This is a genomic window from Nostoc sp. CmiVER01 (assembly GCF_034531135.2).
In the GTDB taxonomy this organism is placed as follows: Bacteria; Cyanobacteriota; Cyanobacteriia; order Cyanobacteriales; family Nostocaceae; genus Nostoc.
This window is the reverse complement of the sequence record NZ_JAVRBU020000007.1, coordinates 114387-170716: the sequence shown is the minus strand read 5'-3', so window position 1 is coordinate 170716 and position 56330 is coordinate 114387. Positions and strand designations below refer to the sequence as shown.

Genomic DNA, 56330 nt, shown 5'->3' with positions numbered 1-56330 from the left:
TAAAAACCATTTATTAAGTGTACATCAGAGCAAGCTCTCGAAGAGCAAAGAGGGGTTCTGTACATACTCAATCGAGAACTACTATAGTTCCTTGTAGAGACTTAATTTAACTTAAGTCTCTACAATTCTCATAAAAAATAAATTAGCTCATTTGTTTTTCGCTTGAGTTTTTGCCTGTTCTAAAGCTATTTCTTTAATAGCCTGATATGAATTAACATTTGAAGTACCTTCAATAGCTTTAACTGCCAAATCTTGAACTTGTTTCAGGGCAGATTCAAGTTGTTTAGAAAGATTTTGAATCCGCGTCTCCTGATTAGTAATAGTTTGCTCTAGAGATTGCAGTCTTTGTTCATAGAAACGCTTTTGCCCTTCCACTTCTTTAGAATATAAATCTGATTTTACTTTAGCTTGGTAGTGGGCGATGCCTTTGCCTTCTTCTGTAGCTTTTTTGATAGCTGCTTCTTTATCTTTCCCAAAAGCCTCTACCTTTGCTTTTAATTCTTCAAATTGTTTTTCTCTCTCAAAAATAGCTTTCTCTCGTTCAGCCCACTGTTTTTCTGTTTCTTGTAGTAATTCTTCCAGTTGCTTATATAGTGCTTTCTGCTCTTGTTCGTATTCGTCACTTTGCAATTGGCGCTGGAGTTCTAAATTATACTTATACTCTGACGCATCACGTTGCCGAGTTTTATTCAAGTTTTCATTCCGTTCTTTTATCGCCCGTTGCTGTTCCTCTTGTTCTTTTCCCCAAGTATTCCTTTGTTCTAATATTTCTTGAAATAATACTTCAGAACGCTGGCTATATTCTTCCTGATAAGCTTTAGTATTATCTTCATAGGCTTGGATCAGAGTATCCAAGATATCATCAGAAATTTCTAAATTGTGCAGTTGTGTTAATTGCTGAATTTCTTCTTCTAAAATTCGCCTAATTTCTTCTAACTTAGAAGCCTTTGTGGTTAGCTGTTCTGATAATTCATTAGCAGCACTGCCAAAACCTAACTGAATCTTCGCCAAGCTTTCAATTGTATTATTCATCTTCTGTTGGACACTAGAAAGCTGAGTCATAGCTGTTTTTTGTTCTAATTTAGGCTGTTCTTTAGTTCCAGATTGGTTTTCCTTCACAACTTGTTCTAGTTGCGATTTTAGCGCTGCTTTTTCTTGAGCTAATTCCTCATACGCCTGAAGAATTTCTACTTTAGTATTTTTATCAGTTGGCTTTTTCACCACTACAACAAACCTCCTCTTCAGGAATTAAGAATGATTAAGATGCAACAAACTCATAACTATTTAGGATTAGAACTACCAAAAGCCCTCATAGCTAAGTCTTGTGCTTGTTTTAATGCAGTTTGCAATTGAGCAGAAATACCTTCTATTTGTTCAGACTGTTTTTTAATTGTTTCTTCCAGAGATTGGATTCTTAGTTCATAACTCTGTTTGTTAGATTCCCATTCTTTTTCAAATAAATCAGCCTCAATTTTAGCTTTTTGGCTTGTTTCTTTAATTGCTTCCTCCCGAGCTTTTTTAACGGCTTCTTCCAGTTCGTTAGGAAATTTAGTTACCTTTTGTTCATAATCAGCAAAAAGTGGTTGACGTTCAGCTAATATCTTTTCTCGTTCTGCCCAATCTTTCTCTTTCTTTTGAGAATTTTCTTTTATTTCCCTTTGTTGTTGACGCTTTCTCGCTTCGTAGCTATCTGTATTGAGTTTACGAGTAGTTTCTAATTTATACTGAGATTCTTCTTGTTCTTGCTGGCGATCTTTGGCTAATAAATCGTTATATGCTTGGAGCTTCTCTTCATACTCTGCTTGCTCTTTTTGCCATTCTTTACGCCTGATTGTAATTTCTTTCTCTAGTGTTTCCCTTTTGCTGATAGTATCTTGTTCTAAGATTTTTAATTTTTCTTGATGTTCTTGACTTAAAATGTCTAGAGTATCTGCTACAACTCTGATTTGTTGAAGCTCTTGTAGGCGTTGAGTTTCAATTTCTATAGCTCGGTTCAATTCATCTAACTTGGAATTTTCCTGAGCTAGTTTTTCAGATAATCCATTGAGAATACTGCCAAACTCCAACTGTAAATCAGCTAAACCTTTGACAATACTATCAACTGTATATGCAGAAGCTGTTTGCAGAATTTCTTGACTTTTTGCCTTTTCTGCTTCCTCTTGTTTAGTTGCTATTTTAGATTCCAGCTTTTTTCTTTGGATAATAATTTGTTGAAATGCTTGCATTAGTTGTTGTTTGCTGTCTTTGACTCCAACTGTAGTCATTTTCCAACTCCCTTCAATAGGCAATGATTTATTGGGTAGCAAGCCATACCAATGACTACCCTATGCAGACATCAGAATAGCTTTAAAATCAGCATTTTTAATGCAGTGTAAACACGGAAAGTTCAGCAGAGGACACTTAGGTAGTACGAATTTTCCACATACCTGATGTTTTTCAGTTATGTAGCATTTCTCAGTTGAGTCTAATAGTGACCTACCTCTCCCTAACCTCTCCTACGAGGAGAGACAAGCGGAAAAACTTTTGTTGCTGGAAGGGGAGTAAAATTCAAACCTAGGGAGGTCGGAGTGTATTACATACAAAGGAAAAGTGCTATGGTTTTCTCTTTGAGGCAAGTAGTTCATTTGTACTATAGTAAATATACCCAACTTAATTAGCTCTTGTCAAGACAATCCTTTATCTAAATTGCGTTACACAACAAAAGATGAAAATTTCTTTTGCGATCGCCTACTCCCTATTGATTTTTGATTTAGCAGGGTACTGTGGCGTATGTTACTTTTTGTAAAGAAAATCTAAAAGAATCAATCCCGGTAGAAGCGTGGTTGCAGTAAGGCTAGATAATAGAATTAATCATCCTAATTGATACAAGCACAGTCCCAGACTTTTGTGATATCAATGTATACCAGTGAATCGACCAAATACTCTGCTAGAACGGATATTGGACAAACCAGCCGAATTTTAGTAGTAGAAGACGAAGAATTAATCCAGGAAATGCTAGCTGTAGCCCTTGAAGAGGAAGGTTATGGGGTAACAACAGCACCCGATGGACGGTCTGCTATCGAGTATCTCAAAAGTTTTGAAACCAATTCGGGGGAACTTCCCTTTGATTTACTCATTCTTGATTTGATGCTGCCGCAAATCAACGGGCTAGATATTTGCCGTTTGCTGCGTCATCAAGGCAACCCAGTACCAATTTTAATGCTGAGTGCTAAGGGTAGTGAAACTGACCGCGTACTGGGGTTAGAGGTAGGAGCAGATGACTACCTGACCAAACCCTTTAGTATGCGCGAGTTAGTGGCTCGTTGTCGCGCTCTACTCCGCCGCCAACGCCTAAGTAATTTACCACAAGTACCAGTATTAAAATTCAAGGATATCACCTTGAATCCCCAAGAATGCCGCGTGCTGGTTCGTGGTCTAGAGGTGAATCTTTCCCCCAAAGAGTTCCGCTTGCTGGAACTATTTATGAGTTATGCCCGCAGGGTATGGTCACGCGAACAATTGCTAGATCAGGTTTGGGGGCCGGATTTCGTTGGCGATAGTAAAACTGTAGACGTTCACATTCGGTGGTTGCGCGAAAAATTAGAGGAAGACCCCAGTCATCCTGAATATATTGTGACTGTACGAGGTTTTGGCTATAGGTTTGGATAATTAGTTGGGATAGTTGTTAGTTTTTAGTAGTCACGAAGAAACTAACAACTCAAATGCTTTTATTGGGATTTTTTCTGGGTTTAGCGGTAGGCATTGGGTTTTGGGTTTGGCAACAGGTTCAACTTAACCGTTACCTGGGGCGCTTACTCGGGCCGTTAACCTCGCATTCTGACAAGATGGGACTGCTGTTGATTCCTGGGTTGCGGCAGAAAATAGCGATGGTAAAGCAGCATCGGCAAGATTTGCAGCAGTCGTTGCAAACTTACCAAGACCTACTAGATTTTGCACCAGTAGGATATTTGCAGGTGGATGAGGAAAATCAACTGCTGTGGTGCAATCAACAGGCGCAGGAAATTTTGTATCTGCACTGGCAACCAGAACAAGTACGCTTGTTACTGGAGTTGGTAAGGTCTTATGAACTTGACCATTTAATTGAGCAAACTCGTGATTTGCAAAAACCACAGACAGGAGAATGGATATTTCATCCATCTTGTGATGATGCCGCAGAGATGGCAACAATAAAATCTTTGGCTTTGCGAGCATCTAGCTTGCCTTTACCCAATGGACAAGTGGGAGTCTTTTTAGAAAATCGTCAACCCCTATTAGATATAAATCAAGTACGCGATCGCTATTTCTCTGATTTAGCACATGAACTTAGAACGCCACTAACCTCGATTCGCTTGGTTGCGGAAACTTTACAAACCCGCTTAGAACCACCTTTAAATCGTTGGGTTAATCGCCTAATGCAAGAAGTTGACCGACTAATTAACTTGGTGCAAAGTTGGCTAGACCTCACCCAAATGGAAGCAAACCCAAACATGCAATTGCAAGCCAAAGCTGTAGAATTGCGATCGCTAATTACATCGGTTTGGGAAACACTAGAACCCTTAGCAGTGCGTCAACATCTGTCTCTTGCTTATTCTGGCCCAGAAAATCTTTGGATTAAGGCAGATCAAGCCCGTATTTTCCAAGTTTTCCTCAACTTGCTAGACAATAGTATTAAATACAGTCCTTCTAGTACAACTATTCATATTGAAGCAAAAATCTTATCAGCAAAGGATAATGATGCTGCTTCCCCAATTCTCGAAATAAATCTTATTGATTCTGGAGTCGGATTTTCTGAGGCAGATTTACCCCATGTTTTTGAGCGATTTTATCGAGGAGATAAAGCGCGAACCCATTCCCCACATGATGGTAACTCTATAGGGGCGATCGTTGGCAATGGATTAGGATTAGCGATCGTTGAGCAAATTATTCACGCCCACGGTGGTTCAATCAAAGCTATGAATCATCCAGAAACTGGTGGTGCGTGGATGCAACTCCAATTTTGTGAAGTTATGGCAAACTCTTGAAGCCAAGACTATAGTTAGTAATATCTTCACCTTTGAGACAACAAGTGTGAAAGCTGTCCATTACAATCCCAATCCTCAAAGACCTGAACTCGCACGCGCCATTAGACGCTTAGAACGGGATGTCTTACGCATGGGTGCTTTGGTAGAACAATCATTTCGCCTCAGCCACCAAGCGTTATTTGCTCGTAACTTAACAGCAGCTGAGGAACTTCCGCTATTAGATAAAAAGATTGATCGCTTTTATCGTCAAATCGAATCAGACTGTACGGCGATTATGACGCTGCAAGCGCCTACAGCTCAAGATTTGCGCTGCTTGAGTGCCTTTATGCAGCTGGTGCGCGACTTAGAGCGCATTGGCGATTATGCTGAGGATTTAGCTGAGATTGCAATTAAAATTTTTCCTTACGCGCCTCATCCGTCAATGCCCGATATTGAAACTATGTCCCTTCACGCGCAATCAATGCTAGCAACTAGCTTGAAGGCTTTAGGAGATTTTGATGAAGCTGGTGGACGCCGTTTAAAGCGCTTAGATGATACTGTAGACGATGCGTATGATCGCGTTTATCAGACTTTAGCCCAACAACGCAATGTACCTGGTGTAGTCGAGCCAATTGTACTGTTAGCACTGGCAATTCGTTGTCTGGAACGCATGGCAGATCATGCCACTAATATCGGTCAAAGGGTAGCATATATTGTCACCGGTCAACGCTCTTAATTGACGCTTTATCAGTCCATAGGCTTTAGCCACTACCTCTACAAATAAAGGCTGACGACTCAAGCGAATTAGTAAGCTAAAAAAACATCTAATTTGCATAATCGAATTAAATATAACTTTTGTGGGTGGGCTGAAAAGCCCATTTCTATATTTGTGCCTATGTATCTCCTGAATCTTAAGAAAATATTAAATACTTAAAAGCTAAGTTAACCAAATATTTTACTAAAAGCTTACCTATTCTTAAACTTGCACAATTAAAGTAACGGATAAACAACTGAAAAAATTCCGTTCTATCTTACTGATAAATACCTCAATCTATAAATTGTTTATAGAAAAAATTTAGAGTTAGCTTCTAACTCTAATTGAGAAGAATAAGCTGCCAATTATACAGGTAAAGTTTGATATAAATTATTAGAGTTTCTTAATGATTGTAAATAGCGAGATTCCCTGATAATTATGTAGTTACGGTTAATGATATATTCCACAACTCCTACTTTAAACTCTTCTGTCTTATCAAATAGCTCTCCTTTGGGCGGACAATTACCCCAGCAGATATTTACCCGTAGGCAAGTAATTCCACTTCAAAATGATGTACTTTGGCGCATTGAGCACGGTGCAGTTCGTAGCTTAACGTGGAGTGAAGATGGAACATTTATCACTCTCGGTTATTGGGGACTAGGGGATCTGATTGGCTATCCTTTATCTAGGGTCAAGCCCTACCAGATTGAATGTCTCACAGGCGTAGAAATAAGCATTGTGCCACCTGATTTGTGGCATCAAGATATTAATGCTTTATTGTCTCATATTCAACAGGTAGAAAATCTACTAAGCATTGTGCATCAAAAACCAATTTTGCTACGCCTATGGCAGTTTTTAGTATGGTTAAGTGAAAAATTTGGACGTGATGTAGATAAGGGTAAGCTAATTGATCTAAATGTTACCCATCAAGATATTGCTGAAGTGTTAAATACCACGCGCGTAACAATTACCCGGCTCCTACAACAGTTGGAGGAAGAAGGAACAGTTTTACGTCACAAACGCCGCATTATTTTGCGATTACCAAATAAATTAATTCAAAATTATAGTTCAGCATTATATTAAAGTACTTGTATTTATTTCAGTCTAAAGGTATAATCATTACTGTGATTGTGTGTGAAAATCCTGAAAATTAAGTGTTTTAAGCATTTTATCAGGACTAGATTATGTAGGTGTGAGTGAGAGTAATAACATGAAAAAAGCATTCTGGAATCTTTGTAAGGTTAGTCCAGTTGTCTTAGCTGCTGCATTTTTCGCCGCTAACAGCGCTGTAGCTGCTGAAGTCAACGAACAGGTAACAAATGTTGCCCAGTTATCTGAAGCTCAAGATTCTAACGATATTGGTCAGGTAACATCAGTTTCGCAATTTTCGGATGTGCAGCCCACAGACTGGGCATTCCAAGCTTTACAATCTCTAGTTGAACGCTACGGCTGTATTGCAGGTTATCCCAACAGTACGTATCGTGGGAACCGTGCTTTGACCCGTTATGAATTTGCCGCAGGTTTGAATTCCTGTTTAGACCGGGTTAACGAACTTATTGCTACAGCTACTGCTGATTTGGTTACTAAACAAGACCTGGCTACTTTACAGCGCTTACAAGAAGAATTTTCTGCTGAACTAGCAACCCTGCGCGGTCGTGTAGATGGACTAGAAGCCCGCACTGCTGAGTTAGAAGCTAATCAGTTTTCCACTACTACCAAATTGGTTGGAGAAGCTATTTTTAACGTGTCTGATGTTTTTGGTGGCAATAGAGCAGTTGCTGCTGGTAATTCAAATCAAAACTTGAATTCTAACACCACTTTTTCTGACCGGGTACGCTTGAACTTGTACAGCAGTTTCACTGGTAAAGACCAGTTGCAAATCCGTCTAAATGCTAACAATACCATCTCTAATGCTGGCGTGAGCGGTACTAACATGACCCGCTTGGGCTTTGACGGTGATAACGGCAACTCTGTTGTCATCGATAAAATTAACTATGCTTTCAACTTTTCTAATGCGTTGCGTGTCAAAGTTGACGCTAGTGGTGGTGAATTATACGAAAACGTAAACACTTTCAACCCTGACTTTGCTAGCTCTGGTAAAGGTGCTATTTCTAGGTTTGGACGTTTCAGCCCTATTTATCGCCAAGGTCAGGGTGGTGCTGGTGTGACAGTTACTCTCAATCCTGGTGGCCCTATCAGCTTGAGTGGTGCATATTTAGCTAGGACTGCTAATAACCCTACCCTGAATAATGGGTTATTGGAAGGCGATAACGCTATCTTTGGTCAGTTATCTTTCCAACCCACGAAAGCTTTTAATATTGGTCTAACCTACGCCCGCACTTATCAAACTAGTAATGTTAACAATACTGTTAACAACAACCTTTTCCAAGGTACAGGTAGTGTTTTTGCCAACAATCCCTTTGGAAATAACACTGCTACGGAATCCAATAACTACGGTGTAGAAGCTACCTTCCAATTTAGCCCTAAGTTAGCTATTAGTGGTTGGGGAGGTTACACAACTGCTGATGCTAGGAGTGGTGCTAATGCTGGTGCAGACGCAGATATTTGGTACTGGGCTGGAGCGCTTGCTTTGAGAGATTTTGGTGGAGAAGGCAACGTCTTGGGTGTTATCTTTGGTCAACCACCTAGAGTTACTGGTGGTAGCATCAAAAATGTCGCTACCAATGTTAATTTAGACGACAGTACCTCTTATCACTTAGAGGGTCTTTACAAGTTCAAGGTTTCCGATAATATTCAGGTAACTCCTGGCTTATTGGTAATCTTCAATCCAGAACACAACGATGCTAACGACACTGAATATGTAGGTACTTTACGTACTACCTTCACCTTCTAAAATTTGCGATCGCAAATAAAACTCAGAATTAGATAAACAAAAGCCCGCCTTAAGGTGGGCTTTTGTTCAGGAAGAAAATTAGCTATGTGGGATTATAATCTGGTTGATTGGATATATCTTTTGGGGGGCGATCGCTACTCCAAGCCCACCACACAGAGCCACAGTGACAGTAGTAAAACTCTTGCCATTTGCGACGACGGTCTTCTGTAAATACAGGCGATCGCCGATTTAGCCAAACTTTTTCAGCTTCTCGGCTACTTGAGTGGCAATTAGGACAGCAAAAATCGTATGCATGTATTGCCTTATTTGTCCATTCAGGTGGAAGGGTAGCAAAAGCGTCCATGTTGTTACAAGTGTAGTAGCAATAGTTATCGAACAGAATTCAGGAGTCAGGAGTCAGAAGTCAGAATTCAGTCTGCTGTATCAATATTTTTATGGCTTCATCTGAATCTATTCACTTTCTCGCCATTTATAGAGGTTTTTACTAATAGAATAACCATTTAGAAAGACTGTTAGAGCATCTCACAAATCAAAGGTTAACACGAATGACAACTAAAATAGTTACGATGCACATTATGGCTAATAATTAAATTTATGGAGCCAAATGTTGAAATTCGCCGTTTGTTAGATGTGATGCCTGCCTCTGGTCGGATGACGACAAAAATTGTTAGTAAGCCAGAACAGGCAAAAGTGATTGACGCCTCCTTTCCTCAACCCTGGAATCAGGCGCGACCGATATATATTAATTTCGATTTGTGGCGTCGTCTGACTAAGCCGCAACGAGACTTGCTATTGTTGCAGATGGTTAGCTGGTTGACCGGGGTAAAGTGGTTTAAACCCGACATTTATCAAGGCGTAGTACTGGCGGGACTATTAGGGGGATTATTAGAAGCAGCACAATCAGATGTGGTGGGTGTAGCCGTAGCTGGGGGATTAAGTGCGATCGCCACTTTTCGGATCTGGCGCACTAATAAGTCTCAAGAATCAGAGTTAAATGCCGATGCAGCAGCAATTCGCATAGCACAACGGCGTGGTTATTCAGAAGCTGAAGCAGCACAGCACCTGTTATCTGCAATTGAAGCGGTAGCCAAAATTGAAGGGCGTTCTGGTTTAGGTTTTACCGAGTTGATTCGTTGCCAAAACTTAAGAGCGATCGCAGGTTTATCACCAGTAGGTATACCAGAAAGTTATAAGTAGAAATAGTTAGAAAATCAAGAGAATATTTTGATAAATAAGTTGTCTCTCAGATTGTGATAGCATTTTTAGAAAGATTTTTAACTAACAATGCTAAACAATAAACTCATCAAATATACTTCGAGATTACCTTTTCATTCTCCTTGGTTTATTATCATTCTTTTTTCTGTTCTTGGTTTAATAGGTATCCTTAACCATTCGATGTGGCGAGATGAACTAAATCCCTGGCTCATCATCAGAGATAGTCAATCTTTAGGCGATTTAATTGCAAATATTCGTTATGAGGGTCATCCTCTTCTATGGTATTTTTCTCTGGGAATTTTGAGAAAGATAGTCGATAACCCTATTATTATGCAAATTTTTCATTTGGCAATTACTGTTGCTTCAGTTACTCTTTTTTGCGTATATAGTCCTTTTAATTATCAACAAAAATTTCTTTTTTCCTTTGGTTTTTTCCCTTTTTATGAATATCTTTTAATTTCTCGAAACTATGCCTTTAGTATGTTATTTATTTTTGCATTCTGTACAGTTTTTGCATCCAGAAAGATAACTTATATTTATTTGGCAATTTTATTGGGTTTACTAGCAAATAGTAGTGCTTATGGTTTATTGGTATCATTTTCTTTATCATTGACTTTGCTAGCTGAATTTTGCTTTGATAATGAACATCGCCAGCAGTATTTTAGTCAAAGCCAAAAATACGATTTATTTTTAAGTATTATAATTATCATAGTTTCTTTTGTTTTATGTATTTATATTATTACTCCTCCAACAGACAGTTATCTTCATGGCGGGTTAAATAATGGTTGGTTAACAAAATTAGACATCCGTCATTTATTGAGAAGCATAAATAGAATATTTGGTGCTTATTTACTAATTATTCCTCAACATAAGAAATGGCTGGATTTAATTATTTGTGCTGCAATTGCTCTATTAATTGTAATTTTAACCTCAATTAAATTATCTAAAAAGCCAGTAGCATTGTTTTTTTACATTATAGGTAATTCTGTAATATTTGCCTTTACATACTTCAGATTTATAGGTATGCCTCGGCATTTTGGACATTTCTATTTAGTTTTGATAGCCGCTTTATGGCTGGAAAGCTATTATCAAGAGTCTCTAATTATACTCACTAAATTTTCTGTTCGTCCAAATTCAATTATATTTATTCATAAATGGCATCATATCGCTTTGATGCTAATTCTTTATGTCCAGTTTTTTGGAGGCATTTATAGTTTTTCAAGAGATTTAGTTATACCATTTTCTGCTGGTCGAGAAACAGCTCAATATGTTCAAAAAGCTGGGTTAGCTAATGAGTTTATTGTTGCCAGTCGAGATGCAAATATGGCTCCTTTATCGGGTTATCTCAATCGAAAGCTTTATTATCCTGAGATTAAAAAAATGGGAAGCTTTACCCTATTTAAAAGTGGTCGTCAAGATGTCGAACAAACTGAGATATTAAGCCAAATTAATTCTCTACTCAAAAATCAAGATGAGCTAAAGAAAATTTTACTCATTTTAAATCGTAAATTGAATATCAACCGCAATGATTTGAAAATTGTTCCAATCAAAGATTTTCAGAGAGGCTGGGTGGATACTGAACGATATTATCTTTATTGGGTAGATGAGGCATAAGGATAATCCGCCGAATTTTGCTAGGCAGATTTGAGTCACTGCTTGAGGTAAAGAGAAGTACAAAATTTCATTTAGAAATATGGGATAGACTTTTTTGTACTGAAGCAGTCAGCATTGACATCGGAATATATTGCTATGAATCTTTGGTTTATCCCGTCGCAATTGATAGCAAAAAAATTTCATTAAAGCTACAGTAAAAAACTAATCCTAATCTCTTAGGCGTTTTAAAATGCTGTTCTGTCTTATAAACTAAAGGCTTAACTGTTATACAAGCAACATCTATTGCCCAAACACCCTATAAATAACGCTTTTACGTCCTTTGAGTTAGCTTGCTACCACTTATAACTAGCTGCAATGCTTGAGGCTACTCTACACTGGAATAAGAGAATGTGTGTTTAACTAACTTAGATGTTCCACGCTAAGGAGTTTAGTCATACCTTTTCGATGTTGCTGATGTAGTGCTTACCTCGTGTGGTAAAACTTAACTTAAATTCTGTCAGTTACTAACGGAGTTGATAGGAATGGGTACTTTAATTGTTATTGGCTTGATAGTGGTATACGGAGGCGGCGTTTGGAAGTTTTGGAATGGGTTTAGACGGACTAATTTTAATCCAACTTTGACCAATCGCATTGGTTTATCTTTGCTATGGCCAGCTTTGTTTATTACAAATCAATCCTATCGTCAAAACTTTAGAAAGGCGTTGAAGGGCTAGAGTTTACTATTAAGTTTAAAGTCATCTGAACCTGACGGTGGCATATATCCCAATATAAATCTAACCCACCAACCCCCTGTCCCTACTAGGGAAAGGGGGTTGTCTTTGCTCATTCTAGAAGGAGAGAAATGAGTTCGTAATGTTGATAAAGCAACGCGTTAGCAATTGGGAAGCTAGTGTAGCTGATGAATTTACAAAATTATTTATTTGGTTAGCAGATGGATTGCTGCACCTACGGCTGCACCATCAACAGCATTCCCAAGGGTATCTCTGCTATTGCCAGTAATTGCACCAGTTACTGCGCTAGCGCCTGCACCAACTCCGACATCTTGAACAACGCTCCGGTCACGGCGATTGCGAGGATTTCTCAAACCATTTGCACCATTAACAGCTGCACCAGTGACACCACCTCTTACAGCATTATTTAATACATTACCCTTTCCTCTAACTGCTCCGGTGACAACATTGGTAACAGCCCCAATACCTGCATCTCTTAATACTTGGTCATCGGCAGCAGCCGGTTTAGCAGGAACTAATGTGACACCAGCTAAACTTGCAGCCATGAGGCTGGGTAGAAGTGTGCGTTTTAAGATATTATTCATTGTGTTACCTTCTCAAAACATCAAACAATTGGATAAAAGCAAAGTTACTGGAGTCAGAGAAAATCATACTTTTTCAATTGGACAACAGCAACTATCTATTGTTTGAGGACATATACATAATCGCATTTATAAAGTTATAACTGCATCACCTGAAAGCATGAATATAAATTAAGTCTTCAGAAGGCCTTGCTGATTCATTAGGCAATACTAGAGATTACCCATTGACAAAATGAACTAAAGATGAACTATAGATTTTTATGTATGAAAGTTTCATTTTTTCAGTACTAGCAAGCGATTTCTGATGATCAATCATGTAGTGTTTACTCTATCTATCTAAAGATAGGTGACAAAATAAGTAAACTAACTAATGTAGTTAATATTCAATTCTCTTAGTTTAGCAGTCAAGCATTGCGATCGTGCTTCACAAGTGTGAAAAAATTATGCTTGGGGTTGAGCCTTTAGACTCAATGTCACAAGGACAGATGTAAATTTAAGTAGATACGAAGCTGTTATTTCTAAGAATCTGTCAATAGCCAATTCTCCAAGCTTAATCCTTCAACTCGCAACAAGTCAGAGTCATTGGAAACCAGAATTAAACCGCGTGCGATCGCTGTAGCAGCTATTAATATATCTTGTTCTTGTATCTTCAAACCCCTACATTGTAAATCCACATGGATTTCACATGCCCTCTCAATAATTTCTATATCATCCAAGAATAAAACTTCATATTTTCTATAAAACTGATTAAATTCTGCTATCTGCCTCGCAGCATTTACATACAAAAGTCCTCTTTTAACTTCATAATAAGTTATACAACTGATAAAAACTTCTTGTCCCGAACGATTAGCATCCCGTAGTTTCCTACTAACAGTTGCATTTCTCCTCAAAATGTAACTAACAATATTTGTATCTAATAAATAAGCCACTTTGTCTATTTTCGTTTTACTGCATCATCGTACATTTTGATTTGCTCTGGGGTCAAATCATTTAACGTACCAGAAACTGCTTCTAAGACAAGAATCTTATCAATTCTGCGTGTCAGTTCATGCTCAGTTATAGCTCTCATTTCCTCTGGTGATAACTGTCCAAAGAGTTCTACTAACATTTCTATCATTTCTTGTTGATTTAACTTAACTTGATATAAGCTATTACCTTTAATTAGCTTTCCAACGATTGGTGATATGCGATTACTGACTTCTTGATTATAATTAGCAACTTCTGGCATAATTCTTTCCATTTATCAAATAATTATCTTAATTATAAACAATCTCACTCAGCGTTCCTTTGCGTTAAAAAAAGGCGGGCCTTTCAGCCCACCCCACAAAATTTTGAGAATATTCTGTTGCTATTAACCCAACAATTGTTTAGCCTTAGCTAATACATTATCAACGCTAAAACCAAACTTCTCTAAACAAACACCACCTGGAGCTGAAGCACCAAAGCGATCAATACTAACAGTATCGCCTTCAGTACCCACATATTTGTGCCAACCGAAACTAGCGCCAGCTTCTACAGATAAACGCTTTGTGACAGCTTTCGGCAAAATCGACTCTTTATAAGCCGCATCCTGCGCTTCAAACAGTTCCCATGAAGGTAGTGAGACTACACGAACTTTCTTACCTTCAGCCTTGAGTTTTTCGGCTGCGCCGACGGCGAGGCTCAATTCTGAACCAGTACCAATCAGGATGATATCAGGTGTACCTTCGCTATCTACTACAGTGTATCCACCCTTTGCTACGCCCTCAACCGATGTACCAGCCAAGTTGGGTACGTTTTGACGGGTAAACGCCAACAGAGATGGAGCGTTTTGCTTCGCTTGCTCGATCGCTATTTTATAAGCGCCAGAGGTTTCATTACCGTCTGCGGGACGAAACACTAATAAATTAGGAATGGCTCGTAAGGAAGCTAGAGTTTCAATGGGTTGGTGTGTAGGGCCATCTTCACCTTGTCCAATGGAATCGTGAGTCATCACCCAAATCACCCCAGCTTGAGAAAGGGCGGATAAGCGGATGGCAGCACGCATATAATCTGTGAAGATCAAGAAGGTAGCACCGTAGGGGATTAATCCTGAAGTGTGCAGCGCTATACCATTACAGATTGCGCCCATAGCATGTTCACGCACACCAAAGTGGATATTGGGGTTTTCGTAGTGTCCTTTTTGGAAGTCGCCTTTACCCTTGATTTCAGTCAGGTTGGAGTGGGTTAAGTCAGCCGAACCACCAATCAATTCAGGTAAAACTGCCGCCAGTTTATTGAGGCAGGTTTCTGAGTGTTTGCGGGTGGGCAGTCCTTTGTCTTCTGGGGTGTAGGTGGGTAGTACCTTATCCCAACCATCGGGTAGCTTGCCGTTTAGGTAACGTTCAAATTCAGCCGCTTCTTGGCCATACTTGGCTTTGTAGTCGGCAAAGGTCTTGTTCCATTCGTCTTCGTAGCCTGCACCGCGCTCAACTGCTTTGCGTGTATGGTTGAGGGCTTCTTCAGGTATTACGAAAGGTTCGTATTCCCAACCCAAATTTTTCCGAGTCAATGCTATTTCATCTCCACCAAGGGCAGCGCCGTGAACGCCAGCAGTGTTTGCTTTATTGGGAGAACCGTAACCAATAATGGTTGTTACCTTGATGAAAGAAGGCTTATCGGTGACAGCTTTAGCCGCTTCAATTGCTTTAGCGATCGCTTCTAAATCCGTGTTACCATCTTCGACGTGTTGAACGTGCCAACCGTAAGCTTCAAACCGCTTAGAAACATCTTCAGTGAATGCCACATCTGTGGAACCGTCGATGGAAATGTGGTTGTCGTCATAAAGAGCGATGAGTTTGCCTAATCCCAAGTGTCCTGCGAAAGAACAAGCTTCACCGGAAATCCCTTCCATGTTGCAACCGTCACCTAAAATTACGTAGGTGTAATGGTCAACAATCTTGGTATCGGGTTTGTTAAATTTAGCGGCAAGATGCGCTTCGGCGATCGCTAAACCAACTCCATTGGCAATTCCTTGACCCAAGGGGCCAGTTGTGACTTCCACGCCTGGGGTCATGAAGTTTTCGGGGTGTCCAGGGGTTTTGGATTCCCATTGACGGAATTGTTTGATATCTTCAATGGTGACGCTATCGTAGCCTGTCAGGTACAGTAGGGCGTACTGTAACATTGAGCCATGACCGGCAGATAAGACAAAGCGATCGCGGTTAAACCATTTCGGATTCTTGGGATTAAACTTCATAAAGCGATCCCAGAGGACAAAAGCCATCGGAGCTGCGCCCATTGGTAGTCCTGGGTGTCCCGATTTTGCTTTTTCTACGGCATCAACAGCCAAGAAGCGGATCGAGTTAATAGCCAGTTCTTCGACGGACAATTCTTTGGCGGATTGGGTTGCAACAGTCATAATCTCTTGTTTTTAACGACGGGTTAGCACTCTTCGTAGCTTCTCTGACTGGGGTTATTTTAAATTTCCCACAGTATCCTCATCATCCCACTCCCGCTTGTCGATAAACAAGCGGGATCTCCTGAGTTTCTGGTGATAAATCAAGCAGATAATTGGGTCATGCTGAACGCTTACTTTATATCGGAATGATATCTATGATACTTTGGGCATTGGGCATGGGGCATTGGGAAGAAACAGAGGGACAGGGGGAAAGGTGTAGAAAAGAGGAATTTTTCCCCTGCTCCCTGCTCCCTGCTCCCCTGCCACTTCTTTTAGACGTATTTCTTAAAGGCTAGTGTGACATTATGACCGCCAAACCCAAAAGAATTGGATATTGCTACCTCAACTTTTTGAGCGCGGCTATAGTTAGGTACGTAATCTAAGTCACACTCTGGATCGGGATTTTCCAGATTGATTGTCGGTGGAATTTGGTCATTAGCGATCGCCAGCACTGTTGCGACTGCTTCAATACCTCCAGAACCGCCCAATAAATGACCTGTCATAGATTTGGTGGAGCTAATTGCCACCTTATAGGCATGTTCTCCCAAAGCTTTTTTGATTGCTGAGGTTTCAGTTGAATCATTAGCTGGGGTACTAGTGCCGTGAGCATTAATATAGCTAATCTGTTCGGGAGTTATGTTGGCATCTTTGAGCGCTAGTTCGATTGCTCTAGCGGCTCCAAGTCCACCAGGGACGGGGGAAGTGATATGGTAAGCGTCACAGGTCATACCATAGCCGATCATTTCGGCATAAATGTGAGCGCCGCGACTGAGAGCGTGTTGCAGTTCTTCGAGAATTAAAATTCCTGAACCTTCACCCAAGACAAATCCATCGCGATCGCGATCAAACGGACGGCAAGCATGAGCCGGATCGTCATTGCGAAAAGAGAGGGCTTTGCAAGCGGCAAACCCAGCCATCGATAATGGTGTCACAGCAGACTCTGTTCCGCCGCAAATCATCGCCTGGGCATATCCCCCTTGAATTAAGCGAAAAGCATCGCCTACAGCGTTAGAGCCAGCAGCGCAAGCAGTTACAGGGCAGGAATTTGGCCCTTTAGCACCCGTGTGAATTGCCGTTAATCCTGCTGCCATATTGGCGATCATCATCGGTATCATGAATGGACTACAGCGATCGGGCCCACGGTTGAGGTAGATAGTTTGCTGGTCTTCTAATACCTTAATGCCACCAACGCCAGAACCGATCATGACACCTACCTGTTCTGCATTCAGTTCATTAATAACTAACTGCGCGTTAGCTAGAGCCTGTTTTGCTGCCGAAACCCCAAATTGGGCAAATCGATCCATGCGCTTGGCCTCTTTGCGCTCCAAGTAATCATGTGGATCGAAGTTTTTTACTTCACCAGCAATGCGGCAATCATGGCGAGACGCATCAAAAAATGTGATGCGGTCAATGCCATTACGTCCACTCAATAATCCATCCCAAAATTCTGTTGCTGTGTTACCGATAGGTGTAATCGCGCCAACACCAGTTACAACAACGCGTTTACGTGTATAATCTGTCATGATTCAGTTAAAGGTGGCGAAAAAGCAGCAGGCATTAAATAGTACTGAGTTTCTAGTCCTGAGTTCTGAGTTTTGGAAGCGCCCAAAGATGAAGAGAACTCCAAACTTTTGCCTCCGAAAACTCTAACTCCTAAACTCTGTACAGACAAGGGTTAATCGCATCTCTCAGCACTCAGTGAAAAGTCAAAGCAGTGGTTTTTGCCTAGATACCCAGAGGGGGCATGGCATGGCCATCTAAACTTCAAAGACTCAAAAGCAAGTTTTAAGCTGATGCGGTAACTTTGTTATTGATGTAATCTACTGCGTCTTGAACCGTTAAAATCTGCTCGGCAGCTTCGTCGGGAATTTCAATATCAAATTCTTCTTCCAAGGCCATCACCAGTTCAACGGTATCTAGGGAATCAGCGTTGAGATCCTCCATAAATTTCGACTGGGGAGTGATTTTGGTCTTATCTTCAACACTCAGTTGCTCGGCGACGATATCCTTGACCTTATCAAAAATTTCCGTTTGGCTCATAAATAATAAAAGTCCTTAACCAGTTGCTAGGTTCTGCTCTTTACGGGAAACATTGTTTTGAGCATATACATCTTATCGTCAAGCGCGATCGCCCGTATACTACCAAGGGTTTTTCTGTTAGAAAATCCTTCCCTTTCTTCAAAATAATCGGGTAAGTTTTCTTAGAATTGGGTATAGGAGCCGACTATGCCATTGCCAACAGGATGTAAATGTTTCGGTTGTCCAATTATTACTAACTTTTTTTACAATGTCTCGGTCAGTATTTACAGCCTTGCTAGCAATCAAAATATATAGACGCTGAGGCTTTGAACCTAGACGGTTAAAGAGACACTGAACGTCAAACATACCTAGCTTAAGTGCTAACAAGGAATAATAAAACAGTTATTGTTTTAGAGCGATCGCTCTAACCCAAACATACCTCTATGCTATCTCAGACACTTAAATATGCTTACTTCCCCGGTTGTGTTGCCCAAGGAGCCTGTCGGGAACTTTACCAGTCAACTCAAGCACTTACCCAAGCACTGGGTATTGAACTGGTTGAACTTAAAAAAGCTGCTTGCTGCGGTTCTGGCACATTTAAAGAAGATTCTAAACTGCTAGAAGATACAGTCAACGCCAGAAATATTGCCCTAGCAGAAGAATTAAATTTACCCTTACTTACCCATTGCAGCACTTGTCAAGGTGTTATCGGTCATGTCAACGAACACCTGAAAGAATGCCAAACAAATGACCCTGCTTACATTCAACAAGTTAATGGCTTGCTGAATAAAGAAGGCTGTTCGCCTTATCGCGGCACTACCGATGTTAAACATCTTCTTTACGCCTTGGTAACAGATTACGGTTTAGAGGAAATTACTAAACGTGTTACTCGTAAGTTAACTGGATTAAAATGTGCGGCTTTTTATGGCTGTTATCTTCTCCGCGCCCAAAAGTCCATGCCCTATGATGACCCGTTCAAACCGGAAGCGATGGAAAATATGTTTCGGGCGGTGGGTGCGACACCAATTTATTACCGAGGCCGGACACAATGTTGTGGTTGGCCCCTTGCTAGTTATGCCACTACCCAATCTTTCAAGATGGCGGGGATGCATATTCAGGATGCTTTGACATCTGGTGCTGACTGTATAGTTACACCTTGTCCTTTGTGCCACTTGAATTTAGATTCGCGTCAGCCAGAGGTGGAAAAGGTGATTGAGCAAAAGTTAGGTTTACCAGTGTTGCATTTACCCCAGTTGATTGCTTTGGCACTTGGGGTTAGTCCAAAAGAACTGGGTTTAGAACGCCACGTTGTTTCTACCAAGCCAGTGCTAGATAAATTAGGATTTTAGTATGTAGATATACCTTAGAGCCTGTTTGAAAAGTATTTTACTGTGACTTTAAATACTGTTAGATAGATCCCCCCTTAATCCCCCTTTTCCAAGGGGGGAAACAGAAAATCTAGTTCCCTCCCCAATATATCAGGGAGGGTTAGGGTGGGGTAAAAATAACGCTTAAACCCAGATGAGTAAGCTATTTCAGACTTGTGTCTACACCGTAGCTAAAAAGGGGGGAACCGGAATCAAACAAAGTCCCCCAATTTATCGGGGGATTTAGGGGGATGTAAACGATAGTGTTAAATGCGAGGATTAATTGACTGAGATTGATTTGACTTCAATTTGCGATCGCCCATTAGTGTGATGCGCCAGAGCCGCCATTCCATGTTCTGAGGCCCGCAGTTCTTGATCGGATATTTCTGGCTCTTTAATATAGACCGAACTCACTAAGATATTCAAGACTCCACTTTCTTCAGCCTGACGGACAGCGCGATGCGTAATTAATTCACCCACATTCAAAATCACATTGTCTTGTGGATCGAGAATGACGCGGGTAACTGGACGACCCAGTGCTTGTTCAATTCGTTGCTTCTTCAGCGCCCGTGTGCTGCGTCCTTGTAACTTTTCTGCCTGATCTTTCAAAGCTTGCCAGAAAGTGTTGAGGTTCTTTTGGGCAACGCTTGCTTGATCGCGCAGTTGAACTTTGGTTTCTAACCATGTGTCACTTGCGCTAGAACTAACTGCACTTACCACAGCCAGACCAGCAGCATTTAGTAATTCTGCTTCTTTACGGTAAGTTTGGGCACGAGCAAGGACGGATTCAGTTACAATTTGCCCAGATGCTGCAATAATTAAGCCATCGTCAGCACGCACTGTTTGCAAGACTCTACGCCCTTTTGCCTGCTGGATCGCCACATATTCTGTTAGCCCATCAACCGATTGACGCAAGTTGGCAGCAACGCTATGAGTTGCGCTCTGAATTTGATTACCAGTAGATTCTGTTGCTGCTTTCAAATTGCGGCTAATGTTTGCAGTCAAACTGCCACCCGTAGCTCGATAGAGTTCATCGAGGATACTCATGCGATCGGCAGCTTCTGCGTCAACTAGTGTGACTTCTTGCCCCTGTAGTAGTAGTACATTACCGTCTGGAGTTAGCACATCCCACTCAACATGCTTGCCAATCACGTATATTTTTTGCTCCGCAGGGTCAACCAGATTGTTTGTCAGGCAGGCAAATGCATCTCGATTGAGGTCTTGTAGTTTGCTGCTAGTTACATCAGTTGCAGCTTGCAGTTGCTCACCTGCATTATCGCTTACTGACTGTAACCTGCGGTTTACATTCTCTACTGAGTTTTGTATATGCTCACCTGCTGACTGGCTGGCTTTTTGTAGTCTGCGGTTAGCAATTTGGGCCGATTCTTGCAAGCTCTCTTCAGTTGCTTGGACGGCTCCCCGGATACCACCGACCTGTTCTTCCATCATCTGAGCAGTTTGTGGAGGCACAAAGGCAACATCGTAACCAATTGTCAGCGTTTCGGGAGCGGGAACGAACGATCGCCCAGAATAAGCATCTGCAAATACACCGCCAGAAACTTCGTATCCTTCCACCAGTCCACTGTGTTCATCGAAGAACAAATCAACTAATCCACCAAGGTCGAGTCCCTCAGTGGTTAGAATTCTCGTTCCTTTTAGGATCATATTCTGGTGCAGAATCTCTTTAATTGCAGGTACACGATGTGCCTTAACAACAGATTTTTTCGATTTAACGACGAGCGCATCTAACCCGATCGCTTGCACTTCTTCCAATGGAATGACTTTAGCATCCCGAAATAGTCCCTTTTCTTCAACCAGGAAACCCAAAAGTTGATTATGTTTTTGATCAAAAATTAAATCTATAATTCGCTCAATTTTCTTACCATTGTCGTATGTGACGACTACTTTATCGATAACATCACTACCTTTACGCATTTATCTATTCCTTATAGGTTTTATTTATTCGGTTGTCCGGTAACTTGTTCGTTAGTTGGCTGAATTTTTAGCTGAAAATACCGTCCCTCTCTGCCAAAACCAGGGACAATATCAATAACGCCAAAGTATTCGAGAAATATCCCAAAGATAGCGACAAGGGTGATGAGAACGGTGATGTTTGCTCCAGTATTAGAGCGCTGTCCTACAAGCCTGGGCATTTTTTACCTCTTATTTCTTGTTTTTTATCGTGAACCTTGCTATAAAAATCATGCATCTTTATTTATATCATTATTAGTTATCCGTACATATATACCTTTCGGAATATGGTATTTACCAGTTTACTCTTCAAAAAGATGTTTCTAAAAGTACATGTATTTGCTATCTATTAGCCAAACTTTTTTGAAAAATAAATATATTTTTATTTATATCTTTAATAATATTTAAATTGTAATAGTCTAATGATAACTTTGGTTAATATGTTTTATGAATTATAGAAATCCGGTTAGGAACTGAACTAGTAAAAATTGGTTCTTCTCCTGATGTTAAATCTTATAGAGTCATTAATTTTTGCTGACTATTTATTTACAACTAAAGGAGTTGGTAAAGGTACAGGATTAGGATTAGCGATCGCTCGTCAAATTGTGGTAGAAAAACACGGTGGTCAACTTGTTGTGGAGTCTGGAGTCGGTGACGCAATTTGCGATCGCCATTCCTATTTAGAATTTACAAAACCCTTTGGTAGGGAATTGTGAATTCCCATTCCCAAATTTTATTGATTAATCATTGCTATTTTTAGATTTACGTTGCAATTGCTTTAGCGATTGATACATATCTGGCAGGCGACTATAAACAGCACATACCTTGAGATATAGTTTGTAAGGAATGGCTGGAGATCCGCAGATAACTTCTCCTGATGCAACATCGCTGTGAATTCCAGTTTGAGCAGATGTCATTGCCCCATCTCCAATCTTTACTTGATTGGCTATTCCTGTTTGTCCAGCTAAAATAACGCGATTTCCCAGTTTAACACCTCCCGCCATGCCAACCTGACCTGCGATCGCACAGCCAGAACCGATTTGGCAACCGTGACCTATTTGCACTAAGTTATCAATTACTGTATTGCGACCGACCCGTGTTTCTCCAACAGCTGGGCGGTCAATTGCACTATTGCAGCCAACTTCCACGCCATCTTCTAAAACTGTATAGCCGGATTGTTCCATTTTTAACCAACCAGTCCGGGTAGGAACAAAACCAAAGCCTTCTGCGCCGATGACAGCACCACTGTGAATCACACAATCTGCACCAATGTGGGTGCGTTCGTGGATGGTACAGTTAGCGTGTAAGGTGGTGCGATCGCCTATTTTGGCATCTGGATAAATCACCACATTAGGATGGATAATTGCGCCATCGCCAATTTCCACCCCTTGTTGAATCACAGCATGGGGGCCAATGTAAACATCATTCCCAACTTTTGCCGTAGAGTGAATCACAGCAGTGGGATGAATTTCTGGGATAGGGCGATATGGTTGGTAAAAAAGTGCGATCGCTTTGGCAAACAACAGTCGCGGATCTGGGGTTGCTAGCCAGACAATACCGCTCTCCTGTGCAAGCACCTGTAATTTTTCGTCTTGAGGCAAAATTAAAGCACTAGCATTGGTCTTAGCAACAAAAGACCCAAATTTTGCCCCTTCCACGTAGCTGAGACTACCAGTGGTAGCTTCATCAATAGCTGCTACTCCGGTAATTTCTGGGTCATGGTCTGGGTTGCTCGTCAGGCTATGATTGGTAGCGGCATCACCAAATTGGCGGAGAATTTCGCTGAATTTCATTGTTGGGTGTATTCAAAATTATCTACAAAGGCAAGACAATTTTCCCATTACGGATTACGAATTAGTAATTATTTTGCAGTAGTTCTTGATGGAGTCATTTCCCAGGTGTCAACTTAAGCTAGAAATCGCTTGTTGACTTCCACGCTCGCCCAGAAATAAATTTCAGGGCTAATAGCCCAAGTCTACTGAAGTAGACTAAAGATTTTTCAGATTATTTAGTCATTAAAAGAAGACTTAAGCTATTAGCAAGGAACTTCAGTTCCTGGTGTGACATAAGTTTTACATTAAGTTGACACGCATGGTCATTTCCCCCTGCCCCCTGCCTCTTCGCTCCTCCCTAAGCGGAACTAGTCGCTAGTTGCCATTGCTATGCCTGCTAAATACCCGGTTGTCCAAGCACTTTGGAAGTTAAACCCACCGGTAACGCCATCAATATCTAAGATTTCTCCGGCAAAATAAAGACCAGGAACTAACCTACTTTCCATCGTCTTAAAGTTGACTTCTTTAAGGTTGACACCGCCACAGGTAACAAATTCTTCTTTAAAGGCTCCTTTGCCGTTAATTAAGTATTGCCCCTGAGTCAGTTCTTGCACCAGTTTATTTAAGGTTTTACTAGATATTTCTGCCCAACGGTCTTCTGTGGTAATGCCTGCACGGGCAATGATATATTGCCACAGACGATGGGGTAGATCGACGCCGCGATGCAATGCGATCGCTTTCTTTCCCCATTCATCCTTAACTGCTAAAATTTTTTCTCGCACTTGTTCTTGGTGCAAATCAGGCAGCCAATTAATCAATAATGTGGCTTGATAGCGTTTTTCATGCAGAACTCTTGCACCCCAAGCAGAAAGCTTCAGAACTGCGGGACCACTCAAACCCCAGTGAGTAATTAGCAATGGGCCAGTTTGTTGTAATTGGGATTTTCTATCCCCAGATAACCGCAATTGCACAGGGTTAACGCTAACTCCAGCTAGAGCTTGTAATTGAAGATCAGCAATATTGAAGGTAAATAAAGAGGGTGCTGGCGGTTCTATTTGATGACCTAACTCTTTGACAATTTTATAACCGATAAGGCTACTGCCGGTCGCAAGAAGTAGGCGATCGCATTTAATCTGCTCTCCCGATTTCAGAAGGATATCAAACCCGCCATCTGCTGCGGTCACTGAAGTTACGTGTGTACCGATACGGAGTTTTACCCCAGATGTCGCCACCGCTCTAATCAGACATTCCACAATGGTTTCTGAAGTGTTGGTGACAGGAAACATCCGGCCATCGGCTTCAGTTTTTAGATAGACTCCAGCAGCAGCAAACCAAGCTACTGTGTCTTGAGGCCCAAACCGAGTCAAAGCACCCCGCAAAGCTTTTGCACCTCTGGGGTAATTTTGCACCAACTCTTCAGGCAAAAAGCAAGCGTGAGTAACGTTGCAGCGTCCGCCACCAGAAATTAACACTTTCGCTAGGGGTTGGCGACTGGCTTCAAGTAAAGTAACTTGGGCATCAGGATTGGCTTTAGCACAAGCGATCGCACCAAAAAATCCTGCTGCCCCACCCCCAATAACTACGATTCGTAACGGTAGCAAGTTCTAAAATTTCTCAATAGCACGTACTCTACTAGGCTAGCGGTTATCTTCACTATTCAACTACTTCAAATTGATCTTTGGTGGCCCCGCAAGTCGGACATACCCAATCATCTGGTATATCTTCAAAGGCTGTCCCTGGCGCTATATCGCTATCTGGATCGCCTACTTCTGGGTCATATTCATAAGCGCAAACAGTACATATATACTTTGCCATATTCCTTTCCCTTAGTAAATTGTTGGCATTGCTTCAGTATTAAATACTTCTGGTAGTTAGTCAAAATAGGCTTAGTCATCAGTCCAAAAGAAACCACACTACCCAATAGCAGAGCTACGGGCATCCTTGGGACATGGTTTAAATCAGTTCGATATCATTAGTTTTTTTGCCCAGGAGTGGCGCGGTATTTACCAAAAACTCTTGTATCTTATACAAATGACCAATGACCAATGACAAATGACTAAAAACGCCACCAAGTTCTTTGAACGTAACTGATAATCGCGATCGCGATCGCCCCTAGTAGCAGTAGCAAAATTATTCCACCTGGAATAAAAGTGAGAATACCAAAACCTCTCAGTACCCAGACGGCTACACTAATGCCTAAAAGGATACCGAAAATCTGGATTAATCGACGATTTAAAGAAGATTGACTCACCTACTTTTCCTCTTAACTCAACGGAGATTACACTTGATATTGATAATAAAATATGAAATTACGATGAAGTTGCAGTTTCATCAGAAATAACATGTAAAAATCGAGATATCCTATCCAAACGTTGGGGTAAAATACTTGATATTAGGTCGTATTTGTGCCATTCTAGCTGTTAAAAACTTAAGTTTTTAATTTATAAATATCCTTGTTATAAACTTTACTTAAATATTAATTGTGTTAATTGTGATAAGAACTACAGTTTTTCCAGTAATATAACTGAAATAATAACCAAAAAATTGCCGTTTCTGGAAAGAATAGGCATTACACTGGAACTAAAATTTAGTGAGTTGGAATCTAAATCAAGTTTTATGCTTGTAGTTTCAACTCCATTTAGGTGGATGAGTTGAGGAGTAACTAAAATCATTATGTCTGCGTCTCATATCTCAGACTCAATTATTGCAGGTTCAGATATGGCTTGGAATCAAGACAAGCAAAAGTTGCTGGTACAGGGTGAAATTTTAATAGAAACACGATCGCACAAAACCTGGGGTGGCGCGGTGACAGCCTGGATGTATGTGCCGATGGTGCGATCGCAAGTCTGGCAACAATTAACTGATTATCCTCGGTGGGTGCAATATTTTCCTGATATCACTAAAAGCGAGATATTACACAAAGGGGAAGTCAAACGCCTATATCAAGCAGCACAAAAAGCCTTTTTCTTTTTCACAGCTCAAGTCGAAATTTACCTCAACGTTGTAGAAGTGCTGGGGCAACAAGTCCAATTTCGCATGGAAAAAGGGACTTTTGAGGATTTTAACGCTCATTTAGAACTAAAAGATTGCGGTAATGGGACGTTGCTTGCTTATACTGTGCAAGCTACACCTCTGATTCCAATTCCATCAATTTTCATTCAACAAGCAATGAATTTTGAGTTGCCTGCAAATATGCGTAAAATGCGACAAGTACTTTGTAAGGGTCAAAATAATTCGTAATACTCGCCAAGGGCGAGAAGCAAGCTACGTAATCCGTAATTCGTAATTATTACCCTACGAATGTTTCACAAAAAAACGCCAAGACGCTCTTGCTTGACTTGGCGTTTTAGCGTGAGATGATCTTTAACGAACAGGCAACGGGAAACGGGGCATAGACAAGAGGACTTGGGGATAAGGGAAAAGACTTGTTTCAAGTTCTCACCTCTTGTCCCCTTGTTCCCTTGTCTCCTTGTCCCCTTGTCCCCTTGTCCCTGCCTCTTTCTCAATTAGCTGGTAAATACCTCAGCAGGTAAGCGACTAAAGGAAAGACGCTCATTTTGCACATCTACAAAGATGGTGTTGCCATCGGTAAATTCACCGCGCAAGATGGCTTTAGCGATTTGAGTTTCTAACTCTCGCTGAATCGCTCGCTTCAGTGGACGTGCCCCATAAACTGGGTCATACCCTACTTCGGCTAAAAAGTCAAGTGCAGCATCCGAGAGCTTGAGGGATATTTTGCGATCGCTCAATCTTTGCCGCAATCTTTCCACTTGCAATAGCACAATATGGCGCAATTCTTTCTTATCTAAACCGTGGAAGATGATGATTTCGTCAAGTCGGTTGAGAAACTCTGGACGGAAACTATTTCGCATTGCTTCCATGACTCTACGACGCATTTCGTCGTAGTGGGTGTTATCTCCGGCGACATCAAGAATGTACTGCGAACCGATGTTGCTAGTCATGATGATAATAGCGTTCTTGAAGTCTACCTTATGACCTTGGGCATCAGTGACGCGACCATCATCAAGAATTTGCAAGAAGATATTAAATACATCGGGGTGTGCTTTCTCGATTTCATCGAAAAGAATCACTGAATAAGGACGGCGACGAATCGCTTCTGTAAGTTGTCCGCCTTCTTCGTAACCCACGTATCCTGGAGGCGCACCGATTAAACGAGAGACGGCGTGTTTCTCCATGTATTCCGACATATCGATTCGCACCAGCGCGTCTTCGCTATCGAACATATACGCCGCCAGCGCCTTCGCCAACTCGGTTTTACCCACACCTGTAGGCCCAAGGAAAATAAAACTAGCAATGGGACGATTGGGATCAGCCAATCCAGCCCGCGATCGCTGAATTGCATCGGCTACAGCTGTGACTGCTTCTTCTTGTCCAACCACCCGGCGGTGCAGTTCATCTTCTAAATGCAGCAGTTTTTCTTTCTCAGATTCCACTAACTTGCTGATGGGAATTCCTGTCCATTTAGAAATAATTTCGGCAATATCACCTTCTGTGACTTCTTCCCGTAATAGTGATTTACCGCTTCTTTGGGCGCTTGCCAATTCAGATTCTACTGTTTCCAATTGACGGTGCAAACTGGTTAAATTGCCATATTTCAACTCCGCAGCACGGTTAAGGTCGTAGTCGCGTTCTGCTTGCTGAATCTCTAAGTTAACCCGTTCAATCTCTTTCTTAACGGACTGAATTTTGTCAATGATATCTTTTTCAGATTGCCATTGAGTATTCAGCGTTTTTTGTTCTTCTTTAAGATCGGCAATTTCTTTTTCCAATCTTCCTAGACGTTCACGAGAAGCAGCATCGCTTTCCTTTTGCAGCGATAACTTCTCCATTTCCAATTGCAGAATCTTGCGATCAATTTCGTCGAGTTCTTCTGGTTTGGAGGTAATCTCCATTTTTAATCTCGCGGCAGCTTCGTCTACCAAGTCAATAGCTTTATCAGGGAGGAAGCGATCGCTAATATAACGACTCGACAATACGGCTGCTGCAACTAAAGCACTATCAGAAATTTTCACCCCGTGGTGGTTTTCATAACGTTCTCTCAACCCGCGCAGAATCGAAATACTATCTTCTACACTAGGCTGATCGACATAAACTTGCTGGAAACGTCTTTCTAGCGCCGCATCTTTTTCGATATATTTGCGGTATTCATCTAGAGTTGTCGCCCCAATACAGCGTAGTTCGCCCCGCGCCAACATTGGTTTTAATAAGTTACCCGCATCCATCGCGCCTTGGGTTGCACCAGCGCCAACAACGGTGTGAATTTCATCAATAAATAAAACAATATTGCCGCCAGATTCAGTAACTTCTTTTAATACTGCTTTCAGGCGTTCTTCAAATTCACCTCGGAATTTTGCTCCTGCAATCAAAGCACCCATATCTAAAGCGATTAGCTTGCGGTCTTTAAGGGATTGGGGAACATCACCTGCAATAATACGTTGTGCTAATCCTTCGGCGATCGCAGTTTTACCAACACCTGGTTCACCAATTAGCACAGGGTTATTCTTAGTACGGCGAGAGAGAATTTGCACAGTCCGACGAATCTCATCATCTCGCCCAATCACTGGATCGAGTTGACCTTTACGCGCAGCTTCTGTAAGGTCACGCCCGTATTTTTCCAGTGCTTCATATTTGCCTTCTGGATTTTGGTCGGTCACTTTTTGGCTCCCCCGAATTTGTTTAATAATATTTTTGAGTTTGCCTTCGTCTAAACCAAACTCTTGGAATAAAGCTTTGCCAAAGCGGTCATCTTTAGCGTAAGCCAGTAATAAGTGTTCAATTGAAATATATTCGTCTTGAAACTCTTTACGATATCCGTCTGCTCGATCTAGAAGTGTATCCAAGCTGCGTCCTAAGTAGACAGAACTGCTAGTACCAGATACTTTCGGCTGACGTTGAAAAAATTGTTCAGTGCGATCGCGCAGTTTTTGAAGATTAACACCCGCTTTAGTGAGAATCCCAGTTGCTAGACCATCTTGTTCTAGCAGCGCTTTCATCAAGTGTTCACTTTCAATTTGCTGTTGTTGATATTGTTTAACAATATCTGGGGTATGGGCGATCGCTTCCCAGGCTTTTTCTGTAAATTGGTTAGGATTAGTAGGTTGCATAGGCTTTTTCAGGAAAGTAAAGGCGCAGTGGTGAAGCAGCGCGGTCTTCTCCCAAGGGGAGACGCCAAGGGCGATAGCGCAGCGTTAGCGAGTCCGCGAGCGTCTGGGGGTTTCCCCCATGAGCAACTGCTGTTAGCGCAGTATTAGCGACGTTAGGAGCGTCACTCGGAGGGCTTGTTGCAGGCTAGCACCAGAACACCAAGTAAATAAAATTTCTGTTGTTAATAGATATTGTATGAAGAGCAGAGCGATCGCCTAGATCGGTGTTCACGTCTTGTAAAAGTCGTATTTTCCCGTAGTTCCGATTTCCCATTGGCAGTACTCACAACGGTGGTTGGCACGCCCAGCGATCGCATTCAGTTCCTTGCGGGACATGGCTTTTACGTTAAATTAACAAGTATGGAAAATGATTGATCCCTACGACTTTGAAAATGATGACTTTGATTTTGAGGATGAAGATTTCTTGAAAATAAAACCCATCAGCCAAATGACTGAAGGGGAAAAGCTACAGCGATTTAAGCGGTTCTTCGACAGCAGTAGCCGTGCCATGTTGCAAGACTGTCTATTTCGCATCGTCAATTACGAAGATGGTACGGGTACGTTAGAAATTCTTTGCCCTAATGAAGTCGTAAGACAACGCCTTTCCAAGAAAAAGCGCAAAATTACCAATAACATCAACACCTGCTGGAGCCGTATTAAATGGTTTTCGCTATGTGTTCAGCAAGATAATGAGTTGCATTGCCAGAAGTTTACCCGTAATGGTGATTTAGTGACATCTTAGCTGGAGAGTGGGGGATGAGGAGCAGGGAAGGCAGAGGGAGCAAGAGTCGAATAACTAATATCCAATACCCAATGCCCAATGACAAATGACTAATGACTAATAAAAAATGATTAAAAAACAAAAATTTCCTTACCTAGTTGGTTCTAAGTGGACGGCACAGCAAAAAGTTGATGGCTGGCGGCACTTTCAAGTAGTAAATCGGAAAAATCAGGCTACCTGGGTTTACGCCGAAATGGTTGCTGCTTGCGATCCGAAAGTCCGTTTTTGGATAAATGCCAAATTATTACAAGATAACTCACAGTGGCAAGCTGGCTGGCAAACATTACAGGAAATCCACGGACTTGAAACAGAGGTGTCCTGATTCCTTTCTATAGCTCGACTGAAATAAATTTTAGGACTTACGCACACTCTCAAATTATTCTCTTAGCCCACGGAGGTGGGCTTTGTTTTGTGTAGCCGTGAATTCTATTGCCGTGGCTCTTGGAAAATATTTGACAATTTAATAATTTTTTACAAAATCAGAGTAACTTACTCTCAAGCAGCAATTAAATGCTTGTGACTACCGACTGAAAACTGGCAATTTATCTGCTATAGCTTTGGTGAGCTACGCTAACGCAAATTTCAGTAATATTTCCAGCATAAGGCTGCATATACTTCTCCTTAATCTTGACCCAGCGCCCCAATGCCTTGAAAACACGTTGTTCGACCATTAGCTAATTCTATGAAAAGCGTTCAAAAAAGCCAATTTTAGCTTTTTGTTTTTTGTAACTATTTTTATAAAAATAAGTAATAAAAATTGTTTATTTCTAGTTTTTAGAGCTAATAAAGCCTTTAAGTACGATAAAAACCCAAATAAATCTAATTGTGAATTAATTCATCACATAAGACCGTTTTCCAAATTAAGAGCCACTTTCTTTTCTATGTAATTTGCCCAATAATGACATTCACAGACCTCACGCATCGCCATCTCAGGAAAGGTGAAGGCAAATGTTTGAGCCACAAGTTAGACAAGAAGCTATAAGAGGCAAATAAAAGTGAAACTAGCAGTCTACGGAAAAGGTGGTATCGGTAAATCCACAACTAGCTGTAACATATCAGTCGCCCTAGCTAAACGTGGCAAAAAAGTGCTGCAAATTGGTTGCGACCCCAAACATGACAGTACCTTTACCCTGACTGGGTTTTTGATTCCCACAATTATCGACACCCTCCAAGAAAAGGATTATCACTACGAAGATGTCTGGCCTGAAGATGTAATTTATAAAGGCTACGGCGGCGTGGATTGCGTAGAAGCTGGTGGGCCTCCTGCGGGTGCTGGATGCGGTGGATACGTAGTCGGTGAAACCGTAAAATTACTTAAAGAACTCAACGCCTTTGATGAGTACGATGTAATTCTCTTTGACGTTCTGGGTGACGTAGTTTGTGGTGGTTTTGCAGCACCACTCAACTATGCAGATTACTGCCTGATCGTTACAGACAACGGCTTTGATGCTTTGTTTGCGGCAAATCGGATTGCGGCTTCAGTCCGTGAAAAAGCACGAACTCACCCACTGCGTTTAGCTGGGTTAATTGGCAATCGCACCTCCAAGCGCGACTTGATTGAAAAATATATAGAAGCAGTCCCAATGCCAGTTCTAGAAGTTTTACCTTTAATTGAAGATATCCGTGTTTCTCGTGTAAAAGGTAAGACTTTGTTTGAGATGGCAGAGCAAGATCCTTCCCTAGACTACGTTTGCGACTACTATCTCAACATCGCCGACCAAATTCTAGCGCGTCCAGAAGGTGTTGTGCCTAATGACACACCAGATCGTGAGTTGTTCTCTTTGTTATCTGATTTTTATCTAAATCCGGGAAAACCCCAGGTTCCTAATTCAGAAGAGGAACTAGACTTGATGATTGTATAAATCACCAAGTTCTCAGGATGGGGGACAATAACATGGCATTCTTTCACAGCTTTACAGGCTCATTAAAGCAAAAGTGGTTGCAATTTTTCCAGAACAATCGGGACTGGATCACGCTGCACATGCAAGTAGAATCGGTATACACACCTGATGGCGGGAAGCGACCACCTTCTTACCTCATCCTGGGAGTTGTTAACGCCCTAGAGCCAAAACTAGCGCAGTTAATGTTGCCCTTTGCCAAACTCAATCCTGATGCTGATACCTTGATTGAAGTACTGGATTTGCATTTTGACCCAGATTTCGCTCTTGGTAATCGCTTTGCCAACCCAGAAGTAGAGAGATTTGTAGAAGAAGCAGCAGCTGTCATTGACGAAAAGCCTGAATATGAAACATTGACACATTCTCATACAAATAGCTTTGCGGCGGTGGCGGTAATTCAAGAAGTCACAATTGGGGATTCTGAGGAGCAAAGCCTAGAACTCAGCGATTTACAGGAAACCGAAGATGCCTTTGGTGATATTTCATTATCAAACGGACACGACTCAAAAGAAGAGTCTCTCAAAACCTCTACTTTAGAAGCAGATGAGTTTGGGGACATGGGCTTCGGTACAACAGATGCAATGGAAATCAAGCTCGATGAAGACGAGGCGCTTGAAGATAGTCCACTAGATGAGAATGCGTTTAAAGACGTGTTGTCAGATGTCTGGAGTGATGAAACAGCTTTGCAAAAAAAAGCTGAAGAAAGTAACGATTTTTTAGGGGAAGAACTGCCAGCAGGCGTTTTTGATGAATCAGAAATTGCCCGTCTCTTCCCCAACGCTTAATTATTGCCGTTCCTCGCAATTTTAAGTTTTAAATTTGGGATTTTGGATAAGGAATTAGGGAAATTGTCGTCAGGCAAAGGATACTTTTGTTGTCCCAGTCTTCAATCCAAAATTATCAATCTAAAATCTAAAATTGGTTGACCTGCCATTAAATATCAAGGGGAGAAAAAACCAAAATGACTGTCGCTCAACAACCAGAAGCTTTAAGCTTTGAATGTGAAACTGGAAATTACCATACCTTTTGCCCAATTAGCTGCGTGGCGTGGTTATACCAAAAAATTGAAGATAGCTTCTTTTTGGTAATTGGGACAAAAACTTGTGGCTACTTCCTGCAAAATGCGATGGGGGTGATGATTTTTGCTGAACCCCGCTATGCAATGGCAGAGTTGGAAGAGGGCGATATTTCGGCACAACTGAATGATTATGAAGAGTTAAAGCGGTTGTGCTTGCAGATTAAACGCGATCGCAATCCTAGTGTAATTGTCTGGATTGGCACTTGTACCACCGAAATTATCAAAACAGATTTGGAAGGTTTGGCACCGAAACTAGAATCTGAAATTGGTATTCCCATTGTTGTAGCGCGGGCAAATGGTCTAGATTACGCCTTTACCCAAGGGGAAGACACCGTATTAGCAGCAATGGCTAACCGTTGTCCTGATAAGGCTCCGGTGGCGGAAACAGAGAAAAGTGAACGTAATGCGATCGCAAAATTGCTAAACTTCGGTAAGAAGAAAGAAGATGTCGCCCAAGATGAATCTGAATACGTAGATCATCCACCCTTAGTTCTCTTTGGCTCCCTTCCCGATCCCGTAGTTACTCAGTTAACCTTGGAACTGAAAAAACAAGGCATCAAAGTTTCCGGCTGGCTACCTGCGAAACGCTTCACTGAACTGCCAGTACTAGAAGAAGGGTATTATGTCGCTGGTGTCAACCCCTTCCTCAGCCGTACAGCTACCACCTTAATGCGCCGCCGCAAGTGTAAACTCATTGGCGCACCCTTCCCCATTGGCCCCGATGGAACCCGCGCTTGGATTGAGAAAATCTGCTCGGTGTTCGGTATTACTCCTAAGGGTTTAGATGAACGGGAAGCACAAATCTGGGCAGGCTTGGAAGATTATGTGAAACTGATTCGCGGTAAGTCTGTATTCTTCATGGGTGATAACTTGCTGGAGATTTCCCAAGCAAGATTCTTAATCCGTTGTGGAATGACAGTTCACGAAATCGGCATTCCGTACATGGATAAACGCTATCAAGCTGCTGAGTTGGCATTGCTGGAGAAAACTTGTCAGGAAATGAATTCACCTCTGCCAAAGATTGTAGAAAAGCCGGATAATTACAATCAACTTCAGCGAATTTATGAGTTGAAACCAGATTTGGTAATTACTGGTATGGCTCACGCTAACCCATTGGAAGCACGCGGTATTAATACAAAGTGGTCTGTAGAGTTCACTTTTGCTCAAATTCACGGCTTTACGAATGCGCGTGACATATTAGAGTTGGTGACTCGTCCGCTACGTCGGAATAATAATTTGAAAGATTTGGGTTGGGATAAGTTGGTGAGAGAAGAAGCGAAGATTTAGATTTTAGTTTGGATTGAGCAACAGCATAATACTATGTAGGGCGAACTTTCGGGTTCGCCTTTTTTTACGAACCGCAGAGGCGCGGAGAACGCAGAGTAAGAGGAGAATTTGGAATAATCAAAAATGCTAAAATTCTTATATTACTCTTAGTTTTTTACTTCTTAAATTAATGGAAATTACCAAATTGTCTCTCCAAGGACAAGTAATTATTCCCCAATCTTTGCGGGAAGCTCATCAATGGGAAGTAGGTCAAGAATTTATTATTATTGATATGGGTGATGGAATTCTTTTAAAGCCTAAAAAACCTTTTCTAGAAACTAAATTAGATGATGTAGCAGGTTGCTTAAAATATCAAGGAAAACCTAAAACCCTTGAGGATATGAATAATGCAATTCGCCAAGGCATAGAGGAATCGTGATTTAAAAGTATAAAACTGGCTTAAACCTGATTAAAAAGCTAACAAGTTTCTATTCACTAACTCCAGAACTCACCATGACTCAAAAAACCTATCAACTCCCCCTAACCTTCGAGCAAATTCTTAATCTTGTCCTACAACTTCCCGCACAAGAACAAGAACAACTTCTTCAAGAAATAAAGAAAACCTCTTCAAATAATTAAGATGAAGATTTACTTGCTTCAAAACGGCGATTGGTTTCATAAAATTACTGAGGACACTTAATTCTCATTATTACCCCTATTTGATTGATTGCTGATACTTCTGTATTAGAAACCTTTTTTCCTTTGTCTATTCTTCTCATAACTTCAGAACGTAATGCCTTCATTTTCTCACAAGCCTGATTTAACTCTGCTTCTGCTTGTTGTTTTTGATAAAAATTCCATCCAAAAACAACTACGCTAAATATAGTCAGAATTCCAAAAGTAATCTTAAATGTTTTTATAGTTTCCTTCATATTAATTACAATTATAAGTTTTACTGTCAATTGTAACAGTTATTATTGGAAAACCCCCAGGAACAAGTGCTTCTGCTGTGTTTACTAGATTTTTACACTTTTCTTTAGCTATTTGTTCAGATGATTTTTCAAAAAATAGTTTATTTGTAATGTTTGATAATAAAACAAAGGCTAAAATGCCTAAAATAATGCCCATTTCTTTCTTCATGTTAACTTAATTAACCTCTAAGTATGGATGGATTCATTTGGCTTTTTACTTGTAATAATCATCTGGCTTTGAACACTTTAAAAGCTAAAACTTCTCTAGTTTTATAAAACTTCTATAGGTGTAAGTAAAAAAATAAAACTTATTATACACGATATAAATTTTATACTTTCGCTTACCCAATTTTTAAGCATACATAAACGAGAACCATTGGCTATTTCAGACAAACTAGGGCAATCATAAAAAGAATTGCTTCCAAAAATAATTGACAATGGAAAAATGATGAACTTTAATAATTGTTCTGAAACTGCCCATACAAGCATAAAAATAATAATATATAGTATTGCAATGAATATAAAATTATTCTTAAGCTCTTTTGGAAGACCGTCAAGCATTGAATCCCGTACTGCTATTACTCTTATTTTCTTTTGAGGAGAAGACATTGGTCTACTGTATAAAACTTATTTATAGTCTTATATTTTAAAAATATTTACCTGAGAGAAAACCCTTAATTTAGCTTGATAAAAACTAATCATGTTCTTTAATCTCAGTAATTACACACTTTACATTATAAAAAATACCTATAAATAGTTATATTAAAATAAAAACAAACTTGTTTAAAATTGGCATATTTCATTGAATTCACCGTTTTTTCCTAATTACTAAACCTTAATAAGCTAATACCTACGCTTTACTCAGTATTCCAAATTTGAGTTTTATTCTGTCTAATAACGATCACTCAAATTCATCTCACTCAGATACAGTTACAATATGATGATAAAGATGCGAAAACTGTAGTACAAGTCATTATGCTAATTGAACCAGCATTTGAAGAAGACGAAACTACCTATCTTCTGAAATCAGAAACTAACAAGAAACATCTACTCAAAGCTTTAGAAAATGTAGAAAAAGGTAACTTAATTTTTGTTAATTTAGATGAATATGAAAAAATTCTCTTTGAACCACAAATTTATAAAATTGAAGAAGATTGATTATTTTGACTTGTAAATACCATTATGAGTAGTAAATTTTATTGAAGTGGGGATATTTTTTTAGTTGAAGCGATCGCTGTTTTTAACCAGAAGATGCAGAGCGATGCAGATACAATCATAAGTAAAAGCAAGCAGGTAGAAAATGGCTGAAATTGTCACCCTTCAACTCCCTGAATCATTGGCACAAAAGGCAAAGGAAATTGCTGCTTTCACACATCGGCGACTTGAAGATGTATTACTAGAATGGATTGAGAGCGCCATTACCGAACTACCTCTGGAGTCTCTACCGGATGATCAGGTTTTAGCTATGTGCGATATGCAGATGGAAACTCAGCAGCAAGAGGTTTTCAGTGACTTGCAAGCGCGTCATCGAGAGGGACAGTTGAATGATGCAGAAGTTCGTCAACTAGATGAACTCATGCAGGTCTATCGACATGGTTTAGTAAGTAAAGCAAGAGCCTTAAAAGTAGGTGTTGAACGCGGCTTGAAACCAGCCATGAATTAACAGTTATTGGGTACTTGCGGGTTGGCATCCTCCAGAAGATTGAACAAACCGCAGAGGAGAAAGCGATCGCTAAAATCTCATCTAAGTCATATACAGTTAAAATAGGGTGTAAAGATAAGAGTAAATATGAATTATGCTTAGTGGAATTAAACAAAAGACTATTGTTGGAAAAGATGGCAAAATTGAACTGTCTTCAACGGAATTACCAGAAGGAACTGTTGTAGAAGTCATTGTGTTAGTTGAAACAACAATTGAAGAAGATGAAACTACCTATCTTCTGAAATCCGAAACTAATAAAAAACATTTGCTCAAAGCTTTAAAGAATGTAGAAGAAGGAAACCTAATTTATGTAGATTTAGATGAATATGAAAAAAGTTGCCTTTGAACCAGAAGCTTTTGAACAATTAGGACAGTGGGCAACAGAAGACAAGAAAATTTTCAAAAAAATATTAGCACTGATTAGAGATATACAAAGAGATCCTTTTGCGGGTATAGGGAAGCCAGAACCATTAAAATATGAACTACAAGGTTACTAGTCAAGGCGGATCACAGATGAACATAGATTAGTTTACAAAGTGCAAGAAGATTTATTGATTATTTTGACTTGCAAATATCATTATGAGTAATAAAGGTTATTAAGGCTGGGATATTGTTTTAGTTCAGGTGATCGCTCTTTTTAACCAGAAGATGCAGAGCGATCGCAGATACAATCATAAGTAAAAGGCAAGCTGGTAGAAATGGCTGAAATTATTATCAAAAGCCTTAAAGGTGACTGTTGAACGCGGCTTGAAACCCACCCTTAATTAACAGCAAAATCTGTATATTTACGCACAGAAGGTAACTGAAAACCTAAAACAATATCCTCTTTTGGGACACCTAAATCAACCAATTCATTCGCAATTCCTATCTCTGTTCCATCTTGCTGAATCCAGATTTTTTCGTCAATAATATCTAGATGGAGAACAGGCCCATATATGCGGTTTTGATCGCGCCAACCTACATAAACTAATTGATAACGATCGTGTTCTGTATCAAAAATTGTCTCTGCTTGAATGCGATTATCCCAAACAATACTAGCGTTTTGTTGAAGTAAATTCTTAATATATTGTCGATATTCGTCTAGCTTTGCCATTGGTCTATCGCCTCCTGTTCAATATTATAAATTAGTAAACATTGATTAGTTTTAATTACAGATTGGATAGATGGAAGTATAAAAAAATCATTATAAACAGTACTAGGAACTGCTAAATATAAAGTACGATTAGCTTCTTGTTTTTGTAAAGCAATTCGGTAAATAATAAATTGTCCTAATGCAGCATAAAGTTCTGTTATTTTTGACGGACTTAGAAAACTCTTAATTTCAACAGCTATTTTTTGTCCTTGTTTTTCGGCTGCAATAACTTTTTCTGCTCCTAAATCAATATATAGCTCAAGGCTTCCCGCCTGGAGAGTATAAGGATCGTGAGTGATTAACCACCCTTCTTTCTGAAGTGCTGTTTTTACAACTGTATGAAAAGCATCTTTAGCAGACACAGGTTTAATTCCAATTTATGGCGGCGCTTGATATAAGAATTTCTATTTTAATAATACATTGACAAGCTAGCGAAATTTTCTTAACTAAATAAGTAGATTAACACAAAAAAAGATCGATTGTAATGGTCGAGAGGATTGAACAAACCGCAGATGATAGAGCGATCGCTCAAATTCTATCTTAGTCAGATACAGTTAGAATATGGTAATAAAGACGCGAGTAAATCAAAATGTGTAGGTTGGGTTGAGGAACCAAACCCAATATTTTGCGGGGTTTGTTGGGTTTCACTTCGTTCAGTCCAATCTACCAATATTCTTAACTGAGCAGTATTGGAAACTGTTACGAAAGTGATCGTGTTAATTGAAACACCAAATGCAGAAGATAAAACTATCTATCTTCTAAAATCAAAAACTCATAAAAAAATCTATGAATAAAACGCCCTCTCCCGATGAAAGTCAGCAAATACTGAAGTGGCTAAACCAGAATCGCCAAATGTTATTAGATTTATATAAAAATCAATATATTGCTTACAATGCTAATGGCTTAATCGCTCACAGTGAAAATCTGCGTGAAGTTATAGAATTGGCAGAGGCTTCAAAACAGCTATTTGTAATTTACTTAGTTCCACGTCGCACCGCTTCTATCCAAATTCTACCAATTCGCTTTCGTACAATTGCTCGGCATGACTGGCAACCAAATTATCATGTAAAGCTGAAGCATAGAGATATAGAAGTTTTTACAATAATGTTAGTAGACTCTGGTGCTGAATTAAGTTTAATTTCCTTAAAAGTCGGTCAAGATTTAGGCTACGCTTTGGCTGATGCTGAATCAACGTTATTAGCAGAAACCATTGGCGGAAGAGTTGAGTATGTTTTACGTAATGTTGAAATGACAATTGATGAACACAGTTTTATTGCGACTGTGGCATGGTTACAAACTAATACAGGTGGAGAACAATTACTTCTAGGAAGAGAAGTTGTATTTGATAAATTTAATATTGAGTTTAGGCAAGCTGATGAACAAATTATTTTTACCTGGCGTGGAGACAACTAATCAATTAACCACAGATACTTCTGACAAGTTGCAGAAATTCCCTTAGTATAGGTGTCATATCTTCTTCCCGCCACACTATAGCCGTTTCTACTAATGGTGTTTTCTCCTCTACAGCGCGATAAACTACACCAACCCTTTGAAGATTTTTCAATGAAGACGGTACGATCGCAATCCCCATTCCTGCTGAAACCAATCCGATAATTGTCTGCATTTGAATCGCTTCTTGAGTCACTTTCGGGCTGAAATTTCCTTGCTGGCAAAGACTTACGATTTGGTCGTAAAGTCCGGGGCCCAAATGGCGAGGGAACATGATAAAGTTTTCGTTTACTAGCGATCGCACTGAAATCTTTTCTTGTTCAGCTAAGGGATGAGTTTCTAACATAGCCACAATTAAAGCTTCTTGCTGAATGCACTTTTGATTGAGTGTGTTGTCTTCTAACGGTGGATGGGCAAAACCTACATGGATGCGGCGTTCTTGTAGCGCTTGTTCCTGCTGAGTTGTGGTTAATTCTTGCAAAATCAACTCTACTTCTGGAAACTGTTCTCGAAAGCGTCGCAAAATTACAGGAAGTAAATCATAAGTTACCAAACTAGTAAACCCAATTCGTAGTTGTCCCTTTTCACCTCTTCCCGTTTTTTGGGTTAGCTCAATTGCTTTTTCTAGTTGAGCCAAAAGTTGATAAGCTTCTTGCAAAAAAACTTGTCCAGCTTCCGTCAACTGCACCTGTCGCTTGGTTTTACGCTGAAACAGTTCTACTCCCAATTGTGTTTCTAGTTGCTGAATTTGCTGGCTTAAAGGCGGTTGAGCAATATGCAATCGCTCGGCGGCTCTACTGAAGTGCAGTTCTTCAGCGACAGCAATAAAGTAGCGCAGATGTCGCAATTCCATTTTTTTGATATTTTATAAGTTTCAATTTTATTTAAATATATATTGGACATCTGAAAAGCCCCTGCTTATGATACTCATACAAATATCGCGGGGAATCAGAGCAATGCAGGAAAAGTATACTCCAGGCTATTCAAGTAATGCGACGAATTTTATGGCAAAACGCAGCTTAGATACTCATGGTGCGTTTTTCAAGCCTTATTTACGTCCAGGTATGAAATTGTTAGATTGCGGTTGCGGGCCTGGGACGATCGCTTTGGGTTTAGCAAAAGCGATCGCTCCTGGTACGCTTACAGGTATTGATCGAGAAGCTTCTCAAATCCAGATAGCTGCTGAGACTGCTTTTACTCAAGGTGTTAGTAATGCTAATTTTCTAGAGGGAAATATATATGCTTTACCCTTCCCGGATAACTTATTTGATGCAATCTTTTCCCATGCGCTGTTTGAGCATCTTCAAGAACCAGCGCAGGCGTTACGAGAACTGTGGCGAGTTTTGAAACCGGGGGGAATTGTTGGGCTTCGTAGTCCTGACTGGGGCGGGTTTTTGATTGCACCGTCTACACCAGAACTGGAAAAAGCATTTGCTTATTACAAGTGGCTCCAGCAGCAAAATTTTGGTAATCCTTACGTAGGTAGAGAGTTACGCGCCTTGCTGCGCCAAAGTGGGTTTACTAATATCCAAGCTTCGGCTTCTTATCAATGTTCTGAGCCACTGAGTGAAGCTACAGAATATTTGGCGCTGCGAATTGAGGCTTCTGAAAAGGTGGATGGAGCTGTAGAGAAAGGTTGGACTGATGAGGGAGCGCTTACAGCAATGAGTCGTGCTTTACGAGAATGGAGTCAGCACCCAGATGGATTTTTTGCTGCTGCTTGGTGTGAAGTTGTGGGATGGAAAGGTTAAATTAATATTTCGAGTTGCTACTGCTGCTGGATTACTGCTTGGAGTGGCAAATATACTTGCTGTTTGTCCTGACTCTTCAACACAAGGAGCGATCGCATCTCTAGTCTTTGCGATCGCTAGAATTAAAGCTGAGTTACGCATGAACTTCATAACTTACTAGATAATCAAAAAAATATTGCTCACTACAATCATTCAGTGAAAACGATTTGTTGCTTGTAAATAAAATATTAAAATTTCAGTGAGTTAGTACTATATCCTTCACTGGCTAAGATTTGTAAAAATAGTGATTTTTGCTTCTTTAATAATTAACAAAATTCCTTCAGGAAATATCATTCACAGCGCCGAACGATCATCTATTTTTATTATTTTCAATGTCCAATACCCTAATTGCATACTTCTATGCGTAGGCGTAGCCCGTCGGAGACATCGCAAGTAGCCAAACCAACCTAAACAACTACCCCTAGCAGGTTAAACTAGGTCTGGTAACAACTGCTCCACGTTCCTTATGAGGCTTTTATGGGAGCTAACCTCAAACAGATTGCCAACTATTTAGATAACCTTGGTTGGGACTACCGTTTTGATGATCAAGAAGACCGAATTATAACAGGTGTGGAGGCTGATAACTTAGAAGATTTTCTAATAGTTGTCCAACTGGATGAAGAGGGAAAATTTTTCCGGGTATTTGCCCCTCAAGTTCTAGCAGGAATTCAAGACCATCCTCACAAGGCAGTTATCCTCCAGACAATGCTTGCCATTTCCTGGGAAACCAAAATGTTGCAATGGGAGTATGACCCATCTGATGGCGAAATTCGTGCCATTATTGAGTTTCCTTTAGAAGACTCGATTCTCACAGAAAAACAATTTCACCGTTGTCTCAGTGGGTTAATCCAGATTGTCGATAGCATAGCAATACCTCGCCTGAAAGAAGTTATGGCAACAGGTTTTGATCCGGGGAATATAGAACTTGGGGAAAGACTGTTACTCAGTATCCAAGAAGAAGCTCCAGGATTGCTAGATTTGCTAGAAAAGGCAATGGAAGCGAGAAAAAAGCGAGGAAGTTTTAAGGGTGAGTGAGACGGATCATCACTTAAATCGCTATACTCCAAAGTGATACCCTCACTATATACTGAAATTTTCTGGGGCTGGATATTATGACATCCTATGCAACCTCCTCTGCCAAAGCGGAAATGAGTGAACTACGGCGGTTGAAAGGCTTACTACCGCCAGAATTACAGAGCTGGGTCACGGTTGAAGGCACAACTGAAGTCAATCCACCCCTGGTTCGTTGCGAAGAAATTGGTAAAGACCAGGTAGAAATTCAAATTGACCTGGTGAAATGGGATGCCCTCGCAATGGATCAGCGTAATCTGCTGTTCTGGCATGAAGTTGCTCGCGTTCAAAATGACACGATTCCTAAAGATGGTTGGGAAATGGCAGCATTAGCCATCGGTTTAGGTGGTGCTGTCGGCGAATTGTGGGTACAAGATGGATTGCTTCTGGTGTTAGCTTTGTCGCTGTGTGGCGTGTCAGGCTGGCGATTGTACCAAAAAAATAGTGGAGAAAAACAACTGAGAGAATTGCTGAATGCTGATGAGAAAGCGATCGCTTTGGCAACTCGGTTTGGTTATACCCTCCCCAATGCCTACAAGAGTCTAGGTAGCGCCTTGAAAACCCTGATTGACAATACTCCTAGTAAGCGCCAACGGTCGAAGTACGAAGCAAGGCTCTCTGCCCTTAAACGCAGTGCTAATAAGGCAAAAGCTAAATCCAAAACTCCAGATGAGGGCGGGTTGTAATTAGGAGAGACTCGATTAATCGCGTCTGTACAGGAGTTATGAGTTATGAATTATGAGTGAACTTCAAACTCCTTACTGTTTTCCTCGTTAACAGCCTCCGAGTGGGAATGCCTACTAAGGGGGCTGCTGCCTCCCTGATTAGCGGCAGCAATGACGATTTCATTAAATCTTACTTTTTTCTTGATTACATCTTTATCAAACTCAAATTTTACAGTTGGTTCAGCATTTTATGCGTCTGTGGGATCACACGTACATACCTGAGAAAGCCCTTCATCAAAGCTTGCCACGTTAAAACTTGATCAGCCGTCGGGGCAAACACAGGTATGGATGAGAATTGTTCAGATACTGCTAAAGGCGTAACAGGTTGTAAAAATACTGAGATATCTGGACTAACCTCTGCCACCAACAAAGCTGAACGTTCCAACTCGGCTGGATCTGTGTTTTGAGACACAATTATCTTGACAAAAACATTTAAATATGAGTCATGACATAATTGGAGAAATTTAGCATGTTCTTGCCAATGACTTTCGCCGCTAACACTGGGCAATTTTAAATCCATACCTACAGAGTCTAAGTAAGGGAGAATCATTGCTAGTTGTTCTGGGCGATGTCCGCCAGTTTCTAAGTATATAGGTAGGCCAGTTATGGCTCGCACTTCTGGTAGAAACTGGGTTAAAAATGGGGCATGAAGAAGTGGTTCGCCTCCAGTTAAGCTAATGCTATCGTGTAGAGAAGGTACATTTTGTCGTTCAATCCATTCAATTAATATGGGTAGAGAGACAGGGTTAGAGTGGATTTCAAAGTCGCGCAATCCAGGCGATCGCTCTATCCGACAACTAGTAGGTGCATTCCAAGTGTGGACACTATCACAAAAGTTACAGCGCAAATCACACAAAGCAAAACGAATAAATATCTGACGCGTCCCTACATTTAGTCCTTCCCCTTGAATGGCAGAAAAGATTTCAATCAGGCGTGCGGTAGGTGTAACCGTATTTTTAGTAATCATTTGATGAGAGCAACGCGATCGCGCTGCGTCGGCACAACAACAAGGATGTTTTTTGGCTTCTTGTTCTATTGTGAATCGTCGCTAGCGATCTCCAATCTCAGCCCCGGTAAATCGAAATTAGTCCTTATTACTACTGATTCCAATATTAGGTTAGGTAATTTTCTAGGACAAAATAATATTTGGCAGATTACATTATACATGGCAACGAAAGTGCAGAGCTTCATGACTAGCCAACCGACAGAGGCCGATTTTCCAGTTAATTCCCTAAACGACACGGCTATAGTGCAAATGCCTAAGCGGTTGAGTGTGCTGGAGGCCTTAGGCTTTAAACAAACCTGCCAAAGCTTAATCCAGCCCAATTCACATCCTAAGCAAATCATTATTGACTTTCACCAAACTACTTTTATGGATAGTAGTGGCTTAGGTGCTCTAGTCAGTAATTTTAAATATGCCCAAACTCAAGGGATTACATTAACACTGCGGAATGTAACACCTCAAATTATGGCAGTCCTAAAACTCACAGGATTGGATCAGGTTTTCCCCTTAGAGCTTGTAGATGATGCGCCGCTAATACAACAGGAAGACTTAGTAGATAATCGCAAGACAACTTCCCGTAAAGTAGAGCAGTTACCCACTACACACCCTTCTGTGGCATCTTGGATGAAACGGTTGTTAGACATTGTGGGGTCTGTGGTCGGTTTATTAATTACAGGAGTTTTATTTATTCCGATTGCGATCGCTATTCAAATTAATGATCCCGGGCCCATTTTCTTTAGTCAAATCCGTTGTGGTTGGATGGGAAAACGGTTTAAGATTTGGAAATTCCGCTCTATGTGTGTGGATGCAGAAGCGAAAAAATCCCAAGTTCAAAACCAAGTGGAAGGTGCTTTTTTCAAAAATGAGAATGACCCCAGAATTATCAAAATAGGGCGCTTTTTACGGCGAACTAGTCTTGATGAATTACCCCAATTTTGGAATGTCCTCAAAGGAGAAATGAGTTTAGTAGGCACTCGACCACCTACACCCGATGAAGTAGAGCGCTACGAAGTACCGGAGTGGCAACGTTTAGATGTTAAACCCGGTATGACTGGCGAATGGCAAGTCAATGGACGTTCTACAGTCCGGAGTTTTGAAGATGTAATTCGCCTAGATTTGCAGTATCAAAAAAATTGGAGTTTGGTGTACGATTTAAAGCTAATTTTCAAAACTATAGCTATTCTGTTTAATAGAAATAGTGGTGCTGTTTAGCTAAATATCCTTATTTACAATTTTTTGGTAACTCCTAATCACAGTAATTGTTAGATATACCCAAGCCTAATTTAGGCTTGGGTAAATTTTAGGTTCACCTACAGCTAATTTTAGAAATCTAAAATCTAAAATTTGGTAATCTTCTGCATGAAATTATCCCACCCCTTTCTGAATACCAACGACTTCAACCTGCTGTGCTTCTGGTAACAAATGCTTCATGCTTTGCTTAACAAAACCTTGCAAAAAACCAATCTGCTGATTTTGCCCAAATACCTTTTGTAAGGTTTGTCGCAAATTCTCCAAATTTAAACCAGTCCCTGAATTTATTGCTATTTCCTGCTGTTGGAAATACTCAACTAGACTTAACCCTGCTACCCTGGTCAGATAAGCTGCACTTACTCCCTGCGCTACGCCGCCAGCAACAAAGGTAATGGCATTACTTTTGAGGACAGTACTAATAGCATTTGTAGAAAGTTCAACTAAACCCAGTTTCAGCATCAAACTTCCCATTGTTCCAGCTACAGTTTGCGCTTGTTCCAAGGAAAATTTCTGCTGATAGATATTACCTAAATCCATTACCATCTGAGCATTAATTGCCGCAGTCGCTAGGATATCAAGGGCTGGGACTGGATTAGCAAAAGCAGCAGCAGCAGCTATCCATTGATATTGTTCAATAATTGGGGTGGCGCGATCGCGTCTAGTTCCATTCAACCAGTTTTTCGCGTCAGCTTTCAACAACCCAGCTTTTCTCATGGTTGTTAACCAAACTAGCCGTTGTCCCTGCTGTGTCAATTCACTCAACTGCTGCGTCAACTGTTGGATATTTGGCGCTGGTTGTTCCATCCACTCTTGCATAGAACCATCAGTCTCATGCTTTCGGACTTTGATGGCAATGGGAGAGGTCGCAGTTGCAACTACATTTCCCTGCATTCGCTGTTTTAATGACAGCAAGACGCTGGCGCTTTCATCAGCTAAATACTGGTCTTGTTTGTTCAAAACCAGAATTGTGGGTTGATTTGCTGCTTTTAGCTGCTGTAAGGCTTGAAATTCTGAGTCTGTCAAATCACCGTTTGTCAAGAACAGAACAAAATCAGATTTTGCCACTTCGGCTAAAACAGCTGCATCTGAATTGTCACCTGCTTCTCTAAATAAAGGTGCTGTTTCTTCTAAAGACACTAAGTTTCGTGTCTCGACACTTTCCTTTAACACTTTAATTAAAGTGCTTTTACCTACGGATTTACCGCCAGTCACAGCAACTTTAATTTCTTGTCTGTCTAACTCCAACAACAGTTGGGCAACTTGTTCTCTAAGTGTCTCTAATGCTGTGTGGTTTTCAGCTTCTTGTGCTAGTTGATTAATTACAGTTTCAGTTTTAGCGATCGCACTTTCGACAGTCGTCCGATCCACCACCATACCATCTAGCTGCTCTAAACTGTCTTTTAGGCGATTTTTTTGGAATAACCACAAACCACCGCCTACAGCTAAAGCACTCAATAAACCAAACTCACCCACTTGTACTATAGAATCGTGCCAACTGTCCAACATCCACAGAGAAAAGGACAGTCCTAATCCTCCTACTAAAATTGGTCGCTGCAACTTCACAACCATGATTCTTTGCGCCTTTTAGATGGCTATTTCTTCCAGAATAGATCAAAATAAAACAAAAACCCTGCAATCTTCACCGATTGTAGGGTTTTTATTTTATCTTTTATTTGGTGGCGGGAAGTGGATTTGAACCACTGACCTTCGGGTTATGAGCCCGACGAGCTACCAGGCTGCTCTATCCCGCGTCGCTCTTAACTTTTTTATCATAACCTATAGTCAAGAGTTTGGCAACTACAAAAATGATAATTCTCCAATTACTTCTAAACGCTTATATTTTCCCAAGGTGACAAACTTTTCACAGAGGCTTTCGGCGGCGCTGGGACTAATCCAACCCATTTGCTGGAGTAAGTGAATAGCCACGGCGTATTTTGCTCGTTTTGCCCCATCCATAACTTTAATTGCCAATCCCAAGCCTTCACCGAGTCTACCAATGCACTGCACTCCTTCGGCACCAGTTTTACTCACGAGTTCCCCTGGAGTTAAACGCATCAGTTCCGTATCAAATTCTCCATCTCCAGCGACCATTGCGGGGTGGTGAGTCATAGCCCGGACAATGCGCTCCATATCCAAGTTTGTACTAGAGGCTAACAGTGCATATAAAGATGCCATGTGACCGAGTTGCATCAGATAAGTTGGTGCGCCACAGTCATCATGAGCGCTGATAAATTCTTCAGCTGGCATTCGCAGCAATTCTGCTACTTTGCCTAAAATCAACTGCTGTACTGGGTGCTTGCGATCCAAGTAGTTATTCAAGGGCCAACGGCGTTGCTGACAGACAGCTAACATTCCCGCATGTTTACCAGAGCAATTGTATTCCAGAGGACTGTGCTTACCTTCAGGAATTGGACACTGGAGTATAGTCGGGTCAAGATCGGCCCGCCAAAGGATGTTAAATACCTGTCGGACTTGATCTATTCTTCCTTTATGGGAACTTGTGATAATTGCTAAGTCGCGATCGCTGAGGTCATAACGTTCCAGTGTACCTGTGGTGGTGACTGCGAGTGCCTGAAATGGTTTGAGCGCTGAACGGATAAATGCAGCAGTTTCAGAATTTCCGGCAACGGTTAGAACCCGTCCTCGTTCGTCGCATACAACAGCTTGGACTATATGCCTGGATTCAATAATACCTTCCCGCAGCAACCTGACTTCCAGTGCTGTGGCTTGAGTTCGTTTTCCCATTGTCATGGGTTTATATTTATTACCTTTTTTAATTAATTAGTCATTAGTTATTAGTCATTAGTCCTTAGCTAATGACTAATGACCAATGACCAATGACTTTTTAAAACAAATGCCAAACTATACTACCAATAACGTACATTCCCGCCAACCCAGCAAAGGTAAATTGTAACCGCCGCAGAATAGGTTTGATTTCGTATGCGACAATCAAGCGATCGCGGTTGAGGATTTCCTTTGGTTTTGTCCAAGTTTGACCGTCGTACCAGCCTGACTCTTCATAAAAGACTGTGGGACTACAAAGGCGATCGCACACGTAGAACCAGCCTAAGTACAACCTTACCAGCGCCAGCACTACGCCAACACTCGCGGCGGCCGCACCACAGAGGATAAAATGTGCAATATACTTGTTCGGAGGAAAACTTGCTGCTGCCACAGGCCCTGCGACCAGCCAAGACAAACCCCAAATCCAAGCTATTTTCGTGATATACTCGCGCAAATCTAAAGTGCTATCACGAAATAGCCAGGAATTTTTTAACTCTTCGTACTCGTTGAGCGGTTGTTGGTCTGTAGGAACTGGGCAATTTGAAACCGAAGACCTAATCATGTTGGCTTACCCTCACCCTCATCAGATTCTGGAAGGGAAATACGCTCTGCATGAATCCAGAACGCTTCTAAATTATAAAACTCCCGTTCCTTGGGCATCATAATGTGAACGATCACATCACCATAGTCTTGTAGTACCCAACTACCTTCTACTTTTCCTTCTGTTCTTATGGGACGCCGTTGCAACTCAGTTTCAACTTTTCCTTCAATTGCTTGAGCGATCGCCCTGACTTGTACTTTAGAATAGCCAGTCATCATCACAAAGTAATCAGCGAGGTAAGATACCTCTGCTACTTTGAGCAATATAATCTCACCCGCTTTGCGGTCTGATCCAGCTTCGGCTATCGTTGCAGCTAATTTTCCGCTCTCCTCTTCGGTATGGGCGTGGCTCTTGGCCACACTCTTCGTCAGTGAGACAGATTGTAATGGGAAATTTCCTTGGAAATAATCAGTCATTAAACCTCATGTGCTTTCTTTTGAAACAATTGTTTACATTTACTTACAAATCACAAACAATTGATCTGAAAATGTGTCAATAGGTTTTTTTGAATACTAACAAAAAAACGGGTGTCTATGGGGGCTAGTACTGCAAGGTGGAAGTTAAAAAGAGCCAGTGCGTTGCGCGGGTTAAGAGTGTTGAACCAGCTGGCTCTCAAAAGTCAAAACTCACTCATGCTTTAAAATCGGGGTTTCTGGCTGTAATGAAATAGGTAGGTTTATTACCGTAGACCTGTCATAGCTTGATAATTGACTGCTTAGATTTTGATCTCAGTAATCAGCAGTTGCGGATGGCTATTGTTGTAGAAACCAATAAATGAAAATTTAGTACTGAGCGATCGCGTCCGTCTAAGCTTCGTAAGCAGTTTTACTAGAAAAGATAAATTAAACCAATTCGCAATTCGCTTTTTCGCAATGGGCAACTCTTGGAGACGCTAAAAGCGAACGCCCCGCTACGAGGAGAACAATTACGTGTTGTAACGGGGATAAAGACAAGCAGCCCAACACTTGTCGGCTTGATAGAAGCCGGGGACTTAAACCCCTACATTTTGTTAAAACTGCGCTTACAAGCAAGGAACACACCAGCATTAGAAGATGTGACTGGAACCAAATGACAAATTTGGAACTTGATGGTGACGATGAAAATGAGGTGGAAGTCGATAAGCTAAGTAGGTCGGCGTAAGTGATTATCGTTGGGATAAGGCAGGGAGCAGGGGAAAGAGAGTTTGAGCCTTGTTTACTTTTCTTTACACAGTTTAGTTTTATGAAGTGAATTAACCAACGATCCATTTAATCATGAGGCAGATGCGATCATTGCTAATTCATTTGGTGCAGAAGCTGCTTGGCAAGCTTTAGATAATCTAACCCCAGTGCTGTCTAATTAAACTTCTTGTTTGGTAATTCTTCTGGACTGAATTGCTCCACGTTCTGCCGTCAATGAGTAACACAACGACTCATACTGATTTAAAGCTTGCTCAAAAGCATAGTTCTCAACGGCATATTGGCGACTTTTATAACCCAGAGTTTTGACTTTTTCGGGGTTTTGATACAAATCTAAAATTGCCATTGCTAAAGCTTGGGGATCTTCTGGAGGAACGATAACTCCGCCGCCACTTTGCCTAATAGCTTTTGCTGCCGTACCATTATCGGGCACAGAAGCAACCAAAGCTCGTCCACTGGCAAGTAGCACTTGAATTTTTGATGGCATATTGAAGGATACAACATTTTTCTTTTGCACCACCAAGCCAACATCGGCAGCTGCCAACATTTGTGGCAAAGATTTGCGGGCTTGAAATGGCAGTAGCAAAACATTATCTGCACCGCAGTCTAGACATTCCTGTTGCAATCGCTGTAACCCTTTTGCTTCTCCAACGATGACAAAAACAATATCTGGGATATGGCGTAACGCAGAAGCAGCTTTAACAACGCTTTCTAAGCCTTGGGTTAGGGCAATGTTGCCAGAATAAAGTACTACAAATTTTCCATTCAGGTTATGTGCAGCGCGGAAAGGGTTATTTTCTTTAGGCAAAGGGCGGATAAAATTGACATCAACCCAGTTGGGAATTTGCACAATTTTGTCAGCTTCTACGCCCTTAGCTCGCAAATTGTCCACAAACCCATCGGCGATAACGCTAATTTTACTGGCAGTGTGGTAAGCAAATTTTTCCAACACTGTAAATAACTTTATAAGTAATTTATTTTTCAGTAGACCGACATGGACAGCTGCTTCTGGTAATATATCTTGTAAATTTAAGATTACAGGACAAGCACGTAACCATCCTAAAAGAGCAACTGGTACACAGCTTGGTAAGGATGGCGATGTTGAGAGAATAACATCTGGACGCCAACCGACGAGGGCGGGCACAAAACTAGTGACAACGAAACTAGCATCTAGTAACACCCGATCTAATAGATTGGGTTGGGGACGAATCCAAACGTAACTGCGTTGAATTTGAACGCCATTTTTATATTCGTTTAGATACCACTTCCCCCGATATTCCTGGTAAATTTGACGCTCAGGGTAGTTGGGCATAGCGGTGACTACGCGCACTTGATGCCCACGCTTCACTAGTCCCTCTGCTAATTCAGTCATCAGTGGGGCAATACCAATCGGTTCTGGATAGTAGTTATAGGAGTAAATTAAAATTCGCATAAAAATTAGCCCGTATTACCCCGGTTTTTTATTTAATGACAAATATTTGTCTTAAACATGATTTGGAGTTTTCAAACTCCTATATTTATTAATTGTGACTTCAGACTCTTTTTCTGTCAGGTATTTTCCTTAAAGATTGAGTAAATTTTGATATTCAACACTTAGAGAAAGTGTGAATTTTTTTACTATTGAACCAATCTTAAAATTGTTCATTTTTATTCAGTACGTAAGTATAAACCCTATATATTTTGATATTAATTAAGACTGCTTTACGGCAGTAGTTATTGAATGAGCGATCGCCCTTGTATTTTCTCCTTTTTTGCTGGTTCAGGTTTTTTAGATTTAGGTTTTGAAACCAACGGTTTTAAGGTTGTTTACGTCAATGAAATCTTTCCGCCATTCATGACTGCATACCGCTATTCACGGCAGGTTCTCAATCTACCGTTAACAGAATACGGGTATCATGATGGAGAAGTAGGAGATGTAACCCAACTTCTCTATGGGTTACAAACACAACATCTCCGGGAGCTAGTACAAGACTGCCGTAAATCTAATAATATTGTCGGCTTCATTGGCGGGCCTCCCTGCCCTGATTTTTCTATTGGCGGGAAAAATAGAGGGAATTTAGGAGATAATGGCAAGCTTTCCGCTTCTTACGTTGAATTAATTTGTCGCAATCTTCCAGATTTCTTTTTATTTGAAAACGTTAAGGGATTGTGGAGAACAAAAAAGCACCGTTTATTTTTTGAATCGCTCAAGCAACAATTACTGGAAGCAGGCTATATATTAACAGAGCGATTAATTAATGCTATCGAATATGGCGTACCCCAAGATAGAGAAAGAATTATTCTCATTGGTTTCCGAAATAGTTTTATTAAGGATATAGGAATAAAAGTCGGTAGTGAAAAGTTACTACATGAAGAGGCTTTTCCTTGGAAAAATCATATTTTATATCCTCAAGCAAAGGTTTTTGCTTACCCTTGGCGTCAGTGCGAACCATTCCAAGAAAATTCCATCATGCCTTGCCCTGACGACATCCCTGAAGAATTAACAGTTGAATACTGGTTTAGAAAAAATAATGTGCTAAAGCATCCCAATGCTGAAAACTGTTTTCAACCAAGGGCAGGTATCACACGATTTGCTGCTATTAATGAAGGAGATGATTCTAAAAAGTCTTTCAAGCGTCTGCATAGATGGCGTTATTCTCCGACAGCTTGCTATGGAAATAATGAAGTACATTTGCATCCCTATAAAATCCGGCGAATATCTGTGGCGGAAGCTTTAGCAATACAATCTTTGCCTACGACTTTTGTACTTCCTGAAAATATGTCGCTTACGAATATGTTTAAAACTATTAGTAATGGCGTACCATATTTAGCATCTAAGGCGTTAGCTAAAACTATTTTGGATTTCTTAGCAGCTGGTGTGAAAAACGCTGTTGATATTTCTAAGCTTACTACTCTTTAATGTCAACTTAAACACTTAGAATAACTCTGCGACATCTACAAAGCTGACATCCTATGACATCCTAGAAAAGTCAGCAGCTTCTTTTCAGAATAAACTTGTCATAAATATGGTTTAATATATATATAAGAAATGTTTTAATTTTTTATAAAGTTTAATAATCAATCCCTGGCAGAAGACACGATGGCAGCAGACTATCCAAACATTGATATTGCGCCATTTATCGATCACTCCCTCTTAATGCCAACTGCTAGTCCAGAGCAGGTTGAGCAGTGGTGTGAAGAAGCATACAGATTCAATTTTGCGGCGGTTTGCCTATTTCCCGTTTATGTCAAACAAGCAGTCGAACTCCTGCACGGCAAGAACCCGAAAGTCTGTACGGTAATTGGCTTTCCTTCTGGTGCGACGACTTCAGCAGTAAAACTGTATGAGGCTCAAGAAGCGGCGGATAATGGCGCTACTGAGTTAGATGTGGTAATGAACTTGGGCTGGTTGAAAGCTGGTAAAACTGAACAAGTCCACCGGGAAATTGCCGAAATTTGTGAAGAGACTGGGCAAACTGTCAAGGTAATTTTGGAAACGAACCTGTTGACAGATGCGGAAAAAAAAATAGCTGCTGAAATAGCTATGGAGGCGGGAGCGGCTTTCTTAAAAACTAGTACAGGTTGGAATGGTGGTGCAACAGTGGCAGATGTACGACTTTTGCAAGAATTTGCCAAAGAAAAAGTAGGAATTAAAGCCTCAGGTGGTATCCGCACTATCAATCAAGCTCTAGACTTAATCGTAGCGGGTGCTACTAGATTAGGCACATCTCGCGGTATCGATTTGATCCGCCAGCGCGATAACCTGGGAAAGGGTGAATAGTCATTTGTCCTTTGTCCTCTCTTACAAAGTTCTGATCGGAGGAAACCTCCGCTCAGACTTTGCGCTTTGTCATTTGTCATTTGTCCTAAGCTAATGACCCTTAAGCAATGACTAATGACTAATAACTACTAATGACTAGTGACTAATGACTAATGAGTAGAACCTATAAAGCAACGGGAATTAATCTTAAAACCCAAGTGCTAGGAGAATCGGATAAAATAGTGACGATTTTGACACCAGAATTCGGTCTGATTCGAGCAGTGGCTCCAGGGGCACGCAAGCACAACTCCAGCCTGGGCGGCAGGAGTGGTATGTTTGTTGTGAATGAACTATTGATTGCGAAAGGGCGATCGCTTGATAAAATTACCCAAGCACAGACGTTAAAAACTTATCCTGGTTTAGCTAAAGATTTGGGAAAATTAGCTGCCAGCCAGTATTTAGCAGAAATAGTCTTGTGTCAAGCTTTGAGCGAACAACCCCAAGAAGAACTTTATGAGTTGTTCAATGAACATCTCCATCGGTTGGAGGCGTTATCTAGTGCAAATCCATCTGGGGTTTTGGCTCATCTGGCTCATGGGGTGTTTCACCTTTTAGCGTTAGCAGGAGTAACGCCACAAGTACAAGTCTGCTGCCTATCTGGACACCTCCTCAAACCAAATTTTACAGACCCAAACTGGCAGGTAGGATTTAGTATCCCTGCGGGTGGAACGGTTTCTTTAGAAGCTTGGGAACGTTTGCGAAGAGAGGGTGAGAGGGAGAGGGAAATACAAAGAAATTCATCTTTTTCTCCATCACCCAATCACCCCATTATCCCATTACCTCCAAAACCTGGCTCCCAAACAGTTGTTGTGCATCGGCAAGAAATACCTGTGATTTCTAGTCGTCCGGGTGCTATGGAACTGGCTTTGCTTCAACATCTGTCACAACCAGAGATAATGCAAATTGATGGTGCTAGAGATCATGACTGGTTATCTGTTGAACAGATTTTGCGCCAGTATGCTCAGTATCAATTAGGTCGCCCTATTCGCTCTGCTACCTTGATCGACTCTTATTTTGCTGCCAACCATGATGCAACCGTCTGATTTGGATAAAAAAATCCTACCTTTGTCACCAAGCCTCGCGAAAAAACAAAATAGGGTATCAGATCCTACAGTTAGGAATCACTTGAGTGCTGTTTCAAAGTGTACATCTAGTCAAATAAATGGACAAGAAATGTCCCCAAAAGACGTTTCTAAAAACGAGCAAAATTGCACAGACCAGATTCCAAAAGCTGATATTCTAAGTCAATCAGAAAAACAATCTGAGGACAAATTAACTACTGCCCAAGAAAATAGCAACGGGCATTTGCCATTAGCTACTATCCCAGAAAAAGAATCACCAACATTAAATGGATCTGGTTCTGGTGGAGAAGCTGGTTCAGGAAATATCAAACGGCAAGGGTTTTTGCCTGTATTAAAAAACCCTAATTTTCTGGCTCTTTGGGGTGGTCAAGTTTTCTCGCAACTAGCAGATAAAGTTTATTTGGTGCTGATGATTGCTTTGATTAATACTCAGTTTCAAGCTAGTAATCAAAGTATTAGTGGTTGGGTATCAGCCTTGATGATGGCTTTTACGATTCCCGCCGTATTGTTTGGTTCAGTTGCTGGTGTGTTTGTTGATCGCTGGTCGAAAAAGGCTGTGCTGGTGGCAACAAATATTTGGCGCGGTATCCTGGTTTTGTCAATTCCCTTCCTGCTGTGGTTGACTCATGACTGGAAACCCATAGGAGTTTTGCCAGTTGGTTTTTTGATCATTCTGGGTGTAACTTTTTTAGTTTCTACGCTGACGCAGTTTTTTGCACCGGCAGAACAGGCGGCAATTCCCTTAATAGTACAAGAACAGGATTTACTCTCGGCAAATTCGCTTTATACGACAACGATGATGGCATCGGTGATTGTTGGGTTTGCTGTCGGGGAACCATTGTTAGCGATCGCCGATGGACTTTGGCTGCAAATTGGTGGTAGTGGTAGTTTGGGCAAAGAATTTTTAGTAGGTGGTAGTTATGCGATCGCAGGAATAATTTTATTCCTCCTAGCAACTAAGGAAAAACACTACCACCCTGATACAGAATTCCCTCACGTATTTTCTGATTTGCGAGATGGTTTTGCCTACCTTAAAGCAAATCATCGTGTCCGCAATGCTTTGCTTCAGTTGATTATCTTATTTTCTGTTTTTGCAGCATTAACTGTTCTAGCGGTTCGCATGGCGGAAATCATTCCCAACATGAAAGCCTCCCAGTTTGGCTTTTTGCTAGCAGCTGGCGGTGTTGGCATCGCTGCGGGAGCAGCACTTCTGGGTCAATTTGGTCAACGCTTCTCCTACACCCAACTAAGTCTGTACGGTTGTATGGGCGTGGCAGCATCCCTGATTGGTCTATCAATTTTTACAACCCAACTGTGGCTAGTCCTGTTA

59 protein-coding genes, 1 tRNA gene and 1 pseudogene (1 of these 61 only partly in view) are annotated in these 56330 nt (G+C 40.9%); 32 read left to right on the top strand and 29 right to left on the bottom strand.

The genetic code is table 11. The features are described from left to right. Positions 1 to 147: 147 nt before the first annotated feature. Together RMZ43_RS13470 and RMZ43_RS13465 are read right to left on the bottom strand one after the other, a co-directional pair. Complete coding sequence (locus tag RMZ43_RS13470) at positions 148 to 1224, bottom strand: hypothetical protein (RefSeq protein ID WP_322654855.1); 1077 nt, start codon at positions 1222 to 1224, stop codon at positions 148 to 150. 56 nt (positions 1225 to 1280) lie between these two features. After that, complete coding sequence (locus RMZ43_RS13465; protein ID WP_322654856.1) at positions 1281 to 2264, bottom strand: hypothetical protein; 984 nt, start codon at positions 2262 to 2264, stop codon at positions 1281 to 1283. Positions 2265 to 2895: 631 nt separating this feature from the next. Here RMZ43_RS13465 and RMZ43_RS13460 point away from each other — a divergent pair. From RMZ43_RS13460 to RMZ43_RS13440, 5 genes are all read left to right on the top strand, one after another. Further along, positions 2896 to 3648 (top strand): winged helix-turn-helix domain-containing protein, encoded by a 753-nt coding sequence (locus RMZ43_RS13460; RefSeq protein WP_100901299.1) that lies wholly within the window; start codon positions 2896 to 2898, stop codon positions 3646 to 3648. A 53-nt stretch (positions 3649 to 3701) separates the two neighbouring features. Next, entirely contained in the window at positions 3702 to 5000 is a 1299-nt protein-coding gene (locus tag RMZ43_RS13455; protein ID WP_322654857.1) for a sensor histidine kinase, read from the top strand. Between the two features lie 46 nt (positions 5001 to 5046). Then, positions 5047 to 5715: a phosphate signaling complex protein PhoU gene (phoU, locus tag RMZ43_RS13450; RefSeq protein ID WP_322648110.1), complete on the top strand. Its 669-nt coding sequence runs from the start codon at positions 5047 to 5049 to the stop codon at positions 5713 to 5715. Between the two features lie 471 nt (positions 5716 to 6186). After that, the gene (locus RMZ43_RS13445; protein ID WP_322654858.1) at positions 6187 to 6816 is read left to right on the top strand and encodes a Crp/Fnr family transcriptional regulator; all 630 of its coding nucleotides are present in this window, start codon (positions 6187 to 6189) and stop codon (positions 6814 to 6816) included. A 127-nt stretch (positions 6817 to 6943) separates the two neighbouring features. After that, on the top strand, positions 6944 to 8587 hold the full coding sequence (locus RMZ43_RS13440) for an iron uptake porin (protein ID WP_322654859.1): 1644 nt from the start codon (positions 6944 to 6946) through the stop codon (positions 8585 to 8587). Between the two features lie 82 nt (positions 8588 to 8669). On the opposite strand, the gene RMZ43_RS13435 is transcribed toward RMZ43_RS13440, so the two are convergent. Next, complete coding sequence (locus tag RMZ43_RS13435) at positions 8670 to 8930, bottom strand: hypothetical protein (protein WP_322648015.1); 261 nt, start codon at positions 8928 to 8930, stop codon at positions 8670 to 8672. A gap of 251 nt (positions 8931 to 9181) precedes the next feature. On the opposite strand from RMZ43_RS13435, the gene RMZ43_RS13430 reads away from it, so the two are divergent. The 3 genes from RMZ43_RS13430 (at position 9182) to RMZ43_RS13420 (ending at position 12129) form a co-directional block, all read left to right on the top strand. Beyond that, positions 9182 to 9784 carry a DUF3318 domain-containing protein gene (locus RMZ43_RS13430; protein ID WP_322654860.1) on the top strand — a complete coding sequence of 201 codons (603 nt, stop codon included), beginning with the start codon at positions 9182 to 9184 and terminating at the stop codon, positions 9782 to 9784. An 87-nt stretch (positions 9785 to 9871) separates the two neighbouring features. Beyond that, positions 9872 to 11416: a hypothetical protein gene (locus RMZ43_RS13425; protein WP_322654861.1), complete on the top strand. Its 1545-nt coding sequence runs from the start codon at positions 9872 to 9874 to the stop codon at positions 11414 to 11416. Positions 11417 to 11937: 521 nt separating this feature from the next. Further along, positions 11938 to 12129: a hypothetical protein gene (locus tag RMZ43_RS13420; protein ID WP_322648018.1), complete on the top strand. Its 192-nt coding sequence runs from the start codon at positions 11938 to 11940 to the stop codon at positions 12127 to 12129. Positions 12130 to 12332: 203 nt separating this feature from the next. Here the strand turns inward: RMZ43_RS13420 and RMZ43_RS13415 are convergent, their stop codons facing one another. From RMZ43_RS13415 to acpP, 6 genes are all read right to left on the bottom strand, one after another. Then, positions 12333 to 12731 (bottom strand): hypothetical protein, encoded by a 399-nt coding sequence (locus tag RMZ43_RS13415; protein WP_322648019.1) that lies wholly within the window; start codon positions 12729 to 12731, stop codon positions 12333 to 12335. Between the two features lie 515 nt (positions 12732 to 13246). Then, a complete protein-coding gene (locus RMZ43_RS13410; protein WP_322648020.1) occupies positions 13247 to 13657 on the bottom strand; it encodes a type II toxin-antitoxin system VapC family toxin in 411 nt (136 codons plus the stop codon). A 5-nt stretch (positions 13658 to 13662) separates the two neighbouring features. Continuing rightward, complete coding sequence (locus RMZ43_RS13405; RefSeq protein WP_322654862.1) at positions 13663 to 13956, bottom strand: hypothetical protein; 294 nt, start codon at positions 13954 to 13956, stop codon at positions 13663 to 13665. 123 nt (positions 13957 to 14079) lie between these two features. Then, positions 14080 to 16107 carry a transketolase gene (gene tkt, locus RMZ43_RS13400; protein WP_322648022.1) on the bottom strand — a complete coding sequence of 676 codons (2028 nt, stop codon included), beginning with the start codon at positions 16105 to 16107 and terminating at the stop codon, positions 14080 to 14082. 311 nt (positions 16108 to 16418) lie between these two features. Continuing rightward, positions 16419 to 17669, bottom strand: a complete 1251-nt coding sequence (gene fabF, locus RMZ43_RS13395; protein ID WP_322648023.1) for a beta-ketoacyl-ACP synthase II — start codon at positions 17667 to 17669, stop codon at positions 16419 to 16421. A gap of 262 nt (positions 17670 to 17931) precedes the next feature. Beyond that, the gene (acpP, locus tag RMZ43_RS13390) at positions 17932 to 18186 is read right to left on the bottom strand and encodes an acyl carrier protein (protein ID WP_322654863.1); all 255 of its coding nucleotides are present in this window, start codon (positions 18184 to 18186) and stop codon (positions 17932 to 17934) included. A gap of 422 nt (positions 18187 to 18608) precedes the next feature. Between acpP and RMZ43_RS13385 the strand changes: the two genes are divergently transcribed. Further along, entirely contained in the window at positions 18609 to 19514 is a 906-nt protein-coding gene (locus tag RMZ43_RS13385; RefSeq protein ID WP_322648025.1) for a CoB--CoM heterodisulfide reductase iron-sulfur subunit B family protein, read from the top strand. A 297-nt stretch (positions 19515 to 19811) separates the two neighbouring features. Here the strand turns inward: RMZ43_RS13385 and RMZ43_RS13380 are convergent, their stop codons facing one another. Together RMZ43_RS13380 and RMZ43_RS13375 are read right to left on the bottom strand one after the other, a co-directional pair. Then, positions 19812 to 21467 carry a PRC-barrel domain-containing protein gene (locus tag RMZ43_RS13380; protein ID WP_322654864.1) on the bottom strand — a complete coding sequence of 552 codons (1656 nt, stop codon included), beginning with the start codon at positions 21465 to 21467 and terminating at the stop codon, positions 19812 to 19814. A gap of 20 nt (positions 21468 to 21487) precedes the next feature. Next, entirely contained in the window at positions 21488 to 21685 is a 198-nt protein-coding gene (locus RMZ43_RS13375; protein ID WP_322648027.1) for a hypothetical protein, read from the bottom strand. 321 nt (positions 21686 to 22006) lie between these two features. On the opposite strand from RMZ43_RS13375, the gene RMZ43_RS13370 reads away from it, so the two are divergent. Further along, positions 22007 to 22219 carry an ATP-binding protein gene (locus RMZ43_RS13370; protein ID WP_322648028.1) on the top strand — a complete coding sequence of 71 codons (213 nt, stop codon included), beginning with the start codon at positions 22007 to 22009 and terminating at the stop codon, positions 22217 to 22219. Between the two features lie 24 nt (positions 22220 to 22243). Here RMZ43_RS13370 and lpxD read toward each other — a convergent pair whose 3' ends face one another. The 4 genes from lpxD to RMZ43_RS13350 all read right to left on the bottom strand — a co-directional run bounded on the left by lpxD (position 22244) and on the right by RMZ43_RS13350 (position 25526). Further along, on the bottom strand, positions 22244 to 23296 hold the full coding sequence (lpxD, locus tag RMZ43_RS13365; protein ID WP_322654865.1) for a UDP-3-O-(3-hydroxymyristoyl)glucosamine N-acyltransferase: 1053 nt from the start codon (positions 23294 to 23296) through the stop codon (positions 22244 to 22246). 347 nt (positions 23297 to 23643) lie between these two features. Beyond that, positions 23644 to 24876 (bottom strand): NAD(P)/FAD-dependent oxidoreductase, encoded by a 1233-nt coding sequence (locus RMZ43_RS13360; protein ID WP_322648030.1) that lies wholly within the window; start codon positions 24874 to 24876, stop codon positions 23644 to 23646. Positions 24877 to 24928: 52 nt separating this feature from the next. Continuing rightward, the gene (gene rd / locus RMZ43_RS13355) at positions 24929 to 25090 is read right to left on the bottom strand and encodes a rubredoxin (protein WP_322648031.1); all 162 of its coding nucleotides are present in this window, start codon (positions 25088 to 25090) and stop codon (positions 24929 to 24931) included. Between the two features lie 241 nt (positions 25091 to 25331). Beyond that, positions 25332 to 25526, bottom strand: coding sequence for a hypothetical protein (locus RMZ43_RS13350; RefSeq protein WP_322648032.1), 195 nt, complete (start codon positions 25524 to 25526; stop codon positions 25332 to 25334). A 422-nt stretch (positions 25527 to 25948) separates the two neighbouring features. On the opposite strand from RMZ43_RS13350, the gene RMZ43_RS13345 reads away from it, so the two are divergent. Next, entirely contained in the window at positions 25949 to 26515 is a 567-nt protein-coding gene (locus tag RMZ43_RS13345) for an SRPBCC family protein (protein WP_322648033.1), read from the top strand. 266 nt (positions 26516 to 26781) lie between these two features. Here RMZ43_RS13345 and clpB read toward each other — a convergent pair whose 3' ends face one another. Continuing rightward, the gene (gene clpB / locus RMZ43_RS13340) at positions 26782 to 29400 is read right to left on the bottom strand and encodes an ATP-dependent chaperone ClpB (RefSeq protein WP_322648034.1); all 2619 of its coding nucleotides are present in this window, start codon (positions 29398 to 29400) and stop codon (positions 26782 to 26784) included. A 406-nt stretch (positions 29401 to 29806) separates the two neighbouring features. Between clpB and RMZ43_RS13335 the strand changes: the two genes are divergently transcribed. The 7 genes from RMZ43_RS13335 to RMZ43_RS13305 all read left to right on the top strand — a co-directional run bounded on the left by RMZ43_RS13335 (position 29807) and on the right by RMZ43_RS13305 (position 35101). Continuing rightward, positions 29807 to 30181, top strand: a complete 375-nt coding sequence (locus RMZ43_RS13335) for a hypothetical protein (RefSeq protein ID WP_322654866.1) — start codon at positions 29807 to 29809, stop codon at positions 30179 to 30181. Between the two features lie 106 nt (positions 30182 to 30287). Beyond that, entirely contained in the window at positions 30288 to 30542 is a 255-nt protein-coding gene (locus RMZ43_RS13330; RefSeq protein ID WP_322654867.1) for a TIGR02450 family Trp-rich protein, read from the top strand. 673 nt (positions 30543 to 31215) lie between these two features. Further along, positions 31216 to 32082 carry a ferredoxin:protochlorophyllide reductase (ATP-dependent) iron-sulfur ATP-binding protein gene (bchL, locus tag RMZ43_RS13325; protein WP_012410753.1) on the top strand — a complete coding sequence of 289 codons (867 nt, stop codon included), beginning with the start codon at positions 31216 to 31218 and terminating at the stop codon, positions 32080 to 32082. 32 nt (positions 32083 to 32114) lie between these two features. Next, positions 32115 to 32903 carry a DUF5331 domain-containing protein gene (locus RMZ43_RS13320; protein ID WP_322654868.1) on the top strand — a complete coding sequence of 263 codons (789 nt, stop codon included), beginning with the start codon at positions 32115 to 32117 and terminating at the stop codon, positions 32901 to 32903. A gap of 176 nt (positions 32904 to 33079) precedes the next feature. After that, positions 33080 to 34483: a ferredoxin:protochlorophyllide reductase (ATP-dependent) subunit N gene (locus RMZ43_RS13315; protein WP_322648039.1), complete on the top strand. Its 1404-nt coding sequence runs from the start codon at positions 33080 to 33082 to the stop codon at positions 34481 to 34483. A gap of 169 nt (positions 34484 to 34652) precedes the next feature. Further along, complete coding sequence (locus tag RMZ43_RS13310) at positions 34653 to 34901, top strand: AbrB/MazE/SpoVT family DNA-binding domain-containing protein (protein WP_322654869.1); 249 nt, start codon at positions 34653 to 34655, stop codon at positions 34899 to 34901. Between the two features lie 74 nt (positions 34902 to 34975). After that, positions 34976 to 35101, top strand: a complete 126-nt coding sequence (locus RMZ43_RS13305) for a hypothetical protein (RefSeq protein ID WP_322654870.1) — start codon at positions 34976 to 34978, stop codon at positions 35099 to 35101. A 44-nt stretch (positions 35102 to 35145) separates the two neighbouring features. On the opposite strand, the gene RMZ43_RS13300 is transcribed toward RMZ43_RS13305, so the two are convergent. The 3 genes from RMZ43_RS13300 to RMZ43_RS13290 all read right to left on the bottom strand — a co-directional run bounded on the left by RMZ43_RS13300 (position 35146) and on the right by RMZ43_RS13290 (position 36042). After that, entirely contained in the window at positions 35146 to 35394 is a 249-nt protein-coding gene (locus tag RMZ43_RS13300) for a hypothetical protein (RefSeq protein ID WP_322654871.1), read from the bottom strand. 1 nt (position 35395) lies between these two features. Next, positions 35396 to 35602: a hypothetical protein gene (locus RMZ43_RS13295; RefSeq protein WP_322654872.1), complete on the bottom strand. Its 207-nt coding sequence runs from the start codon at positions 35600 to 35602 to the stop codon at positions 35396 to 35398. A gap of 101 nt (positions 35603 to 35703) precedes the next feature. Continuing rightward, complete coding sequence (locus tag RMZ43_RS13290; protein ID WP_322654873.1) at positions 35704 to 36042, bottom strand: hypothetical protein; 339 nt, start codon at positions 36040 to 36042, stop codon at positions 35704 to 35706. A 366-nt stretch (positions 36043 to 36408) separates the two neighbouring features. Between RMZ43_RS13290 and RMZ43_RS13285 the strand changes: the two genes are divergently transcribed. From RMZ43_RS13285 to RMZ43_RS13270, 4 genes and pseudogenes are all read left to right on the top strand, one after another. Continuing rightward, positions 36409 to 36591, top strand: coding sequence for a hypothetical protein (locus RMZ43_RS13285; protein WP_322654874.1), 183 nt, complete (start codon positions 36409 to 36411; stop codon positions 36589 to 36591). A 142-nt stretch (positions 36592 to 36733) separates the two neighbouring features. Then, positions 36734 to 37096 (top strand): hypothetical protein, encoded by a 363-nt coding sequence (locus tag RMZ43_RS13280; RefSeq protein WP_322654875.1) that lies wholly within the window; start codon positions 36734 to 36736, stop codon positions 37094 to 37096. A 133-nt stretch (positions 37097 to 37229) separates the two neighbouring features. Beyond that, a complete protein-coding gene (locus RMZ43_RS13275; RefSeq protein WP_322654876.1) occupies positions 37230 to 37481 on the top strand; it encodes a hypothetical protein in 252 nt (83 codons plus the stop codon). Continuing rightward, positions 37462 to 37722 (top strand): annotated as a pseudogene (locus tag RMZ43_RS13270) (Txe/YoeB family addiction module toxin). The gene RMZ43_RS13275 and the pseudogene RMZ43_RS13270 overlap by 20 nt, the downstream one beginning before the upstream one ends. 173 nt (positions 37723 to 37895) lie before the next feature. Here RMZ43_RS13270 and RMZ43_RS13265 read toward each other — a convergent pair. Continuing rightward, complete coding sequence (locus tag RMZ43_RS13265) at positions 37896 to 38228, bottom strand: XisI protein (protein WP_322654877.1); 333 nt, start codon at positions 38226 to 38228, stop codon at positions 37896 to 37898. Beyond that, positions 38216 to 38629, bottom strand: a complete 414-nt coding sequence (locus RMZ43_RS13260) for a XisH family protein (protein ID WP_322654878.1) — start codon at positions 38627 to 38629, stop codon at positions 38216 to 38218. The genes RMZ43_RS13265 and RMZ43_RS13260 overlap by 13 nt, the downstream gene beginning before the upstream one ends. Before the next feature lie 424 nt (positions 38630 to 39053). Between RMZ43_RS13260 and RMZ43_RS13255 the strand changes: the two genes are divergently transcribed. Further along, on the top strand, positions 39054 to 39680 hold the full coding sequence (locus tag RMZ43_RS13255; RefSeq protein WP_322654879.1) for a retropepsin-like domain-containing protein: 627 nt from the start codon (positions 39054 to 39056) through the stop codon (positions 39678 to 39680). A gap of 4 nt (positions 39681 to 39684) precedes the next feature. Here the strand turns inward: RMZ43_RS13255 and RMZ43_RS13250 are convergent, their stop codons facing one another. Then, a complete protein-coding gene (locus RMZ43_RS13250) occupies positions 39685 to 40569 on the bottom strand; it encodes a LysR family transcriptional regulator (RefSeq protein WP_322654880.1) in 885 nt (294 codons plus the stop codon). 103 nt (positions 40570 to 40672) lie between these two features. Between RMZ43_RS13250 and RMZ43_RS13245 the strand changes: the two genes are divergently transcribed. The 4 genes from RMZ43_RS13245 to RMZ43_RS13230 all read left to right on the top strand — a co-directional run bounded on the left by RMZ43_RS13245 (position 40673) and on the right by RMZ43_RS13230 (position 43263). Continuing rightward, on the top strand, positions 40673 to 41467 hold the full coding sequence (locus tag RMZ43_RS13245; protein ID WP_322654881.1) for a methyltransferase domain-containing protein: 795 nt from the start codon (positions 40673 to 40675) through the stop codon (positions 41465 to 41467). Beyond that, a complete protein-coding gene (locus tag RMZ43_RS13240; protein ID WP_322648051.1) occupies positions 41418 to 41627 on the top strand; it encodes a hypothetical protein in 210 nt (69 codons plus the stop codon). Before RMZ43_RS13245 ends, RMZ43_RS13240 begins: the two co-directional genes overlap by 50 nt. A 356-nt stretch (positions 41628 to 41983) precedes the next feature. After that, a complete protein-coding gene (locus RMZ43_RS13235; protein WP_322648052.1) occupies positions 41984 to 42541 on the top strand; it encodes a hypothetical protein in 558 nt (185 codons plus the stop codon). Between the two features lie 77 nt (positions 42542 to 42618). After that, positions 42619 to 43263, top strand: a complete 645-nt coding sequence (locus RMZ43_RS13230; protein ID WP_322648053.1) for a DUF3318 domain-containing protein — start codon at positions 42619 to 42621, stop codon at positions 43261 to 43263. A 208-nt stretch (positions 43264 to 43471) separates the two neighbouring features. On the opposite strand, the gene RMZ43_RS13225 is transcribed toward RMZ43_RS13230, so the two are convergent. After that, the gene (locus RMZ43_RS13225; protein ID WP_322648054.1) at positions 43472 to 44269 is read right to left on the bottom strand and encodes a 7-carboxy-7-deazaguanine synthase QueE; all 798 of its coding nucleotides are present in this window, start codon (positions 44267 to 44269) and stop codon (positions 43472 to 43474) included. 198 nt (positions 44270 to 44467) lie between these two features. Here RMZ43_RS13225 and RMZ43_RS13220 point away from each other — a divergent pair, with 198 nt between their 5' ends. Then, positions 44468 to 45517 carry an anti-sigma factor antagonist gene (locus RMZ43_RS13220; protein ID WP_322648055.1) on the top strand — a complete coding sequence of 350 codons (1050 nt, stop codon included), beginning with the start codon at positions 44468 to 44470 and terminating at the stop codon, positions 45515 to 45517. 153 nt (positions 45518 to 45670) lie between these two features. On the opposite strand, the gene RMZ43_RS13215 is transcribed toward RMZ43_RS13220, so the two are convergent. From RMZ43_RS13215 to RMZ43_RS13190, 6 genes are all read right to left on the bottom strand, one after another. Continuing rightward, positions 45671 to 47125 carry a YcjF family protein gene (locus RMZ43_RS13215; RefSeq protein ID WP_322654882.1) on the bottom strand — a complete coding sequence of 485 codons (1455 nt, stop codon included), beginning with the start codon at positions 47123 to 47125 and terminating at the stop codon, positions 45671 to 45673. Positions 47126 to 47230: 105 nt separating this feature from the next. Next, positions 47231 to 47307 (bottom strand) — tRNA-Met (locus tag RMZ43_RS13210). Between the two features lie 46 nt (positions 47308 to 47353). Next, positions 47354 to 48307, bottom strand: a complete 954-nt coding sequence (locus RMZ43_RS13205; RefSeq protein WP_322648057.1) for an asparaginase — start codon at positions 48305 to 48307, stop codon at positions 47354 to 47356. A gap of 94 nt (positions 48308 to 48401) precedes the next feature. Further along, positions 48402 to 48902 (bottom strand): CGLD27 family protein, encoded by a 501-nt coding sequence (locus tag RMZ43_RS13200; RefSeq protein ID WP_322654883.1) that lies wholly within the window; start codon positions 48900 to 48902, stop codon positions 48402 to 48404. Then, complete coding sequence (gene rsfS / locus RMZ43_RS13195; protein WP_322648059.1) at positions 48899 to 49357, bottom strand: ribosome silencing factor; 459 nt, start codon at positions 49355 to 49357, stop codon at positions 48899 to 48901. The genes RMZ43_RS13200 and rsfS overlap by 4 nt, the downstream gene beginning before the upstream one ends. A gap of 922 nt (positions 49358 to 50279) precedes the next feature. Next, on the bottom strand, positions 50280 to 51551 hold the full coding sequence (locus tag RMZ43_RS13190) for a glycosyltransferase family 4 protein (RefSeq protein WP_322648060.1): 1272 nt from the start codon (positions 51549 to 51551) through the stop codon (positions 50280 to 50282). 288 nt (positions 51552 to 51839) lie between these two features. Between RMZ43_RS13190 and RMZ43_RS13185 the strand changes: the two genes are divergently transcribed. The 4 genes from RMZ43_RS13185 to RMZ43_RS13170 form a co-directional block, all read left to right on the top strand. Further along, positions 51840 to 53018, top strand: coding sequence for a DNA cytosine methyltransferase (locus tag RMZ43_RS13185; protein WP_322654884.1), 1179 nt, complete (start codon positions 51840 to 51842; stop codon positions 53016 to 53018). A gap of 180 nt (positions 53019 to 53198) precedes the next feature. Continuing rightward, positions 53199 to 53879: a deoxyribose-phosphate aldolase gene (deoC, locus tag RMZ43_RS13180; RefSeq protein ID WP_322654885.1), complete on the top strand. Its 681-nt coding sequence runs from the start codon at positions 53199 to 53201 to the stop codon at positions 53877 to 53879. 152 nt (positions 53880 to 54031) lie between these two features. Beyond that, positions 54032 to 54961, top strand: coding sequence for a DNA repair protein RecO (gene recO / locus RMZ43_RS13175; RefSeq protein ID WP_322648063.1), 930 nt, complete (start codon positions 54032 to 54034; stop codon positions 54959 to 54961). Then, positions 54948 to 56330, top strand: partial view of an MFS transporter gene (locus RMZ43_RS13170; RefSeq protein WP_322648112.1) — the 5' portion only. It continues 255 nt past the right edge of the window; the window shows 1383 of its 1638 coding nt (coding positions 1-1383); the start codon lies at positions 54948 to 54950; the stop codon falls past the right edge of the window. The genes recO and RMZ43_RS13170 overlap by 14 nt, the downstream gene beginning before the upstream one ends.

What these genes read in the sequence shown, in the direction of transcription:
- RMZ43_RS13465 (WP_322654856.1), bottom strand. Translation starts at nt 2,264, where the DNA reads ATGACTACAGTTGGAGTCAAAGACAGCAAACAACAACTAATGCAAGCA.
- RMZ43_RS13460 (WP_100901299.1), top strand. Translation starts at nt 2,896, where the DNA reads ATGTATACCAGTGAATCGACCAAATACTCTGCTAGAACGGATATTGGA.
- RMZ43_RS13455 (WP_322654857.1), top strand. Translation starts at nt 3,702, where the DNA reads ATGCTTTTATTGGGATTTTTTCTGGGTTTAGCGGTAGGCATTGGGTTT.
- RMZ43_RS13445 (WP_322654858.1), top strand. Translation starts at nt 6,187, where the DNA reads ATGATATATTCCACAACTCCTACTTTAAACTCTTCTGTCTTATCAAAT.
- RMZ43_RS13440 (WP_322654859.1), top strand. Translation starts at nt 6,944, where the DNA reads ATGAAAAAAGCATTCTGGAATCTTTGTAAGGTTAGTCCAGTTGTCTTA.
- RMZ43_RS13435 (WP_322648015.1), bottom strand. Translation starts at nt 8,930, where the DNA reads ATGGACGCTTTTGCTACCCTTCCACCTGAATGGACAAATAAGGCAATA.
- RMZ43_RS13430 (WP_322654860.1), top strand. Translation starts at nt 9,182, where the DNA reads ATGGAGCCAAATGTTGAAATTCGCCGTTTGTTAGATGTGATGCCTGCC.
- RMZ43_RS13425 (WP_322654861.1), top strand. Translation starts at nt 9,872, where the DNA reads ATGCTAAACAATAAACTCATCAAATATACTTCGAGATTACCTTTTCAT.
- RMZ43_RS13420 (WP_322648018.1), top strand. Translation starts at nt 11,938, where the DNA reads ATGGGTACTTTAATTGTTATTGGCTTGATAGTGGTATACGGAGGCGGC.
- RMZ43_RS13415 (WP_322648019.1), bottom strand. Translation starts at nt 12,731, where the DNA reads ATGAATAATATCTTAAAACGCACACTTCTACCCAGCCTCATGGCTGCA.
- RMZ43_RS13405 (WP_322654862.1), bottom strand. Translation starts at nt 13,956, where the DNA reads ATGCCAGAAGTTGCTAATTATAATCAAGAAGTCAGTAATCGCATATCA.
- tkt (WP_322648022.1), bottom strand. Translation starts at nt 16,107, where the DNA reads ATGACTGTTGCAACCCAATCCGCCAAAGAATTGTCCGTCGAAGAACTG.
- fabF (WP_322648023.1), bottom strand. Translation starts at nt 17,669, where the DNA reads ATGACAGATTATACACGTAAACGCGTTGTTGTAACTGGTGTTGGCGCG.
- acpP (WP_322654863.1), bottom strand. Translation starts at nt 18,186, where the DNA reads ATGAGCCAAACGGAAATTTTTGATAAGGTCAAGGATATCGTCGCCGAG.
- RMZ43_RS13385 (WP_322648025.1), top strand. Translation starts at nt 18,609, where the DNA reads ATGCTATCTCAGACACTTAAATATGCTTACTTCCCCGGTTGTGTTGCC.
- RMZ43_RS13380 (WP_322654864.1), bottom strand. Translation starts at nt 21,467, where the DNA reads ATGCGTAAAGGTAGTGATGTTATCGATAAAGTAGTCGTCACATACGAC.
- RMZ43_RS13375 (WP_322648027.1), bottom strand. Translation starts at nt 21,685, where the DNA reads ATGCCCAGGCTTGTAGGACAGCGCTCTAATACTGGAGCAAACATCACC.
- RMZ43_RS13370 (WP_322648028.1), top strand. Translation starts at nt 22,007, where the DNA reads ATGTTAAATCTTATAGAGTCATTAATTTTTGCTGACTATTTATTTACA.
- lpxD (WP_322654865.1), bottom strand. Translation starts at nt 23,296, where the DNA reads ATGAAATTCAGCGAAATTCTCCGCCAATTTGGTGATGCCGCTACCAAT.
- rd (WP_322648031.1), bottom strand. Translation starts at nt 25,090, where the DNA reads ATGGCAAAGTATATATGTACTGTTTGCGCTTATGAATATGACCCAGAA.
- RMZ43_RS13345 (WP_322648033.1), top strand. Translation starts at nt 25,949, where the DNA reads ATGTCTGCGTCTCATATCTCAGACTCAATTATTGCAGGTTCAGATATG.
- clpB (WP_322648034.1), bottom strand. Translation starts at nt 29,400, where the DNA reads ATGCAACCTACTAATCCTAACCAATTTACAGAAAAAGCCTGGGAAGCG.
- RMZ43_RS13335 (WP_322654866.1), top strand. Translation starts at nt 29,807, where the DNA reads ATGATTGATCCCTACGACTTTGAAAATGATGACTTTGATTTTGAGGAT.
- RMZ43_RS13330 (WP_322654867.1), top strand. Translation starts at nt 30,288, where the DNA reads ATGATTAAAAAACAAAAATTTCCTTACCTAGTTGGTTCTAAGTGGACG.
- RMZ43_RS13320 (WP_322654868.1), top strand. Translation starts at nt 32,115, where the DNA reads ATGGCATTCTTTCACAGCTTTACAGGCTCATTAAAGCAAAAGTGGTTG.
- RMZ43_RS13315 (WP_322648039.1), top strand. Translation starts at nt 33,080, where the DNA reads ATGACTGTCGCTCAACAACCAGAAGCTTTAAGCTTTGAATGTGAAACT.
- RMZ43_RS13310 (WP_322654869.1), top strand. Translation starts at nt 34,653, where the DNA reads ATGGAAATTACCAAATTGTCTCTCCAAGGACAAGTAATTATTCCCCAA.
- RMZ43_RS13305 (WP_322654870.1), top strand. Translation starts at nt 34,976, where the DNA reads ATGACTCAAAAAACCTATCAACTCCCCCTAACCTTCGAGCAAATTCTT.
- RMZ43_RS13300 (WP_322654871.1), bottom strand. Translation starts at nt 35,394, where the DNA reads ATGAAGGAAACTATAAAAACATTTAAGATTACTTTTGGAATTCTGACT.
- RMZ43_RS13295 (WP_322654872.1), bottom strand. Translation starts at nt 35,602, where the DNA reads ATGAAGAAAGAAATGGGCATTATTTTAGGCATTTTAGCCTTTGTTTTA.
- RMZ43_RS13290 (WP_322654873.1), bottom strand. Translation starts at nt 36,042, where the DNA reads ATGTCTTCTCCTCAAAAGAAAATAAGAGTAATAGCAGTACGGGATTCA.
- RMZ43_RS13285 (WP_322654874.1), top strand. Translation starts at nt 36,409, where the DNA reads ATGCTAATTGAACCAGCATTTGAAGAAGACGAAACTACCTATCTTCTG.
- RMZ43_RS13280 (WP_322654875.1), top strand. Translation starts at nt 36,734, where the DNA reads ATGGCTGAAATTGTCACCCTTCAACTCCCTGAATCATTGGCACAAAAG.
- RMZ43_RS13275 (WP_322654876.1), top strand. Translation starts at nt 37,230, where the DNA reads ATGCTTAGTGGAATTAAACAAAAGACTATTGTTGGAAAAGATGGCAAA.
- RMZ43_RS13265 (WP_322654877.1), bottom strand. Translation starts at nt 38,228, where the DNA reads ATGGCAAAGCTAGACGAATATCGACAATATATTAAGAATTTACTTCAA.
- RMZ43_RS13255 (WP_322654879.1), top strand. Translation starts at nt 39,054, where the DNA reads ATGAATAAAACGCCCTCTCCCGATGAAAGTCAGCAAATACTGAAGTGG.
- RMZ43_RS13250 (WP_322654880.1), bottom strand. Translation starts at nt 40,569, where the DNA reads ATGGAATTGCGACATCTGCGCTACTTTATTGCTGTCGCTGAAGAACTG.
- RMZ43_RS13245 (WP_322654881.1), top strand. Translation starts at nt 40,673, where the DNA reads ATGCAGGAAAAGTATACTCCAGGCTATTCAAGTAATGCGACGAATTTT.
- RMZ43_RS13240 (WP_322648051.1), top strand. Translation starts at nt 41,418, where the DNA reads ATGGATTTTTTGCTGCTGCTTGGTGTGAAGTTGTGGGATGGAAAGGTT.
- RMZ43_RS13235 (WP_322648052.1), top strand. Translation starts at nt 41,984, where the DNA reads ATGGGAGCTAACCTCAAACAGATTGCCAACTATTTAGATAACCTTGGT.
- RMZ43_RS13230 (WP_322648053.1), top strand. Translation starts at nt 42,619, where the DNA reads ATGACATCCTATGCAACCTCCTCTGCCAAAGCGGAAATGAGTGAACTA.
- RMZ43_RS13225 (WP_322648054.1), bottom strand. Translation starts at nt 44,269, where the DNA reads ATGATTACTAAAAATACGGTTACACCTACCGCACGCCTGATTGAAATC.
- RMZ43_RS13220 (WP_322648055.1), top strand. Translation starts at nt 44,468, where the DNA reads ATGGCAACGAAAGTGCAGAGCTTCATGACTAGCCAACCGACAGAGGCC.
- RMZ43_RS13215 (WP_322654882.1), bottom strand. Translation starts at nt 47,125, where the DNA reads ATGGTTGTGAAGTTGCAGCGACCAATTTTAGTAGGAGGATTAGGACTG.
- RMZ43_RS13205 (WP_322648057.1), bottom strand. Translation starts at nt 48,307, where the DNA reads ATGACAATGGGAAAACGAACTCAAGCCACAGCACTGGAAGTCAGGTTG.
- RMZ43_RS13200 (WP_322654883.1), bottom strand. Translation starts at nt 48,902, where the DNA reads ATGATTAGGTCTTCGGTTTCAAATTGCCCAGTTCCTACAGACCAACAA.
- rsfS (WP_322648059.1), bottom strand. Translation starts at nt 49,357, where the DNA reads ATGACTGATTATTTCCAAGGAAATTTCCCATTACAATCTGTCTCACTG.
- RMZ43_RS13190 (WP_322648060.1), bottom strand. Translation starts at nt 51,551, where the DNA reads ATGCGAATTTTAATTTACTCCTATAACTACTATCCAGAACCGATTGGT.
- RMZ43_RS13185 (WP_322654884.1), top strand. Translation starts at nt 51,840, where the DNA reads ATGAGCGATCGCCCTTGTATTTTCTCCTTTTTTGCTGGTTCAGGTTTT.
- deoC (WP_322654885.1), top strand. Translation starts at nt 53,199, where the DNA reads ATGGCAGCAGACTATCCAAACATTGATATTGCGCCATTTATCGATCAC.
- recO (WP_322648063.1), top strand. Translation starts at nt 54,032, where the DNA reads ATGAGTAGAACCTATAAAGCAACGGGAATTAATCTTAAAACCCAAGTG.